52 protein-coding genes and 8 tRNA genes (2 of these 60 cut by a window edge) are annotated in these 57,671 nt (G+C 40.4%); 37 read left to right on the forward strand and 23 right to left on the reverse strand.

The window, feature by feature from the left end; genetic code table 11:
• The 4 genes from nuoN to FTT88_RS03320 all read left to right on the forward strand — a co-directional run.
• A protein-coding gene (gene nuoN, locus FTT88_RS03305; RefSeq protein WP_180004744.1) for an NADH-quinone oxidoreductase subunit NuoN crosses the window boundary here: on the forward strand, positions 1 to 482 show its 3' end. Its footprint begins 1,063 nt before the window's first position; the window shows 482 of its 1,545 coding nt (coding positions 1,064–1,545); the start codon falls outside the window, past its left edge; it ends in the stop codon at positions 480 to 482.
• Positions 483 to 608: 126 nt separating this feature from the next.
• Positions 609 to 1,244 (forward strand): uracil phosphoribosyltransferase, encoded by a 636-nt coding sequence (gene upp / locus FTT88_RS03310; RefSeq protein ID WP_078191094.1) that lies wholly within the window; start codon positions 609 to 611, stop codon positions 1,242 to 1,244.
• Positions 1,245 to 1,329: 85 nt separating this feature from the next.
• Positions 1,330 to 1,623, forward strand: a complete 294-nt coding sequence (locus FTT88_RS03315; RefSeq protein WP_078192288.1) for a cold shock domain-containing protein — start codon at positions 1,330 to 1,332, stop codon at positions 1,621 to 1,623.
• Between the two features lie 106 nt (positions 1,624 to 1,729).
• Positions 1,730 to 2,482: an excalibur calcium-binding domain-containing protein gene (locus FTT88_RS03320; RefSeq protein ID WP_180004745.1), complete on the forward strand. Its 753-nt coding sequence runs from the start codon at positions 1,730 to 1,732 to the stop codon at positions 2,480 to 2,482.
• A 43-nt stretch (positions 2,483 to 2,525) separates the two neighbouring features.
• Here FTT88_RS03320 and gigC read toward each other — a convergent pair whose 3' ends face one another.
• The gene (gene gigC / locus FTT88_RS03325) at positions 2,526 to 3,410 is read right to left on the reverse strand and encodes a LysR family transcriptional regulator GigC (protein ID WP_078191091.1); all 885 of its coding nucleotides are present in this window, start codon (positions 3,408 to 3,410) and stop codon (positions 2,526 to 2,528) included.
• A gap of 85 nt (positions 3,411 to 3,495) precedes the next feature.
• On the opposite strand from gigC, the gene FTT88_RS03330 reads away from it, so the two are divergent.
• Positions 3,496 to 4,257, forward strand: coding sequence for a ferredoxin--NADP reductase (locus FTT88_RS03330; RefSeq protein ID WP_180004746.1), 762 nt, complete (start codon positions 3,496 to 3,498; stop codon positions 4,255 to 4,257).
• A gap of 430 nt (positions 4,258 to 4,687) precedes the next feature.
• On the opposite strand, the gene FTT88_RS03335 is transcribed toward FTT88_RS03330, so the two are convergent.
• The 5 genes from FTT88_RS03335 to FTT88_RS03355 form a co-directional block, all read right to left on the reverse strand.
• On the reverse strand, positions 4,688 to 5,431 hold the full coding sequence (locus FTT88_RS03335; RefSeq protein WP_078191089.1) for an amino acid ABC transporter ATP-binding protein: 744 nt from the start codon (positions 5,429 to 5,431) through the stop codon (positions 4,688 to 4,690).
• Complete coding sequence (locus FTT88_RS03340; RefSeq protein WP_168378570.1) at positions 5,428 to 6,111, reverse strand: ABC transporter permease subunit; 684 nt, start codon at positions 6,109 to 6,111, stop codon at positions 5,428 to 5,430. Before FTT88_RS03340 ends, FTT88_RS03335 begins: the two co-directional genes overlap by 4 nt.
• Complete coding sequence (locus tag FTT88_RS03345) at positions 6,111 to 6,854, reverse strand: amino acid ABC transporter permease (RefSeq protein ID WP_078191087.1); 744 nt, start codon at positions 6,852 to 6,854, stop codon at positions 6,111 to 6,113. Before FTT88_RS03345 ends, FTT88_RS03340 begins: the two co-directional genes overlap by 1 nt.
• 70 nt (positions 6,855 to 6,924) lie before the next feature.
• On the reverse strand, positions 6,925 to 7,872 hold the full coding sequence (locus tag FTT88_RS03350; protein WP_180004747.1) for a transporter substrate-binding domain-containing protein: 948 nt from the start codon (positions 7,870 to 7,872) through the stop codon (positions 6,925 to 6,927).
• Between the two features lie 337 nt (positions 7,873 to 8,209).
• Positions 8,210 to 8,632: a hypothetical protein gene (locus FTT88_RS03355; protein WP_078191199.1), complete on the reverse strand. Its 423-nt coding sequence runs from the start codon at positions 8,630 to 8,632 to the stop codon at positions 8,210 to 8,212.
• Positions 8,633 to 8,980: 348 nt separating this feature from the next.
• On the opposite strand from FTT88_RS03355, the gene FTT88_RS03360 reads away from it, so the two are divergent.
• From FTT88_RS03360 to FTT88_RS03370, 3 genes are all read left to right on the forward strand, one after another.
• Positions 8,981 to 9,259 (forward strand): hypothetical protein, encoded by a 279-nt coding sequence (locus FTT88_RS03360; protein ID WP_078191085.1) that lies wholly within the window; start codon positions 8,981 to 8,983, stop codon positions 9,257 to 9,259.
• A 274-nt stretch (positions 9,260 to 9,533) separates the two neighbouring features.
• A complete protein-coding gene (locus FTT88_RS03365) occupies positions 9,534 to 11,312 on the forward strand; it encodes a mechanosensitive ion channel (RefSeq protein ID WP_180004748.1) in 1,779 nt (592 codons plus the stop codon).
• Positions 11,313 to 11,380: 68 nt separating this feature from the next.
• Positions 11,381 to 11,563: a hypothetical protein gene (locus FTT88_RS03370; protein ID WP_180004749.1), complete on the forward strand. Its 183-nt coding sequence runs from the start codon at positions 11,381 to 11,383 to the stop codon at positions 11,561 to 11,563.
• A gap of 378 nt (positions 11,564 to 11,941) precedes the next feature.
• Here the strand turns inward: FTT88_RS03370 and FTT88_RS03375 are convergent, their stop codons facing one another.
• Both FTT88_RS03375 and FTT88_RS03380 read right to left on the reverse strand, forming a co-directional pair.
• A complete protein-coding gene (locus FTT88_RS03375; protein ID WP_180004751.1) occupies positions 11,942 to 13,141 on the reverse strand; it encodes an NAD(P)/FAD-dependent oxidoreductase in 1,200 nt (399 codons plus the stop codon).
• A gap of 33 nt (positions 13,142 to 13,174) precedes the next feature.
• Complete coding sequence (locus FTT88_RS03380) at positions 13,175 to 14,065, reverse strand: 1-aminocyclopropane-1-carboxylate deaminase/D-cysteine desulfhydrase (RefSeq protein WP_180004752.1); 891 nt, start codon at positions 14,063 to 14,065, stop codon at positions 13,175 to 13,177.
• A 281-nt stretch (positions 14,066 to 14,346) separates the two neighbouring features.
• On the opposite strand from FTT88_RS03380, the gene FTT88_RS03385 reads away from it, so the two are divergent.
• The gene (locus FTT88_RS03385) at positions 14,347 to 14,550 is read left to right on the forward strand and encodes an NF038215 family lipoprotein (protein ID WP_180004753.1); all 204 of its coding nucleotides are present in this window, start codon (positions 14,347 to 14,349) and stop codon (positions 14,548 to 14,550) included.
• Positions 14,551 to 14,788: 238 nt separating this feature from the next.
• On the opposite strand, the gene FTT88_RS03390 is transcribed toward FTT88_RS03385, so the two are convergent.
• A complete protein-coding gene (locus FTT88_RS03390; protein WP_180004754.1) occupies positions 14,789 to 15,247 on the reverse strand; it encodes a DIP1984 family protein in 459 nt (152 codons plus the stop codon).
• A gap of 171 nt (positions 15,248 to 15,418) precedes the next feature.
• On the opposite strand from FTT88_RS03390, the gene FTT88_RS03395 reads away from it, so the two are divergent.
• Positions 15,419 to 16,042: a LysE family translocator gene (locus FTT88_RS03395; protein ID WP_078192408.1), complete on the forward strand. Its 624-nt coding sequence runs from the start codon at positions 15,419 to 15,421 to the stop codon at positions 16,040 to 16,042.
• 49 nt (positions 16,043 to 16,091) lie between these two features.
• On the opposite strand, the gene FTT88_RS03400 is transcribed toward FTT88_RS03395, so the two are convergent.
• Complete coding sequence (locus FTT88_RS03400; RefSeq protein ID WP_067764607.1) at positions 16,092 to 16,448, reverse strand: hypothetical protein; 357 nt, start codon at positions 16,446 to 16,448, stop codon at positions 16,092 to 16,094.
• 334 nt (positions 16,449 to 16,782) lie between these two features.
• On the opposite strand from FTT88_RS03400, the gene FTT88_RS03405 reads away from it, so the two are divergent.
• Positions 16,783 to 17,565 (forward strand): restriction endonuclease, encoded by a 783-nt coding sequence (locus FTT88_RS03405; RefSeq protein WP_180066330.1) that lies wholly within the window; start codon positions 16,783 to 16,785, stop codon positions 17,563 to 17,565.
• 116 nt (positions 17,566 to 17,681) lie between these two features.
• On the opposite strand, the gene metG is transcribed toward FTT88_RS03405, so the two are convergent.
• The gene (metG, locus tag FTT88_RS03410; protein WP_180004973.1) at positions 17,682 to 19,739 is read right to left on the reverse strand and encodes a methionine--tRNA ligase; all 2,058 of its coding nucleotides are present in this window, start codon (positions 19,737 to 19,739) and stop codon (positions 17,682 to 17,684) included.
• A gap of 171 nt (positions 19,740 to 19,910) precedes the next feature.
• Between metG and FTT88_RS03415 the strand changes: the two genes are divergently transcribed.
• Both FTT88_RS03415 and FTT88_RS03420 read left to right on the forward strand, forming a co-directional pair.
• Complete coding sequence (locus tag FTT88_RS03415; RefSeq protein WP_180004999.1) at positions 19,911 to 20,705, forward strand: hypothetical protein; 795 nt, start codon at positions 19,911 to 19,913, stop codon at positions 20,703 to 20,705.
• Between the two features lie 242 nt (positions 20,706 to 20,947).
• The gene (locus FTT88_RS03420) at positions 20,948 to 21,346 is read left to right on the forward strand and encodes a hypothetical protein (protein WP_180004974.1); all 399 of its coding nucleotides are present in this window, start codon (positions 20,948 to 20,950) and stop codon (positions 21,344 to 21,346) included.
• Between the two features lie 50 nt (positions 21,347 to 21,396).
• Here FTT88_RS03420 and FTT88_RS03425 read toward each other — a convergent pair whose 3' ends face one another.
• Entirely contained in the window at positions 21,397 to 21,735 is a 339-nt protein-coding gene (locus FTT88_RS03425) for a hypothetical protein (protein ID WP_180004975.1), read from the reverse strand.
• A 661-nt stretch (positions 21,736 to 22,396) separates the two neighbouring features.
• Here FTT88_RS03425 and apbC point away from each other — a divergent pair.
• On the forward strand, positions 22,397 to 23,671 hold the full coding sequence (gene apbC, locus FTT88_RS03430; RefSeq protein WP_180004976.1) for an iron-sulfur cluster carrier protein ApbC: 1,275 nt from the start codon (positions 22,397 to 22,399) through the stop codon (positions 23,669 to 23,671).
• A gap of 501 nt (positions 23,672 to 24,172) precedes the next feature.
• Here apbC and FTT88_RS03435 read toward each other — a convergent pair.
• The 3 genes from FTT88_RS03435 to FTT88_RS03445 are packed head-to-tail and all read right to left on the reverse strand — an operon-like array spanning position 24,173 to position 27,661.
• The gene (locus FTT88_RS03435; RefSeq protein WP_168379309.1) at positions 24,173 to 26,185 is read right to left on the reverse strand and encodes a TRAP transporter permease; all 2,013 of its coding nucleotides are present in this window, start codon (positions 26,183 to 26,185) and stop codon (positions 24,173 to 24,175) included.
• Positions 26,182 to 26,676: a DUF1850 domain-containing protein gene (locus tag FTT88_RS03440; protein WP_227591861.1), complete on the reverse strand. Its 495-nt coding sequence runs from the start codon at positions 26,674 to 26,676 to the stop codon at positions 26,182 to 26,184. Before FTT88_RS03440 ends, FTT88_RS03435 begins: the two co-directional genes overlap by 4 nt.
• Positions 26,654 to 27,661: a TAXI family TRAP transporter solute-binding subunit gene (locus FTT88_RS03445; protein ID WP_067764588.1), complete on the reverse strand. Its 1,008-nt coding sequence runs from the start codon at positions 27,659 to 27,661 to the stop codon at positions 26,654 to 26,656. Before FTT88_RS03445 ends, FTT88_RS03440 begins: the two co-directional genes overlap by 23 nt.
• 436 nt (positions 27,662 to 28,097) lie before the next feature.
• On the opposite strand from FTT88_RS03445, the gene FTT88_RS03450 reads away from it, so the two are divergent.
• The 6 genes from FTT88_RS03450 (at position 28,098) to FTT88_RS03475 (ending at position 35,941) form a co-directional block, all read left to right on the forward strand.
• On the forward strand, positions 28,098 to 28,691 hold the full coding sequence (locus tag FTT88_RS03450) for a LysE family translocator (protein ID WP_180004977.1): 594 nt from the start codon (positions 28,098 to 28,100) through the stop codon (positions 28,689 to 28,691).
• 112 nt (positions 28,692 to 28,803) lie between these two features.
• Positions 28,804 to 29,373, forward strand: coding sequence for a dCTP deaminase (gene dcd, locus FTT88_RS03455; protein ID WP_005008040.1), 570 nt, complete (start codon positions 28,804 to 28,806; stop codon positions 29,371 to 29,373).
• A 244-nt stretch (positions 29,374 to 29,617) separates the two neighbouring features.
• Positions 29,618 to 31,678 carry a hypothetical protein gene (locus tag FTT88_RS03460; protein WP_180004978.1) on the forward strand — a complete coding sequence of 687 codons (2,061 nt, stop codon included), beginning with the start codon at positions 29,618 to 29,620 and terminating at the stop codon, positions 31,676 to 31,678.
• A 10-nt stretch (positions 31,679 to 31,688) separates the two neighbouring features.
• Positions 31,689 to 32,378, forward strand: coding sequence for a hypothetical protein (locus tag FTT88_RS03465; protein ID WP_168379306.1), 690 nt, complete (start codon positions 31,689 to 31,691; stop codon positions 32,376 to 32,378).
• 30 nt (positions 32,379 to 32,408) lie between these two features.
• Positions 32,409 to 34,589, forward strand: coding sequence for a DUF6160 family protein (locus tag FTT88_RS03470; RefSeq protein WP_180004979.1), 2,181 nt, complete (start codon positions 32,409 to 32,411; stop codon positions 34,587 to 34,589).
• A 50-nt stretch (positions 34,590 to 34,639) separates the two neighbouring features.
• The gene (locus FTT88_RS03475; RefSeq protein ID WP_180004980.1) at positions 34,640 to 35,941 is read left to right on the forward strand and encodes a hypothetical protein; all 1,302 of its coding nucleotides are present in this window, start codon (positions 34,640 to 34,642) and stop codon (positions 35,939 to 35,941) included.
• Positions 35,942 to 36,005: 64 nt separating this feature from the next.
• Here FTT88_RS03475 and FTT88_RS03480 read toward each other — a convergent pair whose 3' ends face one another.
• From FTT88_RS03480 to FTT88_RS03495, 4 genes are all read right to left on the reverse strand, one after another.
• Positions 36,006 to 37,721 carry a proline--tRNA ligase gene (locus FTT88_RS03480; RefSeq protein ID WP_180004981.1) on the reverse strand — a complete coding sequence of 572 codons (1,716 nt, stop codon included), beginning with the start codon at positions 37,719 to 37,721 and terminating at the stop codon, positions 36,006 to 36,008.
• A 96-nt stretch (positions 37,722 to 37,817) separates the two neighbouring features.
• A complete protein-coding gene (locus FTT88_RS03485) occupies positions 37,818 to 40,922 on the reverse strand; it encodes an efflux RND transporter permease subunit (RefSeq protein WP_180004982.1) in 3,105 nt (1,034 codons plus the stop codon).
• Between the two features lie 23 nt (positions 40,923 to 40,945).
• Positions 40,946 to 42,049, reverse strand: coding sequence for an efflux RND transporter periplasmic adaptor subunit (locus FTT88_RS03490; protein WP_180004983.1), 1,104 nt, complete (start codon positions 42,047 to 42,049; stop codon positions 40,946 to 40,948).
• Positions 42,050 to 42,095: 46 nt separating this feature from the next.
• The gene (locus FTT88_RS03495) at positions 42,096 to 42,689 is read right to left on the reverse strand and encodes a hypothetical protein (RefSeq protein WP_373683064.1); all 594 of its coding nucleotides are present in this window, start codon (positions 42,687 to 42,689) and stop codon (positions 42,096 to 42,098) included.
• Between the two features lie 343 nt (positions 42,690 to 43,032).
• Between FTT88_RS03495 and pilG the strand changes: the two genes are divergently transcribed.
• From pilG to FTT88_RS03525, 6 genes are all read left to right on the forward strand, one after another.
• A complete protein-coding gene (gene pilG, locus FTT88_RS03500) occupies positions 43,033 to 43,416 on the forward strand; it encodes a twitching motility response regulator PilG (RefSeq protein ID WP_078191060.1) in 384 nt (127 codons plus the stop codon).
• A 29-nt stretch (positions 43,417 to 43,445) separates the two neighbouring features.
• The gene (locus tag FTT88_RS03505; RefSeq protein ID WP_078191059.1) at positions 43,446 to 43,814 is read left to right on the forward strand and encodes a response regulator; all 369 of its coding nucleotides are present in this window, start codon (positions 43,446 to 43,448) and stop codon (positions 43,812 to 43,814) included.
• 6 nt (positions 43,815 to 43,820) lie between these two features.
• Complete coding sequence (locus tag FTT88_RS03510) at positions 43,821 to 44,357, forward strand: chemotaxis protein CheW (protein WP_078191058.1); 537 nt, start codon at positions 43,821 to 43,823, stop codon at positions 44,355 to 44,357.
• A 44-nt stretch (positions 44,358 to 44,401) separates the two neighbouring features.
• Positions 44,402 to 46,477 carry a methyl-accepting chemotaxis protein gene (locus tag FTT88_RS03515; protein WP_180004985.1) on the forward strand — a complete coding sequence of 692 codons (2,076 nt, stop codon included), beginning with the start codon at positions 44,402 to 44,404 and terminating at the stop codon, positions 46,475 to 46,477.
• Positions 46,478 to 46,639: 162 nt separating this feature from the next.
• A complete protein-coding gene (locus FTT88_RS03520; protein WP_180004986.1) occupies positions 46,640 to 51,154 on the forward strand; it encodes an Hpt domain-containing protein in 4,515 nt (1,504 codons plus the stop codon).
• A gap of 3 nt (positions 51,155 to 51,157) precedes the next feature.
• The gene (locus FTT88_RS03525; protein ID WP_180004987.1) at positions 51,158 to 51,625 is read left to right on the forward strand and encodes a hypothetical protein; all 468 of its coding nucleotides are present in this window, start codon (positions 51,158 to 51,160) and stop codon (positions 51,623 to 51,625) included.
• 66 nt (positions 51,626 to 51,691) lie between these two features.
• Here the strand turns inward: FTT88_RS03525 and dapE are convergent, their stop codons facing one another.
• From dapE to FTT88_RS03540, 3 genes are all read right to left on the reverse strand, one after another.
• Positions 51,692 to 52,825, reverse strand: a complete 1,134-nt coding sequence (dapE, locus tag FTT88_RS03530; RefSeq protein WP_180004988.1) for a succinyl-diaminopimelate desuccinylase — start codon at positions 52,823 to 52,825, stop codon at positions 51,692 to 51,694.
• Positions 52,826 to 52,946: 121 nt separating this feature from the next.
• Positions 52,947 to 53,096 (reverse strand): entericidin A/B family lipoprotein, encoded by a 150-nt coding sequence (locus tag FTT88_RS03535; RefSeq protein ID WP_180004989.1) that lies wholly within the window; start codon positions 53,094 to 53,096, stop codon positions 52,947 to 52,949.
• 163 nt (positions 53,097 to 53,259) lie between these two features.
• Complete coding sequence (locus tag FTT88_RS03540; protein ID WP_180004990.1) at positions 53,260 to 54,123, reverse strand: DUF1853 family protein; 864 nt, start codon at positions 54,121 to 54,123, stop codon at positions 53,260 to 53,262.
• Between the two features lie 88 nt (positions 54,124 to 54,211).
• Here FTT88_RS03540 and FTT88_RS03545 point away from each other — a divergent pair, with 88 nt between their 5' ends.
• The 11 genes from FTT88_RS03545 (at position 54,212) to FTT88_RS03595 (ending at position 57,049) form a co-directional block, all read left to right on the forward strand.
• Entirely contained in the window at positions 54,212 to 54,646 is a 435-nt protein-coding gene (locus FTT88_RS03545) for a YbaN family protein (protein ID WP_180004991.1), read from the forward strand.
• A complete protein-coding gene (elsL, locus tag FTT88_RS03550) occupies positions 54,639 to 55,133 on the forward strand; it encodes a cell wall-recycling L,D-carboxypeptidase ElsL (protein ID WP_180004992.1) in 495 nt (164 codons plus the stop codon). The genes FTT88_RS03545 and elsL overlap by 8 nt, the downstream gene beginning before the upstream one ends.
• A 462-nt stretch (positions 55,134 to 55,595) precedes the next feature.
• Positions 55,596 to 55,671: transfer RNA gene (locus tag FTT88_RS03555), tRNA-Val, on the forward strand.
• A 29-nt stretch (positions 55,672 to 55,700) separates the two neighbouring features.
• Positions 55,701 to 55,777, forward strand: a tRNA-Asp gene (locus FTT88_RS03560).
• 47 nt (positions 55,778 to 55,824) lie between these two features.
• Positions 55,825 to 55,901: transfer RNA gene (locus FTT88_RS03565), tRNA-Asp, on the forward strand.
• 21 nt (positions 55,902 to 55,922) lie between these two features.
• Positions 55,923 to 55,998 (forward strand) — tRNA-Val (locus FTT88_RS03570).
• 13 nt (positions 55,999 to 56,011) lie between these two features.
• Positions 56,012 to 56,088: transfer RNA gene (locus tag FTT88_RS03575), tRNA-Asp, on the forward strand.
• 31 nt (positions 56,089 to 56,119) lie between these two features.
• Positions 56,120 to 56,195, forward strand: a tRNA-Val gene (locus tag FTT88_RS03580).
• Between the two features lie 44 nt (positions 56,196 to 56,239).
• Positions 56,240 to 56,316: transfer RNA gene (locus FTT88_RS03585), tRNA-Asp, on the forward strand.
• 98 nt (positions 56,317 to 56,414) lie between these two features.
• Positions 56,415 to 56,490 (forward strand) — tRNA-Val (locus FTT88_RS03590).
• Between the two features lie 97 nt (positions 56,491 to 56,587).
• Positions 56,588 to 57,049 carry a DUF2750 domain-containing protein gene (locus tag FTT88_RS03595; RefSeq protein WP_078191441.1) on the forward strand — a complete coding sequence of 154 codons (462 nt, stop codon included), beginning with the start codon at positions 56,588 to 56,590 and terminating at the stop codon, positions 57,047 to 57,049.
• Between the two features lie 53 nt (positions 57,050 to 57,102).
• Here FTT88_RS03595 and FTT88_RS03600 read toward each other — a convergent pair whose 3' ends face one another.
• A protein-coding gene (locus FTT88_RS03600; protein ID WP_180004993.1) for a YdcF family protein crosses the window boundary here: on the reverse strand, positions 57,103 to 57,671 show its 3' portion. 202 nt of this gene lie beyond the right edge of the window; only the last 569 of its 771 coding nucleotides appear in the window; the start codon falls outside the window, past its right edge; it ends in the stop codon at positions 57,103 to 57,105.

Below are 57,671 nucleotides of genomic sequence, written 5' to 3' on the forward strand. Positions count from 1 at the left end.
TGACACTGATGTCTAGCCCTTACAACAACAAAGACGAAGCAGGTAGCCTTGCGGAGTACCGTGGTTTGTTCTGGCGTCGTCCAGTGTTGACTGCAACACTGACTGTCATGATGTTATCTCTTGCAGGTATCCCATTAACAGCGGGCTTTATTGGTAAGTTCCTTGTGATCAAAACAGCAGTTGCTGGTGGTTCATGGTTCTTAGCTGCGATGGTTATCCTTGGTTCAGGTATCGGTTTGTACTACTACCTACGTGTGATGATTGTGATGTACATGACTCCACCGGAAAACCCACGTATCGATGCTGTCGATCATTGGGGTCAAAAAGTGGGTGGTATTATGGTGCTTGGCGCAGCTGCACTTGTGTTGTTGATCGGTGTATATCCAGATCCAATCATTGCATTATCTCAAGTGGCATACTTTGCGATTTCACCTGAATTACAACAGTTCATTTTTAGCTTAATTCAGAGTGGTTTTAACTAATGAATTAAGCAATTAATTTGCTTATTACAAAAAAGCCTCCTGTAAAGGGGGCTTTTTTATTTTTATCATTTGTTAAATAGCTTTATAATGGTTGAAATTTTATCTTAACCTTTTAGGTGTTCTCCCGTGGCTATCCATGAAATCCGTCATCCGCTTATTCGACATAAACTCGGCTTACTTCGTCGTGCAGATATTAGTACTAAAAACTTCCGTGAGCTTGCTCAAGAAGTGACTATGCTTCTGACTTATGAAGCAACGAAAGATTTACCAATGGTCGATCATGAAATTGATGGTTGGAATGGTAAAGTAACTGTAGATCGTATTGCCGGTAAAAAAATAACAGTCGTACCGATTTTACGTGCAGGTATTGGTATGTTGGATGGTTTCTTAAACCTGATTCCAAGTGCAAAAGTATCTGTATTGGGTTTAGAGCGTGACGAAGAAACTTTAGAAGCGCGTACTTACTACAAAAAATTAGTACCAGACGTACAAAACCGTTTAGCCATGATTATTGACCCAATGCTTGCAACAGGTTCATCGCTCGTCGCTGCTATTGACGTTCTAAAAGCCAGTGGTTGTAAAGATATTCGTGTCATGGTGCTTGTAGCAGCTCCAGAAGGCATTAAACGTGTGAATGAAGCTCACCCAGATGTGACCATTTATACAGCATCTGTAGACCAAGGTTTAAATGAAAACGGTTATATCGTTCCTGGTCTTGGCGATGCAGGCGATAAAATTTTCGGTTCAGTTCAAAAAGACTAATTTTTGCATCATGAACAGAAAAGGGGCTTTTATAGCCTCTTTTTTATATACTAAAGACATTGGCATAAATGGAATAGGGTACTTTATGAAGTCCGAACAATATAAAGGTAAGGTGAAGCAGTACAATCCTGAAAAGGGCTTTGGCTTTCTTTCATGTGAAGAAGGTGATGTATTTTTCCATATCTCTGACTTTCCCGCAGATGGTGTCGAGCCAAAACGTAATGATCGTGTGAAATTTAATGTGGTGAAAAATGGTGATCGTTATAAAGCCATAAACATTGAGCGTGAAGAAGACAAATCTGCAAAAGCTAAAAAATCTAAAGTAGTGGCAAATAACCAGTCAATTACTTCAGCTTTGCTTTCGAATTTGCGTAAATAATGTGATTTTAAGATTTCATGGAAATCTTTGAAATAAAAAAGAGGTCTATAGGACCTCTTTTTTATTATCATAAGAGCATTAAAAGAAAATGTGAGAGACAATTTTTATGTTTAAAGAGGGGAAAATCAAAAGCTATAACGTTGAGCGCGGCTTTGGATTTATACAACAAGATCAAGCACAGGATTTATTTTTTCATATTCGTGATTTTCCTAGCCGACACATCGAACCACGTGTTGGAGAAAATCTCAAATACAGGATTGAAGCAGATCGAGGTAAATTTAAAGCGGTAAATATCATCCGTTTAGATTTGAAAAAAGAGCAGTCCACTCATGAACAGATAAATCCGTCATTTGAATCAAGGTCGGATCGAGTGAATGACCAAGCTACTCCTCACGATACAGCCAAAGGCACAGTCTGGGGCAGTAAAATCTTCAGCATGATTGGACTCATTGTAATTGTAGTATTAGCTGTGGCTGTATATGGGAAATATCAGCAGTACCAAGAACAGAAGCAGCTACATTTACAACAGCTCATGCAAGAAAATGAAAACATCGTAAAAGAACAACGTAAAGCTCAGGGGGATTTACCCGATCGGGTGCTGTCTGAGCAAGGTGAAAAAAACCTATACGGAACAGCTTCAACGCACGCTCAGTCTGTTGTTCAAGACACTGCGCAGGCACCTTCTTCAAGTGATTCGCCAAGGGCAGTAGAAAAAGCTCAGTTTAGTTGTGATGGACGACAGCATTGCAGTCAAATGCGCTCAAGAGATGAAGCTCAGTGGTTTATTAAGAATTGTCCAAACACGAAGATGGATGGTGATAATGACGGTATTGCTTGTGAGAATGATTCTAGGTGGTAATGGAAGCATTCACAAAAAAAGCGCCATTAGGCGCTTTTTTTATTTAGACAGATTTTTCACAAAATTGCATAAAGGCTTTGAGACCCGGTCCTTGGTATTTCTGACGATGTACCAACATAAATAATGGACGGGCAAGTTGCCAAAACGGCGTATCTAAAACCACCAATTGGCCTTTTTCACGTAAAGGCTCAATTGCCAGTTTAGAAATACATGACATACCAAGACCACCTGCCACGATTTTTAGAATGGCTTCGTTATGACCCAAGGTTAAACGTATATTGGCATCTGGCAGGTCTTTTAAAATTGCGTTGTCAAATACTTCACGTGTGCCTGAACCTTCTTCACGTAAGATCCATTCCACGTTATCAAAGTCAGCTGCAGTGAGTGCACGATCCAACTTCGCTAAAGGGTGCTCTGGTGAACAGCACACGGCAAGTTCATCGTCACGCCAGTGAATACATTGCAACTGTGGCAGATGGCATGAACCTTCAATTAAGGCCAAATCCAACTGAAATTGGTTTACCGCTTCAATCATTTGGCGGGTATTGCCGACTTGAAGTTGTAAATGTGCTTGAGGCTGAATTTGTAAGAAATCTGCCATGAGGTCTGGCATCAAGTAGTCACTGATAGTTAGGGTAGCGCCCAAACGCAGATCAATACTTTGTAGTTCGCCTTTCGCTGCTTGTTCAAAAGCTTCACAGCGACCTAAAATTTCCAAAGCTTGTGGCAATAAAAAACGACCCAAGTCATTCAATTGCAAGCGTTTACCAAGTCGGTCAAACAGTGGAGCACCGAGACCATCTTCGAGGTCTGCCAATGCCATACTTGCTGCACTTTGAGTAAGTTTGACAGCATCACTGGCTTTGGTAACGGTACCTTCTTGAGCGACTGCTACAAAAACAGCCAACTGGCGTAAAGTCATGCGCATGAATCAGGCCTTAACATTTAAAAAATATTAATAAATTATGCTGTCATGCTAACATGAGCACAGTCTGTCACGCCACGTTCAAATCATGTCAATTGAAAAATTTAGCTTAGAAAAGGTTTTATCTGTACACCGTTGGACCAATACTTTGTTCAGTTTTACCATGACACGCCCTGCGCATTTTAAATTTACCGCTGGTCAGTTCGCACGAATCGGCTTGAAAGTGGGCGATGAATTGGTGGTTCGTGCCTATTCTGTGGTGTCGTCCCCTTTTGATGAAACTTTAGAGTTTTTCTCTATCGTCGTTCCAGATGGTGCGTTTACTTCAAATTTGCAGCATCTACAAGTGGGCGATGAGCTGTATTTAGAAAAAGTCCCTTATGGCTTCCTCACCTTGGCGCGTTATCAGTTGCCATTGCCGAAGGACTTATGGCTGTTGGGGACAGGAACGGGTCTTGCACCATTTTTATCAATGCTACAAGACTTTGAAACGTGGTCTAAATACGAAAAAATTAATCTAGTCTACAGTGTGCGCACCGTATCAGAACTGGCTTATGTAGAGCGGATTCAAGAAATCGCTGAGACCTTTGGTGAAGGGCATACGGGCTTCAAATTTATTCCTATTGTGACACGTGATCCAAATGCACCGCTGCATGACCGTCTACCAGTTTTAATTGAAAATGGCGAGTTAGAACAGGCGGCAGGCTTAGCGTTTAATGTTGATACGACGCATGTCATGCTGTGTGGTAATCCACAAATGGTTGATGACACCAAGGCGGCCTTAAAAGCGCGTGGTTTGACCATGAACCGTCGTGGTGAAGGCAATATTGCTGTAGAAAATTATTGGTAATCTGCCATGAAAAAAAGCTCATCGATGGATGAGCTTTTTTATTTTCGGAAAATAAATAACTGATGTTATGCATGCGAAAGTAATTTTGCATTTTTAAAATGATTGTTAAGCCAATTCGACGGAGTCTTACATCAAGGGAATGAATAAAGTCATTAGCCTTCGGCTGGAGGTACTCTTACGAAGCACGCTTCTCATTAGGCAAAATGAGAAGCGAAGCTTCGCAAGGAAACCATCTTGCGGAGCAGTGCTCCTCACCGCAAAACTCGTTCACTAGCGTCTAATTATCTAAAGTATCGCAAAAATATTTTTGATTTGAAGAAGTCCTATCTCAAACACTTGCGGATGACGTTACCGCGTATCGTACTTTTATTTGAATCAAATTACGCTTCTGATGTTACTGCGTAACATCAGTTAAATAAACGTTTTTATTTTAATGCAGAATTTTATTTAAGAACTGCTGCGCTCGTTCACCACGAGGGGCATTAAAGAAATCATCTTTGCTGCAGTCTTCCACAATTTTTCCTTGATCCATAAAGATCACACGGTCCGCAACCTGACGCGCGAAGCCCATCTCATGGGTTACACACATCATGGTCATACCTTCTTTGGCAAGACCCACCATGACATCAAGCACTTCGTTAATCATCTCTGGATCAAGTGCCGAAGTCGGCTCATCAAACAACATGGCAATCGGGTCCATACTGAGCGCACGTGCAATGGCAACACGTTGTTGCTGTCCACCTGATAATTGTGCAGGGAATTTAGCGGCATGCGCACTTAAACCCACACGGTCTAAATAAGCCAAACCTTTTTTCTTGGCTTCGGCTTCTGATCGACCCAAGACTTTAACCTGCGCAATAGTCAGGTTTTCGGTAATGGATAAATGTGGAAACAATTCAAAGTGCTGGAATACCATGCCGACACGACTACGCAATTTATTTAAATCGGTTTTTGGGTCATTAATGGAAATACCGTCGACTAAAATCGTACCGGCCTGAAAAGGCTCAAGTCCATTAACGGTTTTAATGAGCGTTGATTTACCTGAGCCAGAAGGCCCACACACCACAACCACTTCACCTTGTTTAATTTGAGTCGTGCAATCGGTAAGCACTTGAAAATCTTTATACCATTTACTGACATTTTGGAGGTCAATCATCGTTTTTTGATCGGTCATACACTTAACCTCCGTTGTAATTTTTTAACTGCATAGGTAGCGATCATACTAATAGTGAAATACACCAAACCAGCAAACAGAATGTATTGAGTTAACAATGACATAAGGTCGCCTCGAACATAGTTGGTGCGGAAAAAGTCTAACAGTCCGATGGCATAAACCATGGTTGAATCTTGGAACAGAATGATGGTTTGTTGTAAGAGAAGTGGCGTCATTTTGCGAAAAGATTGCGGCAAAATAATTAAGCGCATTGCTTGGCTATAACTCATACCGAGAGCATAAGCTGCAGAAGTTTGACCTTTAGGAATTGATTGAATCCCAGCACGGACAATCTCTGAAAAGTAAGCCGCTTCAAATAGCATGAAGGCCACGATACTCGAAACGAGGGCAGTATCAATCGTCAGATAGTTACCGGTGATCCCTGTGTAGATAAAGGGTACGGCAAAGTAGAACCACATCAGCACCAAGAGCAAAGGAATAGAACGAAAAAGGTTCACATAGCCTTTAGCAAAAATATTAAATACTTTAATCGAGGACAGGCGCATCAACGCCAATAAAGTCCCAATAAAGACACCACCAATGGTTGCCGTGATCACCACTTTTAGCGTGATGCTGAAACCATGCCATAGTGCAGGGCCAGACGCTTGGAGGTCTTGAATAAAAGAACTGAGCCATTCCATTATTTATCTCCTGCAATTAAGCCAGGAACGCGTAGGCGTTTTTCCAGAAAATTCATGAAACCAATTAAACAGATGTTGATCACGATGAAAATAATGGTGACGTAGGTATAAATTTCGATGGTGTTTTGCGTGTATTCACTGATGGTTTTCATCTGTGAAATGATTTCTGCAACACCGACCAAAGACGCAACTGAGGTGTTTTTGACACAGTTGGTCAACTCAGAGCTGAGGGGTGGCAAAATCGTGCGGAATGACTGCGGTAAGATCACATAGCGGTAAAGTTGAGCCGTGCTAAATCCCATGGCATAACCTGCATTGGTTTGCCCCAAAGGAAGCGCTTCAATACCTGTCCTGACTTGCTCACAGACCCGTGCAGCTGTAAATAGACCCAAGCCGACACTTGCAGAAATTAGGGCGGTCGTATTTGCCCCAAGGTCATTCATCCACCAGCTTTTAATCGCAGCAGGGAGGAAGTTAGGTACAACATAGAACCAAATAAACAGTTGAATCAATAAGGGTACATTTCGGAAAATAGTCACGTAGGCAGTACCAATACCTCGTGCTACAGGACTCGGTAGGGTACGCATAATACCCAAGATGCTGCCGAGCACCATCGCAATGCTCCATGCCACCAAAGCGATGACAAACAACCAGCCGATTCCAATTAAAATCCAATTCAGGTAGGTCGAATCACCTACACCAGTAGATTGGAACAGCACACCCCAATTCCAGCTATAATTCATAGGAACTCCCTATAATGAGCTTAAGCCAAAATCCGTTTGGCTTAAGCATCTTTAGAATGTTTAGGGAAAGTTATTCGTCACGGTCATGTGGATTGCTAATCAATGCTTTTAATTGATCAGACATCGGGAAATTCAAATTGATATTTTTTGGTGGAATTGGCGTTTGGAACCATTTTTTATACATGTCATTGATTTCACCAGAGCTATAGGTCGCTTTGATTGCATCATCAACCACTTGTTTAAAGCCAGTATCGCCTTTACGTAGCATACAACCATAAATTTCTTGAATCGGTGCTGTACCCACGATTTCCCATTTGTTTGGATCTTTGGCTTTCGATTTTTCACCCGCCAGCAAAATATCATCCATCATAAATGCCGCTGCACGACCATTTTGTAGCATGAGGAAAGACTCAGCGTGGTCTTTGGCAGAAATGACTTCACCAATACCTAACTCTTTTTCATGTTGACGAATATAACGCTCAGATGTAGTTCCTGCCGTGGTGACTAATTTTTTACCTTTAAGGTCAGCGAAGTCTTTAATCCCAGAGTCTTTTGCAGTAAGTAAGCGTGAACCCACTTCAAAGAAACCTGTTGAGAAATCAACTTGTTGTTGGCGTTCTTTATTGTTGGTGGTTGAACCACACTCTAAGTCGACGGTGCCATTAGAAACTAATGGAATTCGGTTTTGGCTGGTCACTAAGTTATAACGGATTTTTAAATCGGGAAGATTTAATTGTTTTTTTACTGCTTCAACTACTTTTAATTGAAGATCATGCGCATAACCCACAGGTTGGTTTGGATTATCTGCGATATATGAAAATGGAATCGATGAATCGCGATAGCCTAAAACAATCGTGCCCGATTTTTTGATCTTATCTAAAGTCCCTGAGTCAGAAACAGCAGCTTCACTTCCTGCAGCTTTATCCGTTGTAGGTGCTTTATTGTCACTACATGCGCTAAGCCCTAAAGTGAGCGCACTTGCACAGAACAAAGTTGCTAAATGTTTTTTTGACGTCATCGTTAAAACTCCTTTTACCCTGATTTAATATCCACTTTTTATGATCTTGTTACGTATTTAGTTTTATTGCTTTGTTTTTAAGAATGTTTCAACAATAAAAAAGAGATCATTTTCTACATCTTAGGTGATAAATCGAACAAGGCTCAAGCAAAATTTATTGCCGAATTGTTACTAAGAAATGGGACAAGTTATGAAGATTTTTTATAAGTAAATTTGTTATAAGTGATTGAATATTAAATGAATTATATTTATTGTGAAATAGATAATGAAAATAAAAGGGCATAAAAAAACCTCCAAATGGAGGTTTTCGGGATTAAACTTTAGTTTAATCTCCGTGTTAATGCACAAACATATCCATAAATTCACGAATTTCTTGAATCGCTGTGTCTACGTCGGAAGTCAACCAAGTCGGTTCAAAAAAGCCAGCATAATGCTCCAGTCGATCTTGGGGAACAACTAAGCGAATCGGGCATTCTTCTTCGAGCAAGCGCCAAGGAATAATAGGCACTTCATTATCTAAAAAAGCCGCAATATTTCGAATATCAATCACCATCGCATTGATGCATTCAGGGAATGGCATCACTGAAAACTCTTCAGTACGTCGGCGGAAATATTCCAAATCACCCCATTTCAACACATAACTTGGCTTACTAAATTCAATAATGCCAATAAGATGCTGATCACGAGTGTAATGAAGGGAACATTGATGAGTGACGTCAGTGTCAAGATCAAGCGTTACACCTTGTTGATGGTACGCCATAGATTTGATAACAGGTGAAAAATAAGGTGCATGATTATAGCTCATTTCATTCATCAAAAGCAGAGAATTCCATCTAGCTCAAAAAAGCATTTATTTTTGCAACACTTGATACTCTGAAAATGAATACGATTGAAATGGTACATTCATTTCATGCTCCGATATTTTTACCTTAGCGATTGATTTTAAATCTAAAATTAAGGGAACTATCTAAACAGAAAAACGGATGTAAATTGAACTGATCTTTCAAGTTACATGTTTTCACGGATTGTAATTGTTCTTCACACAACAAAGGATATTGTATTGCTAGTATAAAAAGTGAACGACGAACAACAAAATAGCGAGGGGAATATGACACACGATTTTAATAAACCGCCCCATACCACCAGCGCAGAAGAAACAACACAAAAAAAACGTATCCCAGTGTATATGCTAATTTTAGTGGGTATCTTCTTAATCGCGTTATTATTTTATATGTTTGCAGATATGAAACCGTCTGCTTCGGATGCACCACCTGATCATCCTGCACCGAATGCACAAACTGCAACTGCCAATGATACGACTAGCGGTACAGCGGGGGATGAAGCTGTTGCCAATGATTCAAATACAGCAACTGCGACAGATCATTGATGATAAATACATGAGACAGATTTACATGATTGCAAGATCTGAACCTTAAGCATCTCATCAGAATGACACAAATAAAGCCTTGGTTATGCCAAGGCTTTTTTACATTCAATTGTGAGCTTTTGTTGGAGTTATGCATACTTTGGTTGATTAAAAAATACGCAAAAACTAAGGTGGAAAAGAAAGCTCAAGTTTAAAGCACCAATGCTGTGTGATATCGCGGCATACGTAAAAATGCACATAACAACAGATCATGTATAACAATGAGGGCGAACGTATGAATGATTATCTGGGTGGTCCGCGTGGCCGTTTTGATGCCATGTATTATTGGGAACAGTTTCACCCCATTTTAAGTGCAGTAGCAATTCTCCTGATTGGTTGGGTCATTGCTTTATTGATTGCTGCTGGCGTCAAAAAAGTTCTGCAACAATTAGGTACAAATCAAAAACTTTCAAATGCAACTGGGCACCGTTCCAATGTTGAAAATATAGTCTCCAGAGTAGTGTTCTGGATTATTTTGATCATTGCCGTCATTGGTGCGCTCAATGTGCTGAATTTGACCAGTGTCAGTGGCCCATTCAGTAATATGATTCAGCAGTTCTTGTTATTTATTCCACAGCTCTTGGCTGCGGTAGCCGTGGGTTTTATTGGTTGGATCGTGGCGAGTTTGGTCAAAGTCGGTTCAAAAAAACTGCTTGATAAAACCCAACTCGATGAAAAACTTAGTTCTGAGGTTGGCGTCAGCCCTATCAGTCAAAATATCAGTGAAATTGTATATTGGCTGATTTTGTTACTTTTCCTACCGATTGTTTTATCGATCTTGGGTTTGAACGGTCTATTGTTCCCAATCCAAAATATGGTCACTGAAGTTGTTTCTTATCTTCCCAATATCTTTATTGCCGGTGTCATCGTCTTTGTGGGTTATATTTTGGCGAAGATTGTGCGAGGTATCGTGGAAGGCTTGGTGAACAGTTTGAGTTTGCAGCAGCAAGTCGAAAAAGTGGGCATGTTTAAAAACGCAAAACTTGCTCAAGTTTTGGGTAATTTTGTCTTTGCTATAGTCATTATCACTGCATTAATTGTGGCTTTCGAAGCACTTGGTATCGAGGCGATTTCTCAGCCTGCAACAGCCATGTTACATGAGATCATGTATGCGATACCGAACATCATTGCCGCAGGTTTAATCTTAATCTTGGCCTATGTGGTGTCACGCTTTGTAGCGCGTCTAGTTGTGGATGTGATCTCGGGTACAGGTGTTGATGCTGTACCAGAAAAATTAGACATACAACGCTTTTTGGGCAAAACCAAAGTGTCGGATGTTGTCGGTTGCCTCATTGTATTTTTCACAATGTTGTTTGCGGTATCTGAAGCTGCTAACCGTTTAGGCTTTGAGCAAATCAGTGCCTTGATTGCCATGTTTATCCAGTTCGGTGCAAGTATTTTACTTGGTGCCGTGATCTTGGTTGTGGGTTTCTGGCTTGCCAATATTGTGGCAAATGTGGTGCAACGAGGGGAATATAACAGTTCACGTTGGTTAGGTAATTTGGTCCGTGTGCTGATTATGGGCTTGGTTGTAGCCATGGGCTTGCGTGCCATGGGTATTGCCGACTCGATCGTGAATTTGGCCTTTGGTTTAACGCTTGGTGCGGTTGCTGTTGCATTTGCTTTGGCCTTTGGTTTAGGCGGTCGCAATCCAGCGGAACGATTGTTATCAGATCTTATTGATAAAGCAAAACGTGAAGCCAACGAACCGAATCCAGTACAGGAACAGGCGAAGGCAAAAACCACCTTTAATACGCCAACATCGTCTACAGCGAGTCCAACGCCATCAACATCTGTGATGACTTCTGAAGTGAAAACCGATGATGGCTATCCAAACATTCAACAGGCTGCTCCCGGTGTCAGTGAAAAAGAAACGGCCACGCCAGATCAGTTGGATGTAAACCCGAGTGATCAACCACCAAATAATCCATTTGGTTCGACAGGTGAGGCTGAAAAAGAGGTCGATGCACCTTCGGCACCTGTAACTCCGCCAAAACCAGATGACCCTAATTAACCTGTTCCGTCTTTAGAAAATCGGCCACGCTTAAGTGGTCGATTTTAATGCTCTATAAGGAATATTGTATGGCAAAAGCACCGAATAAATTTTTAGCCCCAGTGATTATTGCAGGGATCACGGTGGGTTTTTTGGCGAGCGCACGACGCTTTATTTTTACAAAACCAAAACGCACTGATTTGGAGCAGACAGAACAATCACCGCTAAACAGTGAAAAAAATTATACCAATCAGTCCAAAAATAATGATTGAAATTTACCCGAAAATTGGTATTTTAAGTAATAGTGATATATGGAATATTACTTAAAATATAAAAACTTAGGATTCATATTGCTGTCATGAATGACACCTATGATCCGTGCAAAGGAATGGCAAAATGGGGGTAATTTCAATGTTCAATACTTTAGTTTCGACACTCAAACAAACCGCAAGCGTGCAACCACAACATATTTCAGTTGCTGTTGAAAAAATGGATATGACAATTCAACGAACTTCGTCGTCGTCAGTATCATTATTTAAAACCGACTATCTTGAATAAGTCAGATCGGGCAAGAAAAAGGGCTGAATGAATCAGCCCTTTTTTATGCAGAGTTCATCTGCGGATTATGATTAATTAATTCTATGTAGAGATCAGACGTATTCAGAAGCGGCATGCGCAGAAGCCCATGCCCATTGGAAGTTGTATCCACCTAAATGCCCCGTTACATCGAGCACTTCGCCAATAAAGTACAAGCCTTTTTGTTTTTTACTTTCCATGGTTTTTGATGAGACTTCAGTGGTATCCACACCACCGAGTGTAACTTCAGCAGTACGGTAACCTTCAGTGCCTGATGGCTTCACTTCAAAGCTTTCTAAACGGCTTGCAATAAGTTCCAGTTTTTCATCACTGATATTGCCAATGGCTAATTCAGCTTGTTCAGGCCAAATCAGATTTTGTAATTCTATAACTACACTTTTCGGTAAGTGTTCATTGAACAGTGTACGCAGTAACACTTTCGGTTGACTAGTTTTCTTAGATTTGAGGAAATCTAAAACATCTAAAGTTGGCAGGAAATTGATATTAAAGCATTGGCCGACATCCCAGTAGTTTGAAAGCTGCAATGAGCTTGGGCCACTTAAACCACGGTGAGTAAAGAGTAGAGCCTCAGTAAAACTGTTTAACTCATTCGATAACGTGGCTTCAACAGCATTGCCGCTCAAGCGTGTGGTGACTTCTTTAAAACTATCGGAGAAAGTGAAGGGTACTAAGCCAGCGCGAGTGGGGTAGACAGAATGACCAAATTGTTTGGCAATCTCATAGCCAATTCCTGAACCACCTAAAGTAGGAATAGAAAGACCACCAGTGGCAATAACCACCGATTCTGCTTCAAAATAGCCTAGATTGGTTGCCACTTGAAAGCCTTGTTCTGGCAAGGCATTGACTGCTTTTACTTCACAGTTGGTTTTAATATCCACCAAGCCTGTTTTGTCACATTCTGCCAATAGCATGGCGAGAATTTCTTTTGCACCATTTTGGGTAAATAACTGCCCATGTTTGCGCTCTTCGTACTCAATGCCATATTCGCAGACCATACCAATGAAGTCCCAGTTGGTATAGCGAGTTAATGCCGAAATAACAAAGTGCGGATTATGTGAAATATAATTTTCTGGTTCGACATACAAATTGGTGAAATTGCATTTACCGCCGCCAGACATTAGGATTTTTTTGCCAACTTTATTAGCTTTTTCAACCACCAAAACTTTGCGTCCACGCTGCGCCGCTTTATATGCCGTCATTAAGCCTGATGCACCAGCACCTAAAACAAGGACATCATATTGATTTTGCGACATGGTAAGTTTCCGCATGGAAGAAAGGACGCAGGATTATACGCTTTTTAGCGCTTCGGTTGAACCTTTCAAGCGACCTTGTAGGCCACCAGTATGGATCACTAAAACACGCTGATGGTTTGTAATCTGACCCCGCTCAATCATGCCGAAAATACCTCGCAGCATTTTAGCCGTATAAACCTGTTCTAATGGGATCGCATAGCGTTGTTCAAAGTCCTGCATAAACTCTAAAAGTTCCAGCGTTGTTTTGGCATAGCCACCACAGCAAAATTCATCACTGATGCTCCAATTGGTTTTCTGTGTCAACTGAGCAACATCGTCGCAAAGAAAATTGCCTTTGAGCGCTGAAAAACCTAGAACATGTTGATGTTCAGCACTGGCTTCAATCAAGCCCGTTATGGTTCCACCTGTACCGACTGCACAGCAGATGAGATCAAAATTTTGTTGATTTTCGTGATTTAAGATTTCCGTACAGCCACGGATAGCCAACGCATTGGTTCCACCTTCAGGAATGACATAATGTTCGGGATATTGCTGTCGTAATTGCGCTAAAGCGTCAGCTTGTTTCTGTTCACGATACTTTTGGCGTGTGACAAAACTGAGCTGCATACCAAACCGTTCGGCGGTGGCTAAAGTAGGATTTCGGGCTTGATGTTGTAATTCTTCCCCACGGATGATGCCTAGACTACCGAATCCAAATAAATGTGCAGCAAATGCAGTGGCTGCAATGTGATTTGAATAAGCACCACCAAAGCTAAGCACCTGTTTAAACCCTAATTTCTGCGCCTCAATAAAATTATATTTAAGTTTATAAAATTTATTGCCCGATATTTGGGGGTGTACCAAGTCCAAACGCTTAATACACAAATCAACCCCTTGATATTGAATAGTCTGCTCAGGAATGGCGTGGGCAATAGATTCAAACATGTTGGTGATCGTTATCTTGGTGGTTAGAGGTCAAATAGGTAGGCATTGTAAAACGGCAGGTGCAGAAGATGAAATCCTGTTGAGTATATTTAGTTTACCAAGAGAACGATTCCGTTTATATCAGCACATATCATATGATTCTATGATTAGTATAGGAAACGACATAGAGACATCATTCCTGACAATTAACCCTAAATCGGCAGATAAATAAGGTGAATATCTACACAAAAATGCTATGCTGATTTTATAAGCAAGATAATTATAAAAATGGAGGGCATCCAATGAGCAAATTAAGTCGGGCTGTGCTGCCTATGCTGTGCCTGTACAGTTTTTGGATGGTTGGCTGTGATACGACAGACGAATTGCATCGTCCTCAAAATGAACATCGCACCATGATCATTGGTGGTGTCCCTGTAAATGACCATGACTATAAATTGCCCCGTGAAGATGTTGCACTCAATGAAGCCGCTGCAGATGACGATTAGCAGATGGATCCGTAAAAAAATTAGGGTGGACATACTGTCAGTACACGGTAGTGAGACGTGACATGTAAAGAGTCACAGATGCAGTGTGCTACGTCAGATGTGTGAACATTTTGAAGTAGACGTCTTACTTCTGCAGTTTAGTTTGTTGGATTAAAGCCTTACAAACATTTAAAAAGGCTCTGTACTCGCCCAGTATGCCCGAACTGGAATGAACCGTGGTTCAAATGCTTAAATCAGGTCAATCTATCAGGTCTATTTGCCAATTGGATGCCTGAATTTCTAAGTTATTTTGTCTAAGTTGCTGACTAATGCTATCGGCCTGTTTCTGTAAATCTGCCACTGCAATGGTTTTAATCCAACGGATTTCACTCGAGCTATAACGACCATTTTCACGGCGTGAGCTGTCAATCGCTTGTTGCAAGATACGATGCTGTTGGGTCAATAAATCACGTTCATTGAGCACTGAAAGCACGGAGCGTCCAGAACTGGTTTTAGCCTGTGCATTGGTGGCGTGAATCTTTTCAATTAAGCCATAAAGTTCTGTATTTACGGCAAATGCTTCTTGAATTAAAGCATTCGGTTCTTCGCTAGGTGCATCACCTTCTTGAATGAGCACGTTGTTATTGATTCGTTGTTGCAGCGACGCCAATTTTGTTTGTAAGTCACTGCGTAAAAGTAGGGCTTCGGCTAATTTCATTGTCTTGATATTAATTTGTACTTTTAGCGATCATGCGATGGATTAATGCAGTATTCAAGTTATTTATAGTGAAAAATTTGGTCAATTAAAATAAACACTGCAAATTATAGGGAGAAATTCAGAGATTCTATCTGTAAAATTGCCACGAATTTAAGTGAAAACGGTGTGACAGTGGAATCATTTTGGATATTAGGCTCGATTGCGGCAGCACTATTACTTGGTGCAATGAGCCCGGGGCCAACGTCAATTTATGTGGCGAAGAATTCCATTGCGATTTCACGTAAACACGGTTTATTTACTGCACTTGGTACAGGATTGGGCGCTGCAATATTTGGGCTTTTAGCGGTATTGGGTTTGCAGGCATTTTTATTGGCTGTACCTTCCGCATATTTGGCTTTAAAAATTTGTGGTGGTTTATACCTGCTTTGGATGGCATTTAAAATTATAAAACATGCCAAAGAACCGATTGAAGCTGGTGATGCCAGCAGCTCGCAGATGTCACTCCGTCGTGCCTTTACGACTGGTTTAATTACCCAGTTGTCGAATCCGAAAATTGCAATTGTATTAGCCAGTATTTTTACGGCACTTTTACCGAAAGACATTCCGACGTATTTTTACTTTGTACTGCCAGTTTTGTGTTTCTTTATCGATGCAGGGTGGTGCTCATTGGTCGCTGTAGCTTTGTCAGCAGAAAAACCACGTAAAGTCTATTTGAAGTTTAAAGCGGGTTTTGATCGGGCAGCTGGGGCAGTGATGACAGTGCTGGGTTTAAAGTTGATTTTTGGTATGAAGTGATTGAACGAAAAAAAAAAGCCTCTACGAATAGAAGCTTTTTTATGCAATTTTATTTGTTGCATTCTGGTTGTGAACGGTCAATAACTTGTGTACCTTCAACGCGATAGCCAATTTGACCAACAAGGAATGCTTGGTTTAGTTGAGTGATAACAACGTCTGAAAGTGCAACTGCACAGCGGTCTTTTTCGATAGCACGGTCAATTGCTGTTTTGAAATTTGGAATACCTAGTGGGAATAACACAACTGGTACTTTATCTTCACCAGTAACGCGCTGACCTTTTACGAATTGATTTGAGTTTAAATTATAGTTTTTTGTAGAAGCTACAGTCATATCCGCCATACGGATTGAACAGCCAGTGAAAGCCACTGTCGAAACTGCTAGTGCTGCAACCAATAATTTTTTCATGTTGTACCCCTAAGATTAATAAATTATAAAAAGCGAGCACATTTTATATAAAGATAGTGAAATATCAATAAATTAAATTTACTTTAATTTTAATAAGTAGTTTTTTTCATAGAGCGATTTGTCAATATTTTAGTTTTAGCTCTTTTTAGCATAGTGAATGCTTAAAGCTTTTAGTTGTTTGGAATGAATGGTTTCATTGGGGTCACAATGAATTTTCCCTCTCCTTTTAGGAGAGGGTTAGGGAGAGGTATATATTTGAAAGAGTTAAAATTTGTATGCGGGTTTGATTAAAAAATATAATCTATAGTAGTACATATTTAATAAATTGAAAAAAATGGCGAAAGATTGGTTTGATTTTCAGGAAAAAATAGCACAGCATTTTCGTAGTCTAGGAGTAAAGGCTGTTACCAATGAGACTATTACTGGTGTTCGAACCGAACATGATATTGATGTTTATGTTACTTCTAAATATTTAGGTACAAATATCAAATGGGTGATTGAAGCAAAATATTGGAAAACAAAAGTTCCAAAAGAAAAAGTTTTAGCCCTACGCACTATAGTCGATGATATTGGAGCAGATAAGGGTTTTATTATCTCACAAATTGGTTTCCAATCTGGTGCAATAGAGGCTACTAAAAATACAAATATTGAACTCTACACTTTAGATGAATTAATTTTTAAAACTAAAAGTTATATTCAAAATGAAATTTTAGAAACATATATTCAAAGAGCAAGGCTACTTGAAATAAGGTATTTTTCACATGAAAAATCTATACGAAAAGAATATGAATTAAGAGAAGAAATTTATGACACTCCAAAGTTCTCAGTTGCTTGGTTGTTGTTAACAATATTTGACGTATTAACAAAAGCTAAAAATAATTTGTATCCAATTGACTTAAGAACACATTTAATTGAAAAGGTTGGACATGATTTAGCTGAAGATTTTATTGAATTAGTTCAATGGTTAAACTTGAATCTTAATTGGTTGGATCAAAAGCTATTAAATGCTGAATATCAAATGATAATGGATGGTGTTTTTAAGCCATCTTTAGTTGAACTTAAAGCAGATCAAGAAGCTATATATGAATTAATTCAAAATATTAGAACTAATGAATAAAATCATCTCAAATTTATAAGAAGACCTCTCCCTAACCCTCTCCTAAAAGGAGAGGGAACTTAAAGCCAAAAAAAGCCCCTACAACGTAGAGGCTTTTTCTTATCTTAATCTAAAAATTAAGACACTTTATCACCAGCTTTAGCACCGCTTTCAGGTGAAATCACCCAAACGCCATCGCCATTACCCGCAGCTAATACCATACCGTTAGAAATACCAAAACGCATCTTACGTGGTGCAAGGTTAGCCACCATCACTACCAATTTGCCTTTTAAGTCTTCAGGTTGGTAGAACTCACGAATACCGCTAAACACGTTACGTGGCTCAGCTTCGCCGACATTTAAAGTCAATTGAAGCAGTTTGTCTGAACCTTCAACATGAGCTGCTTCTAAAACTTCAGCCACACGCAAGTCAACTTTCATAAAGTCTTCAATGCCAATAATCTCAGCTTCTCCAACTTTAGGTTCAGGTTTTTTCTCAGCTTTCTTCTCTTTTTTCTTTTCCGCTTTTGGTGCTTCAGCAGGCGCAGCTAAAGAATCTTTAGACGCATCGACCATTGCAGCAACCGCTTTCGGGTCTACACGCTGCATCAATGGTTGGAATTGAGCAATTTCATGATCCACCAAAATCGTTTTACCAGACGCAAAGTCGAAAGATTCTAATTTTAAGAAGCTTTGAACTTCTGCTGCCAAGGTAGGAAGTACTGGTGCAAGGTACACCGCCAATTGACGGAACAAGTTAATACCGACAGAACATACGTCATGAACTTGTTGTTCTTCGCCTTCAATTTTCGCTAAAGCCCAAGGCTTTTTCTCATCGATATATTGATTGGCTTTGTCAGCAAGCGCCATGATTTCACGGATGGCTGCAGAGAATTCACGTGCTTCATATTGAGCAGCGATTGATGCACCTGCATCAATAAAGCTTTGTACCAATTCAGGCTCTGCACACGTTGCAGAAAGTTTGTTATCAAACTTAGTATTGATGAATTTTGCACAACGGCTTGCGATGTTGACCACTTTACCAACAAGGTCTGAATTCACTTTCTGAACGAAATCATCAAGGTTCAAGTCAGAATCTTCAACTTTGTCAGAAAGCTTAGATGCGAAGTAGTAACGTAAGTATTCAGGGTTTAAATGCTCAAGATACGTTTCCGCTTTAATGAACGTACCGCGAGATTTAGACATCTTCTGACCGTTTACAGTCAAGAAACCGTTGACGAATAAGCTTGTTGGGGTACGGTAGTTTGCACCTTCAAGCATTGCAGGCCAAAACAACGCGTGGAAGTAAACGATGTCTTTACCAATGAAGTGATAGACCTCATTTTTAGAATCTTTTTTCCAGTAATCGTCAAAGCTTAGGTCAGGACGTTTGGTCTTGATGTAGTTTTCAAAGCTCGACATATAGCCGATTGGCGCATCAACCCAAACGTAGAAGTATTTGTTTGGCGCATCTGGAATTTCAAAACCGAAGTAAGGCGCATCACGGGAGATATCCCAATCAGATAGACCAGCTTCAAACCATTCATCGAGTTTGTTGGCAATCGACACAGGTAAACGACCTTCGTCACGTGTCCATTTTTGCAGGTATTCACCAAAGTTCGGCAGTTTAAAGAAGTAGTGATCTGAAGATTTCTCTACAGGTGTCGCACCGCTTAAAGTCGATTTTGGATTTAACAATTCAGTTGCGTTGTAAGTTGTACCACATACTTCGCATGAGTCGCCGTATTGGTCTTCCGCTTTACATTTCGGGCATGTCCCTTTAATGAAACGATCCGACAAGAACATTGCTTTTTCAGGGTCAAACAATTGCGTCACAGGGCGTACAGCAATGTTGTCCGCTTCACGGTTCTTAATGTAAATCTCTGAAGCGCGTGCTTGGTTTTCAGGGCTATTAGTTGAGTCGTAATGGTCAAAGTCAACTCTAAAGCCAGCAAAGTCACGTTCATGTTCTTTTTGCACATTGGCAATTTGCTGTTCAGGCGAAATACCATTGGCTTCCGCACGTAGCATAATCGCTGTGCCGTGAGCATCATCCGCACATACATAAGTCACGTTATGACCCATTGCACGCATGGCACGAACCCAAATATCAGCTTGGATATAACCGAGTAAATGACCCATATGAATTGGGCCATTCGCGTATGGAAGGGCGTTAGTAACTAAAATATTACGCACGGATATGACTCTCTCATTCGTATTTATGCAATGGGCTGTAATTTTACATGAGATAGCCAGTACTTGCACAAGGGAATAGGTGAAATCTTTGCAAAAGTAAAAAATTCTATATTGCTGACACAATTACAGTGATAATAGGGCATAACTGTGATGCCTAAGAGTAACAAGCCCATGTATGAAGATGACTATGAAGACGATCAGCCAATCACTCGTATTCCTCAAAATGAACAGCGTCATAAATTGGGGCATCACATTATTAAAGATGCGCAGCAATATTTAGAACAGATTTCAGCAGATGAGCATGCCTTACTGATTCAAACTCTGCGTCATTTGGCACAAGATGAGCCTTATTTCGATATTTTGGCCGATGAATTAGATCAGCCGGTAGAAATGAAAGTAGCGAATGATGCTTTAAATTTATTGTATTTTTGGCAACTGCTTCATCAACATGAAAATGATACAGACTTTGATTTTCTGAATGTCATCAATAGCGAGTTTTTCCAAACTGAAATGTTGAAAGCCTTTGATGCTTTGAATATTGGTGAACATAAAGCACAGCGCCGTCAGGTACTTCTAGATGCGCTTAAACTGTATAAATTAGACATTCATGCAGGCTGTATCCCTGTGTTATATGCACAGCTTGAAGGTATTTTGACGGACGTGCTGATTCAAACCGGTTTCTTAAATCAAAACGGCACTAAATTTGTCGATGTCTATAAAATTGTACCGGGGCTAAAAGGCAGTGAAATTAAAAGCCTGTGGCACAAATCTAAAATCGCCAATGAGTTGAATCCGTATTTCGCCGAATTGGCAGCCTATCAAATGGATAGCAGCTCTACTGTAGCCATGACCCGCCATAATATTTTGCATGGGACCGATGTCACGCATTTTAATCAGGAACGGAGTTTCATCCTGTTTATTTGGCTGTTTTCCGCAGTGAGCTTTATGAGTACGGTCAGCAAATAAGTTTAATTTCAAGAGATCAATGCATCGGAATGGCGTTGATCTCTTTGTACTGCATCATCCTTTAAAATTAAAAACTTAGAATAAATTCGACCATACAAATTTTCATTAAACCATTGTGAAAATAGGCAATCGCATGGCGTTTTCCTGTGGTTGATTTGTTTCTAAATGCGTCTATTTCAGGTATCTGCTTCAAATCGCGTTATAACTATTGTTAGACAATAACTGAGAACAGGGTGAGCGAGATGACAACAGAAAACACATTAAATGATTTAAAAAATAAAGCATCAGAACTCGGTGATGATTTACAACTCAAAGCCAAAGAGGCGCAACTTGAAGGCGAAAAAGCACTGGATGGTGCAAAGCATAAAGTTGAAGAACTCAAGCTTGAGGGTGAAAAAGCCTTAAATGCGGCCAAACATGAGCATGCAGAACAGCATGCGGAAACCAAAGACCGTTTAGAGCAGTTAAAAGCAGAAGCGAGTCATAAATTTGATGAAGCCAAAGTCAAAGCAGCCGAACTTAAACATGAGGCTGTCGAAAAATTTGATGAACTAAAAGTGCAGGCGACAGAGAAATTTGACGAGTTAAAAAAGAAAGCCACTGACACACTGAATAAGTTTAAAAAAGATGACCAAGCTTAAATTAGGTCTGATGAAAAAAGCCGTTCTATAAAGAGCGGCTTTTTTAGGTTTTATTGTTTTAATCCATCCAAATTTTCAGTCTTAATATTTTTGACTTGATCATCGACTACGGTAATCACGTAGCGCATATTGGCAATTTCGTAGGTGTAATCTACCGCTAGTTTTGCAGGCAGATTTTTCTCTTGCAGCGGATAGGACAGCATTTTCATCGGAGAAGCTTGCATACGAGAGCGCATAAGATCAAGGCTATCACCAATCGCTACAGTTTGTCGGTCAGGTGTTTGAATGGCTTCAGTCGCAATTTCTGCATAGGCTGCTGAAGTCAGGAGCATCAAGGCGCATAAAGTCGTTTTATACACAGACTTCTTATACATAGTCTTCTGATACATAGTTTTCCCCATTTTAAAAATTAAAAAGCACAAAATGTGCCGTTGAATGGCACATCCATCGCTATGATTATTTTGTTGAAATGATTGAAATATAGACTGAAATTACGCTGAAAATGTATGGTTGATATGTAATCAATTTAAAATTTAATGGCTTTGGTTTAGTCGCATAGATTAACTATAAGGGTATTTTAAGTGTCACACATTCGAAAACTTGTTTCAAAGCTGACTAAATTACTCACTGATGTTACGCAGTAACATCAGACGCACCGTTTGCTTCAAATAAAAGAATGATACGCGGTAAGGTCATCCGCAAGTGTTTGAGACAGGACTCCTTCTAATCAAAAATGGTTTTGCGATACTTTGAATAATTTGACGCTAGTGAACGAGTTTTGCGGATGACAATGGTTTTGGGTACTTTTGCCAAAACAAAAGTACCTCCAGCCGAAGGCTAATCTCTTTATTCAAACCCTAGATATAAGACTCCGTTGAATAGACTTAAAAATCATTTTTAAAATGCGAAATTACTTTTAGGTGCGTAACATCAGTTACTCAACTTTATAAGCTTATAGGGATAAGTCATTCATCTCCCTCTTACTCTGTGGCAGATGAACAGGTAAACTATCGCTATTATCTTTTGATGTTCCTGTTTGGAGACAACATAATGTCGTGGCTTTCTTCTCTAAAATCTGTGTTTTCACCCTCCCAAGAGGTGAAAGAAGAGGAAATCCAACAGGTTTTACAAAACTACGTACTTCCCAATTCAAATAATGCTTTAAAAGACCGTATTACACAGGTAAATGTGCAAGGTCAGATCTTGCAGATCACGATTAATACCTTTCCTTCAGAAGCCGATGACTTACAAAAAATCCATGATGATTTGGCCGATGCATTGGAAAAATGTGGCATCACAGAATTAAATATGCACGTGATTCAGCAAAAGACTGGACATACATCGGGTGGTTGCGGTCATCACCATGCAGAAGGTGAAAGCTGTTCAACACAGCCTAAAGCTAATGAACAAACTGAGCAAAAGTCTACTACGAGTAATTTGCCACCTGTTGTGGATGCATCTGCTACTCAAGCCAAGGCTGAAGAAGATCCAAACAATCCACCAATTCAAAAAGCGGCACCTCTGCAACGTGATGTGCCGAAACATCCACGCATTCAAAATGTAATTTTAGTGTCTTCAGGCAAAGGTGGTGTGGGTAAGTCAACCACGACAGTTAACTTAGCTTTGGCATTACAGCAATTGGGGCTAAAAGTTGGCGTTTTAGATGCGGATATCTATGGTCCAAGTATTCCAACGATGCTTGGTAACGCAGGCCGCACGCCGATGATCGAAGCTGAGCAATTTGTTCCTATCGAAGCATATGGTATGGCTGTACTTTCAATTGGTCACTTAACTGGGGATAACAATACGCCAGTGGCTTGGCGTGGGCCGAAAGCGACGGGGGCGTTAATGCAGCTCTTTAACCAAACTTTATGGCCTGATCTGGATGTATTGGTCATTGATATGCCGCCAGGCACAGGTGATATCCAGTTGACGCTTGCACAGCGTATACCGGTGACAGGTGCTGTGATTGTGACGACACCACAAAATGTTGCATTAATGGATGCGACCAAAGGCATTGAGTTGTTTAATCGTGTACATATTCCCGTGATGGGCGTGGTTGAAAATATGTCGACTCACATCTGTTCGAACTGTGGGCATGAAGAGCAAATCTTTGGTACAGGTGGTGGCGACCAACTTTCAGCCCAATACGACATTCCGCTCTTAGGTCGTTTACCGCTGAATGTACAAATTCGTGAAAATGCCGATGCAGGGAAACCATCTGTGATAGCAGGTGATGATGCTGCTGAAAGCTACATGGCGATTGCACAAAAAGTTGCAGATGCATTACCTCAGGCTGAAAAAGATAAAAACCGTATTTTCTAAGGGTGAACTGAAATTTAAGTTGATCGTATTAAAATCTGGCCTCGTGCCAGATTTTTTATAACGTGGTATTGGGAGTGTTTGAAAATTATGAGTACTGAACTTTAGACATTCAACGATGTCTATGAATTACACATCTAAAAAACGATTTGCACAATTTCTTATTTTTCCTGCGATTATAAGCCGTCTGCCAAGGATAAAATTCTTGAGGCATATCAAAGGATGTCGCGTTTGTACTTAGTTTTTACAAAATAGCTTTCACGATATTTCTATTATTTTGGCTAGGATCAATTCTTTGAACGGCAGTAACTGTACAAACGCATTGTGTCTTAGATTTTTTGCCAAATGTCCTCTGTTACAAGGGGCTTAGCATTGAAAAAATATAGAGGAACAAATAATTTTAAATATTATTTGAAGTCATTAAAACCCACCCATCAAATGAGGGTACGCCTTAGTCTAAGAAATTAAAAAGCCCGGTAATTACCGGGCTTTTTAATTGGTTTTTTAGGAGGAAAGAGACGGGTTTGCTTTACGTTTAGCAGTGATAATATTCACCGTAATTGCGATGATGACCATGATAATGCCTACAATATCTGTAATGGTTTCTGGAATAATCATACACAGCGCACCCACACCTAAAAAAATACGCCAGAACCAGTTGAGATAAGTCTTGAAATAACCTTCAACTGCGGAGCCTAAAGCGAGAATTCCTATCACTGAAGTGACAGTAATACTCGCTATAGTTGTCCATGCTGGAAAGGCAAATTCTCGAGCATTGACTGCAACATTGGTGGTATCAATCATCAGCATGGCAGGGTTATAAACGAATAAAAATGGAACAATAAAACCAGCAAGAGAGAGTTTTAAGGCCTGAAACCCAGTGCGCATTGGATCACCGCCTGCAATTCCTGCACCAGCAAAGGCGGCAAGGGCAACTGGTGGGGTGATGTTTGCAAATAAACCAAAATAGAACACAAACATATGCGCGACTAATACAGGAATATCAAAGTTTGCGAGTGCTGGTGCTGCCATAGTGGCAGTAATGATATAGGCCGGAATAGATGGAAGCCCCATGCCTAAAATCATCGATGCAATCATGGTCAAAAATAAAGTTAGAAAGAGACTACCTGCACCTAAACTCATAATTGAAGAAGTCATTACTGAACCAAAACTTGTCAGACTTACTACGCCGATAATAATACCAACGACAGCACAAGCAGCCATCACAGATAATGATTGTTTGGCTCCATCAACGAGCGCATCTAAAATATCTTTTACGCCCATTCGTGTTGATTTTCTTATAGCTGCTACAAAGATGGTCAGGACGATGGTGTAGACAGCAGCATAGCTCACAGGAATATTTTGAAATAAGAAAAAGACCAGTGCCAAAATTGGAATAAGTAAATGTCCACGCTCTTTTAGAACTTCTTTTACTTTTGGTAAATCAGCTTTAGGTACGCCTTTCAGATCATCTTTACCCGCACGGAAATGAACTTGAGCCATGACGCCAAGGTAATACAATAAAGCAGGTAATAAGGCGGCTAGTGCAATTGTGCCATAACTCACGCCAGTTGTTTCGGCCATAATGAAGGCACTCGCACCCATGACTGGTGGCAAAATTTGTCCACCAACGGATGCACTGGCTTCAACGGCACCAGCAAAATTCTTGTGATAACCAATCTTTTTCATCAATGGAATAGTAAATGAGCCTGTACCAACAACATTGGCAACAGCAGTGCCATTAATACTGCCCATAAATCCACTTGAAATTACAGCAACTTTGGCAGGCCCACCTTGTTTATGTCCAGCCAGCGCCATGGCAAGATCATTGAACAATTTCCCCATACCTGATTTTGCAAGAAAAGCACCAAAAAGGATAAATAAGAAAATAAAAGTGACGGATGCACCAATTGCCGAAGAATATAAGCCTTCGGTTTTTAAATACATATGTCCGAAAATGTCGCTGATGGTATAAGGGCGAGTAATTAATCGATCTGGCAACCAATCAAAGTGACTGATAAATGTATAGGTCAGGAAAATTAAACTTAAAATGGGCAGCATCCACCCCATGACCCGGCGAGTTGCTTCTATGACTAATACCACACTCATAATTGCAAACGCGATATCTAAGGTATTTGGAATACCACCTCGAGTGGTCATAATAGATTGATATTCTTTCCATAAATATAAAAAACTGAAGATGGAAAGCAAAGCCAAGAACCAATCGAGAAGTGAAATATGCTGTCGGGAGCTTGTTTGACGAGCTGGATAGAGTAAAAAAATGAGTGCTAGGCCAATAGCGACATGGGCTGCACGCTGTATTAACTCAGGTAAAGGATTAAACGTAATAAATAAATGAAATAATGAATAAAAGATCGCTACAAATGCAACAAAGTAGGTAACAGATTTGCTCATATTGATTCGAGTAACAGATTCCCGATCAAATTTTTCTAATATGGCTTGTTGTTGTTTCTCATCGAGTTGTTCTAATACAACTTTATCTTCTTTGGAATTCATAGGCATTCTCCAATCCACCAAGACTTCCATTTGGGTTGATATTGAACCGAGATGTTGACCAAACTATAGTCTGGGTAACTTTGAAAAATAGACCAAATTTTTTGGTCAGCGAGGATCGTGCCTTGCATATTTCTAGAAATCACCCAGTTGATTTCATCTATATTTTGATTGACCCGCATTCTAATCACACCATTTTTTTGAAACTCAATGGGATAATTTGAGGGTGTACCTGCACCAAATGAAATCAAATCGGTGTGGCGCAGTAAAAACTTATTCTTTTGACGCTGATATTGTTCAGACCAAGCCGTCTTTTCTACTGAATGCTTCCACTGTAAATCAAATTGATCAGTTGAAATTTTGCATATATCAGTTTCAACTCTAACCTGCGTATACAGTGTTGGATAGCTAGCATAGATTAAGAAGAACAATATAAAAAATGCAGTATAAACTGCATTTTTTTGAAGCTTATTATTTTTTAGCCACTTCATCATAGTAGCGTTTCGCGCCTGGATGTAGAGGCGCTACAAGGCCTTGTTGAGCACCTTCAAGCGTGATTTCTGTTGCTGCTTGGTGTGAAGTTGCCAATTGAGGCAAACTGTCAAAGAAAGTTTTTGTTAGTTTGTAGACATCATCATCCGATATATCTGTGCGAACAACTAATGCATTTTTAATTGCGGCAGTTTGAATGTCCGCAGTATTGCCATATGTGCCTTTTGGAATAATCATCGGTAAGAAATAACTTTGATCTTTAGCTATTTCTTTGACTTTATCTGCATTGATTGAAACCAACTGTAGATCAAAGCTTTGTTGAAGTTCCATGAGTGATGAATTTGGAATGCCACTAGTCAGGAATGCTGCATCAAGCTTGCCACCTTTTAAAGCATCAGCGGCTTCAGCATAGCCTAAATAATCAACTTTAATATCTTTATAGGTGATTCCAAAACCATTCAACAGTGTGCGTGCATTTACTTCTACACCTGAATTTTGTGCACCCACAGCGATACGTTTACCTTTCAAATCTTCGATATTTTTGATCCCTGATTTTTTAGAGGTTACGATTTGTACGTAGTTGGGATAAAGCGCTGCGACTTGGCTGACATTCTCAACTTTACCATTTGCGAAACTTCCTGCTCCGTTCAGTGCTTCTGTTAAGCTGTCACTCATAACAAATGCCATTTCAACTTTATTCTGTTTGAGAAGGTTTAAGTTTTCGACTGATGCACCTGTAGTTTGAGTCTTAGAATTTACACCAAAAGTTTTGTTATAAATTTCTGCAAGACTCGTCCCAATCACATTGTAAGGTCCTGATGCTCCGCCAGTTGCAATGGTTACGAACTTGGTTTGAAGTTTGTCAGATGTAGCAGTTTCTGCGCTTTTTCCTTCCGTGGTATTTTTTGAAGTAGATTGATCATTTGAGCAAGCAGTAATACACGCCAAAGTAACCGAGAGTAACGTGAGTTTTGTCCATTGGTTCATAGAAACGTCCTTTTACACATAAATTTTGAATATTGATTTGATGAGTTTTAATTTTAATTTCCACTACTCAATTGAACATAACTTAATCAATTATTTTTGAAAAGTATTTTTTTTTGATTTTTTAGTCTCCAATAAATAATGGTTATGCGTAAGAATGGCATGGAGCTATATCGTTTATTTTAATAATATTTTGTTACGTGTAAAAACTGTAGGGTATACATGGAATCATGTGAAATTTCTTTTATAAATATAAGTTCAAGATATTTCTTTGAATTGTAAGGTGTTCTGAATGACTGTTCAGCTAAGGTTTTGTTTTTCTATTTAAGTTACTGAATTTATAATTAAATAAGGAGTTTTTTATAAGCATTTCTATTTTTTATTTTGCTAATACGAAACAACTGAATTAATCTTCGCGGATTAAGTTTGAGGTCAAAGTATGATTTCATGGTTTTTTATTGGTCTAGTTATCAGTATTTTGTTAACGCCAGGACCAACCAATACCTTACTCGCATCTTCGGGTATTCAAGTTGGGCTACGTAAATCATTCCGACTCATTCCAGCGGAAGCCTTTGGTTATCTTATTTCGATTAGCCTATGGGGTTTTCTCATTGGTAAAATTTCCGTACATCTGCCTTTACTGCCGACCATTTTAAAACTGTTTAGTGCTGGCTATATTCTATTTTTGGCTATGCGATTATGGCGTACAGCAACTGTTGCTGAAAATTTTAATCAAAAGGGCATTCGTGCACGCGAACTCTTTGTTGTGACGTTATTAAACCCCAAAGCATTATTATTCGCATCTGCGATTTTTCCTGCATTGGCTTGGCAAAATGCGCAGTATTATGTAGCTCACATGCTGATCTTTTTGTTGTTGATCGTTCCTATTGCATTTTTTTGGACCTTCCTTGGTTCAGTTTTGGCATCGAATAAAATTAGTTGGCTCAATCAAGCCAATTTACAACGAACAGCATCGCTAGTCTTGGTTAGTTTTTCGATACCACTGAGTTATTCTGCGATTTTAAAACTCTAAATTGATTTCAAAATGACTAAATCCGCTTAGTTCGGCAAAGCTTATTTTCATTAAGTCGGATTTCAGTTAAAGTACCACGCAATAATTGATTTAAGTTTTTGGATAGAGATAAATGGCTATTAAGTCTGATCGTTGGATTCGCGAAATGAGCGAAAAACACGGCATGATTGAACCGTATGCAGAAAACCAAGTCCGTTATGATGAAAATGGCGAAAAGCTTATTTCGTATGGCGTGTCGAGCTATGGTTATGACGTGCGCTGTGCTCGTGAATTTAAAGTCTTTACCAATGTTCATTCAGCAATTGTTGACCCTAAAAACTTTGACGATAAAAGCTTTATTGATATCGAATCAGACGTTTGTATCATTCCGCCGAACTCGTTTGCACTAGCACGGACAGTCGAATATTTCCGTATTCCACGTAATGTTTTAACCGTTTGTTTGGGTAAATCAACCTATGCTCGCTGCGGTATTATTGTCAATGTGACGCCTCTTGAACCAGAGTGGGAAGGTCACGTGACTTTAGAATTTTCGAATACAACCAACTTACCTGCACGTATATACGCGGGTGAAGGTGTCGCACAAATGTTGTTCTTCGAATCAGATGAAGTGTGTGAAACCTCTTATAAAGACCGTGGTGGTAAATACCAAGGTCAAACCGGTGTGACATTACCGAAAGCTTAATCCTTCGGATTGAGTTTAAAAAAGCGGGCGAATTAGCCCGCTTTTTTGTTGGGTCATTCATCGGAAAATAGACCATTCGGTGGGGAAGTTTTTGCAATTGAGTAATTATTCAGCATAATAAAAAGTTAAGTGACTGGTCTATCACAAGTCTCCATTTAAGGAATAAATGGACAATAACATCAAAGCCAGTTCTCAGGAATAAATATAAGAGAGATGCAGAGCATCTGATAAAAGGAAGGTCGAGATGACTCAATTCACCCAGGCTAAGTTATTCCGCCAGAGTTGCTTAGCAGCCGCAGTCAGCATTTTTGCTGCACCAACTGTATATGCGCTTCAAGATTTATCAGATGAAGCACTTTCAGCCACAACGGGTGAAGGTGTTGCACTCACTTTAGAAAATTTCAAAATGGTCTTTCAAGGGCCAAATGACCGTTCTACGGCTTCTAGTTATGCGTCTGGTATGGTTGATCCTGGGAAAAACGATACAGGTTTTATTCGGATTATTCCTACTGGTGAAAACTATGAACAATTAGGGCAGCGCGCTTACGATAAAATCTACAAAGCAGCCTATGTTGATGCCTATCAGCAAGGCCGAGTTACAGGCTATAACGGTGTTTATGACTCAACTTTTACAAGTTCAAAAAGCACCTATGAGACCAATAATGCTACACGTATAACCAATGAAACCATCGCAACATATTCAACAGAATATCGTGGCCGATTAGTACAGTCTTATCTTGAATCGCCAACGATGAAGGCATATTACGATCAGCGTTATGCAGATTATTATAATGGTTCATCGGCTGGCTTACCTTTTGAAAACGATGGCACAACGAAAGAATCAATTACACCGTGGTTAAAAGAAAAGTCTCAAGCTGCTGCTTTAAAAAATACCTATGAAATGATTGAGTTACTATACGGTAACAATAGTACGGGTAATTTACCTACTGGGTCTACGTTTTATAAAAATTATGTCTCAGGAAAAATTACACGTTCAAATCTTATTGATCCAACAAAAGATGCTCAGTTAAATGCCAAAGCTGCAGAAACCCTCAATCAGTTGGCAACGGACTATGCCAAGCTTGAAGCTCAAAAGGCGAGTGATTCAGCATTAGCAACGGTGAAGAAAAATGCTGAAATTACAGCAAAACAAATTGCCTCGACTGCGACCGTATCGAGCCTCAGATCGAAAGCAGATGTATTTATATATGGCTTAGCCCTGTCCAATAGCAAAGATAAAAATGGAAAAAGTTCATTAGCAACGCGCTATACAGACCAAGGATTTAATTGGGGTACAGCAGAAAACCCATGGCTTTTCCATGCGGGTAATCAAGATGTTGAACAATTTGCGAAAGATAATAAGGGGAATGTTGGTTACTTAGCGATTGAGGCACCATTAAAGAAAATTGCGGCAGATGATGCATCTAACAACATCAAGCTTGGTTTGTGGATGGATGTATTTTCACGGTCGTTGAATTCAAGCAATGTCGTCGATCCGATTACCGGTGCGCCGACTAGCGGCTTAGATAAAGACTATCGTTTACGTACTCAAATTGTTGCGAATGGCCTGAGTTTTAATGGATCACAAGTTCGAATTTTTCAAACCCTAAAATCTACAAATACAAATTACAACCAAACCTTAGGTTTAGCCAGTTTAATTCGTATTAATACCAATGATCGTGCTGAGTCACTGAGTATCAATGATGGAGATTTGGATGCTCGCGGCATGCGTATCAGTACAGCTGCACGCCCTGAATTGGATGATGGAACAGCAGCGACACCAGCGATGGATCGATCTGCAGCTCCAATCTTTCATGAAACTGAAGGTCTATATTTATATAGCCCAAATATCAATTTAGTTTTAGGAAATATGTATCAGCCCTTTATTGTGGGTTCAGAAGGTCGAAATATTATTTTGGAAGTGACACGTATTCCAAATGTACCTTCTATTTACAGTAAAATTTATACTTACTATACGGATATCGCTGGTAATACCACAGGTACATCGGGTTTAAATGCCTCAGACTTTAAAGGATCAACCTGTAACGTCTATAGTTGTGGCACGGAGTTAAAAGCAAACTCTTCAGATGCGACAGCACTATATCAAGGACGTAATGCAACACACAGTAGCATTGCGATCGGTACAGTAGAGCGCTTGCCTGGTAATCTGTTGAATGCAAAAAGTACGGATACGGCGACAGGTGTGGTGTTTAAAGGTGTCAATGGACAAAGCACGAATTTAGGATCTGTTGCCATAGATGGCGTATTGATTCAGCACTTAAAAATAAGAACAACAGGGCTGTAGGAGAAATCACATGTATAAAATTTTATGCGCTGTTGTTTGTGCTGCACTGACACAAACTCATGCAGGTTTAGTGTCTATGGATAATAGGGAACTTACCGCTGCAACCGGTCAAGGCGGTGCAGATCTCAGTTGGACACTTTCCTTAAATCATCAATATGCCAATGATATGTCAAAAAACAACATATCAATCATGGATGCGAATGGTAAAACAACGCAAGCATTTTATGGATATCAATGTTCATCCAATGAGTTTTGTCGCTTAGCACTTGCGCCCAATAATCATGTGGATGCAAATGGTAATAAGAAATGGTTGGTGTTTAAACAGTTTCAAGGAACGTTACAGATCGATCAATTTTCACTAGATGGTGTGACGATTATCAATCGTGAAGGTAATCCACAAACGGCTATGCAGTTGACATTTTATGATGATAAGCCATTAAAAATTAGGAATTTAGGCTTTGCTACGTTGGCGGTGGAAACAGGTACGACAGGTAAGGAAGGTTACGAGAATACCAGTACTTATACGACCTATACCGAAAAGAAAGCTGATGGAACAACTTCAACTTTAGCTGTGCCTGATTTTGATCGTGGTTCAGAACAAGGATTTATGGGTGTTAATGTGCATGGCAACATGCACATGAGTGGAAAGTTAAACATCTTCAGTTTTAACTGCACTGGAAATGGTGCAGGTCGCTGTTAATCAGCTGTGACTGAATATAAGGATATAGTGATGAAAAAAATAACAACTTTGACGGCACTCGCAACCAGTATTTTACTTGCTCAACACACCTATGCTTTTGAAGCAATGACCGACGAAAGCTTGGGTGCAGTTACTGGCCAAGATGGTATTTCGATTACCCATGAAGTTTCTAGAGTCAAAGTCGATCAATTAAATTGGGTTGACCCAACCGACCAAAATAAGATGAAAATGGGTTTGCACAATGTGCAAATAGATGGTGTTGGGCAAAGCACCATTACATCAAAATTAGATTTTGATGTTGGGACTACGGATGCTGGTGTAGGCATGCGTATAGCTGCAAGTGTCAGTCCATTTACGGCTGTTGCACAAAATATTATGCTGCTGTGTCAAGGTGCAACGTGCCAAACGCCTACGCAAAATTTAGGTTCACTTACGATTGCAACATCTTCACCTTTAAAAGTATTACTTGAAACCAGCAATGGTCTATTTAACCGTAATGATACGGCGTATATGGAATTTCAATTGCAAAATGCCAGTATTAGTCATGGTATGAATGGACATAGCGTAACCTTAAAGGACTTTAACTTTAACTTTGCTGGTTCAGGTTATATGTATGTTGCAGCTGATGAAGGCATTGTTCTCACCACAAAATCCACAGGGAGCAAAGATCATACGGTCAATTTGGGGCGGGTCAAGGACACATCAGATGTGCATAGCTCACGTAGCGATGCCACAAACCCCGGCGTTAATATCGATCTACGTTACGGTACCGATGGTGGTGCACAGCGCAATTTAATTCGTATGGGAGCATCGGGTGCTGTCACTAATGCACGAGTGGCCTTAAATGCCAATCAAGAAGGAATCAAAGATTTTGGTCTAGCAACGAAAGCTTCAGGATATGAGTCTGTTGGTTCAGGTGGTTTACATTTAGGAGTGCGCGCGGATTTTACTTCAAAGGATGATCCGAGTCTTGTTGCAGGTCAAGCACCGACAACCTTAGAAATTGGCCATACGGGTATTGGTAGTTATGCCATTGAATTTTCTAATTTAACGTCTTTAGTTGCTGATAAAAATGCCTATATTGATTTTGGCGATATTTATATCAATACCATTCAAGCCAAAAGCCTTGATTTTCTGGTAAATGATAAATTAAAAGCGACATTAGGCTTAACCAATAATGTTTTAACCCAGAATCTGTCAAATCAAACGGCGGGTGGAAATTTTGCACTTGTGGCGATTCGTGGTATGGATTTTCAGTCCATCGCGCGTACCGCACGATTTATTTCTGATAACTCAATTGCTGCAATTGCAAGTAATGACAACAGTTGGGGGATTGGTATCCCGATTTATAATATGAATGCCAATGTTGCATTATCAGAGAAAAAATACAGTTATAAAAATGCGGCTGAAAAATCAGGTATTGGCTATAACCTTGTAATGAGCACAGATGGTTATGGTGTTGATAAAAAAACAGGAACACCAAGTACAACTTCCATTATTTTGATTGATGGTAAAAAAGGTATTAATGGTCAAGAAGTCAATTATTATGCAGGCTTACGAAACATCAATGCCCTTATTCAATCTGATGGTGTGATTGGTTATGAAAATGATGGCATCTATGTACGTGCAGATAATTTATTGATTGCAGCTAATGCCGAGTTAGCGATTGGTCAACTTCCGGGTTCAACCTATAACTGTGCGACTACAGCTTCTGCCAAATGTGGGACTACAGTACCTTTAGATAATTTCTCTAAACGTGATGATGTGTTGACGAATATTGCGTTTAAACTTGATGGTAAAGGTGAGCTATTTATAGTACCGGGCCTAAATGACAGTGCAGAAAATAATTATTTATCTTTTCGTGGAAGCTTTGAATTTAAAGCATTAACAGATGCTGAAAAGAAAGATCAAAAAGTTATGGGAAGCTATTTAAGTTTGATGAATGAAGATGTAAATGCCAGCGGTGTCGTTTCAGCTTCAAGTATCAATATTAATAAAATGCAGGGCGATCTAGGTTTTGATGCTCGAATTAAAATGAAACAAGATTCGGTAGAGTTTGATAATCAGGTGAAATTCAATCCAACCAATAATATGTCTAAAGCGTTTCGTGCAGAAGTATCGATGTTAACAAATGGCAATATGCAAAAGATGGCGGATATAGCCCTAACCGGTGGAACAATGCGAAGCACCATGGGGATTACTCCACGCTAATAATATTAAATCAATAACAAATAAATAAAATAACGAACAGGGAATTTGTTATGAAAAAGAAGTTAATCAGAGGTTTGATCTTCTCGACATTTGCGATGAGTAGCTTATCTCATGCAATGATGGCTTTAGATGATGAAAGCTTATCAAAAGTTGATGGTCAAGCATTACTCTCCATGGAATATACGCAGGGGTATAATTCTGTGGATGAGAGTGGACAAGCCGTAGACCAATCCAATGTCGGCTTTTATAAGCTTGGTTTAGAAGCTGAAATGGAGCTCAATGCCAATATTAAAAAGCTGCAATTGGGTTGTGGTGGTGCAAATGGCTCAGGTGCTTGTGATATTGATATCGATCATATTTCATTGAGTGGATTGCCTGTAAATAGCAATTATACGTCTGATGAACGTGCGGCAACTTCTGCTTTGTTGACCAATCCTTTTATCGAAATTGCAATTAAAGATCCCAAATCAGCTGCAACTCGTGAAGTGATGGGCTTTCGTCTGAGCGCTGAAAAAATTTCTGGGTTAATGACATTAGGTACAGAAAATAGCAATACACCCAATGGTATCAATACCTTTAGTGGTTATATGAAAACAAAAGCGTCTGCGGGTGTTGCAACAACTGCTGAGCGTGTGATGGACTATGCTTCTACGCAGCAATACATTGAAGGGGCTGTTAAGGGGACATTATTTGGTGCAGAAGTTGATCTACCGCTTCACTACAAATCAGATAATTATTCCTTTAATTTAAAATCAACCACAGCTCCTTTTACGATTCCAGCTACTGTTGTAAGTGGTAATCGAATGACAGATGTACAGTTAAAGGGTACAGGAACTGTTGATCGTCTAGATTTTAGTGGTCCATTAGAAGCTCAGATCTCTCTACTTGGGTTAAATATTAATTTGAATAAAGACGTAACAGGCTATCTTACTGGGCTAAAAACCGATATTACGGTAAATCAAAGTTTAGGTTTGATTCACGCACTATATTTAAATAACCCTGCTTCGTTATCCTTACAAGCTCAAAAAATACTCTGGCCTGGTGCTGCAGTTGCAGCAGAAAGAGGTTGGTGGTTGGCGATGGAAGATGAGGTCGATTTGGGGAGTATTACACCTTCAGATAAAGTGGCGATTACGGATGAAGTGTTGAAACAAACGATCGCTGGAATTAACCATGACTTAAGTACCAATGTTCGTAATTGTGGAGATTTAATCTTTGGTTGTGTTGCAGGTTCGGCTTTAGATGTTAAAGAAATTAAAAACCCGTCATTAATTGATTTCCCATTAAACAATTTAAAACTTTCTGGACAGGAGTTTCGTTCTAACTGCTTCGGCGGGCTGAAATTCTGTTAAGGCTTAAAGTATTTAATATAAAAAAATCCCGCACTTAGCGGGATTTTTTTATATTTAGCGCAAATTATTTTGCAATTTTTGCTAAAAGGTCTTCTTTACTCAAGTTGCTTGATTCTTCATCACGGCGACCTTTGTACTCAAATGTACCAGCATCCAAACCTTTCTCGCCAATGACAATACGGTGTGGAATACCTGTTAACTCGATATCAGAGAATTTAACACCTGGACGTTCATTACGATCATCTAGAAGAACATCATAACCAGCAGCAGTTAATTCTGCATACAGTGCTTCAGCTGCTTCTAACGTGCGCGGTGATTTATGCGCATTCATTGGCACAATAGCAACTTCGAAAGGAGCAATAGCAGACGGCCAGATAATTCCTTTGTCATCGAAGTTTTGTTCAATTGCAGAAGCGACAACACGGGTTACACCAATACCGTAGCAACCCATAGTCACAACGAGAGGTTTGCCGTCTTCACCTAAGACTTTACAGCCAAGTGCTTCAGAGTATTTTTGACCCAACTGGAAGATATGACCAACTTCGATACCACGTTTAATCAAGATCGTACCTTGACCGTCTGGAGAAGGGTCACCTTCAACAACATTGCGCAGGTCATAAACTTCGGTGTATTGTGCATCACGTTCCCAGTTTACACCTACAGCATGTTTATCGACTTGGTTTGCACCAGCAACAAAGTCTGAAAGTACAGACGCTGCACGGTCAACAATAACGGTAATGCCTTTTTCGGTTAAGCCTTGAGGGCCACAGAAACCAGCCGTTAAACCTAAGTCAGCCAATTGTGCTTCAGTTGCAAAGGCCAATGGAGCAGCAATTAATGGGTGTTTTTCAGCTTTAATTTCATTCAGTTCATGGTCGCCACGTAGGAATAAGGCAACCACTGGCGCAGCTTTACCTTCTTCAGCAACACCTTGAACCAACAATGCTTTTACAGATTGAGCAGGTTTTGATTTAAGGAATTCAGAAACATCAGCTATGGTTTTTTGATTTGGTGTATCAACAATTTCAAGTGCTTTAGTTGGAGCAGCACGTTCACCTACTAATACTGCTTCCGCCATTTCTACGTTAGCAGCATAATCTGACTCTGTAGAGAATGCGATGTCATCTTCACCGCTAGACGCAAGGACGTGGAATTCGTGTGAACCAGAACCACCAATTGAACCTGTATCCGCTTGAACTGGACGGAAATTTAAACCTAAACGAGTGAAAATTTTGCAATAAGCTGCATACATCTTGTCATAGGTTTCTTGTAAAGAAGCTTGGTCAACATGGAAAGAATAGGCATCTTTCATGATGAATTCACGTGAACGCATCACACCGAAACGAGGGCGGATTTCGTCACGGAATTTGGTTTGTACTTGGTAGAAGTTTGCAGGCAATTGCTTATAGCTTTTCAATTCATTGCGAGCAAGATCTGTAATCACTTCTTCATGTGTAGGGCCAAGTACAAAGTCATTGTTATGACGGTCTTTAAAACGTAAAAGTTCTGGACCATATTGTACGAAACGACCTGATTCTTCCCATAAAGATGCGGGTTGAGTGACAGGCATCAGGACTTGAAGTGAACCAGCACGATCCATCTCTTCGCGGATAATCGCTTCAACTTTATTTAATACGCGAACGCCCATCGGCAGCCAAGTGTATAAACCTGAAGCCAATTTACGAATCATCCCGGCACGAAGCATAAGCTGATGTGAAATAACTTCAGCATCGTTTGGGGTTTCTCTTAACGTTGCAAATAAAAAGCGACTCGCGCGCATGGAAACTGTCCTAAAAAATTAAGCGTTAAAGTGGAGAGTATACAATAAAAAATGAGGTGAACATTTTCCAAAGTCACCTCATTTTAGATTTTGTCATTATGACATGATTTTTTTGGCCTGACGTGCAAGGAAGTTTCGGAAATCATCCAAATAGGTAAAAATCACTGGAACAACCACGAGTGTCAGTAAGGTAGAAGTAATCACTCCGCCAATCACGGCATGTGCCATTGGCGCGCTTTGTTCACCGCCTTCACCTAGACCAAGTGCAAGCGGAACCATACCCATCACCATTGCACTGGTGGTCATTAAAATGGGGCGTAAACGGGTTTTACCTGCTTCAATAATTGCGTCATAACGATCTACACCATGATCCATGGCTTTTTTAATAAAGTCGATGAGTAGAATTGCGTTCTTTGTCACCAAGCCCATGAGCATAATAATCCCGATAATGGAAAAGAGGTTCATGGTTGAATTAAATAAGAATAAGGCTAAGAACACCCCAATCAATGATAAGGGCAATGAAGCCATAATGGCTGCAGGGTGAATGAAGCTATTAAATTGTGAACCCAAAACAATATAAATAAATACAATAGAGAGGGTAATCGCTGTCATTGCATAACCCGCAGACTCAGCCATATCTTTATTGGCACCTTGCGTGACAAAACTATAACCTGGTGGCAAGTCGAAGTTTTTCTCTATCTCATTGATTTCGGCACCAATATCACCCGCAGGACGTCCTGCTGTGTTGGCTTCAACCATTACTTCACGTGCCAGATCACGACGGTTAATTTGTGAAGCACCAAGTGTTTCTTCAAAGCTTGCCACACTTGCCAATGGAACTAAAATAGGTAAGCCTGCAGCATCGGTTTTTTGTGATGTGATGTACATGCTTTGAATGTCAGTTGGCAGTCGACGCTGATCTTCAGTGAGTCTTAAATTTACATCATAGGTTTCGCCTTTATCATCCTTCCACGTTGTTACATTATCACCCGCAAGAAGAGGGCGTAATACATTGGCGATTTGATTGACGGATAAACCTAAATCACTGGCTAAAACGCGATTGATATGTACACCTAAGGTCGGTTTAGGTTCTTTGAGTGAGCTTTCTAAGTCGACAATACCTTCGACTTTGGCAACTTCAACCAAGAATCGATCTGAAATGCGTTGTAACTCATCTAAGTCTGGTCCTTTAATCGAGATCATTACCGGCTTTTGGCCGCCCGAAACTGTTTCATCAGCTGAGGCAATCGAGGTAATGGTAATACCTGCTACATGTTTTAAGCGGGTACGGAATTCATTGTTGAGATCCGTTAATGTTTGACTACGCTCCGTACGTGGTGAAACAGTGACACGAATGCTAGCATGGTTTTTGCCGCGATCAGTGGCACTATTAATTGCACCATAAGTGGCTTTGACTTCTGGATGTTGGCGAATGATACGATCTACTTGCTTAAGCTTAGCCTGCGAATATTCAAGGGTTGCATCAATTGGTGTTTCAAATTTGATCCGAATTTCACCTTTGTCTGGTACGGGTACAAATTCAGTTCCGATCATTTTGGATAAACCTAATGCACCAAATAAAGACGCGACGGCGATTAAAAGGGTAATGAGCCTAAATTTTAAAGCAAGCTTGAGTAATTTTTCATAATGATGGCTTAGGTTGTCGAGCTTGCCCGAAATCCAGTTAAAAAAACGTTTGATTTTACCCGGCTTTTTATTTGGATCTTGGCGCTCTGCCCAGTGAGCAGACAACATCGGGTCAAGGGTGAAACTCACAAACATTGAAATCAGTACAGCGGTACTGACGGTTACACCAAATTGATAGAAGAAACGCCCAATAATGCCGCCCATAAATGCCACAGGTAAAAATACCGCGACAATGGTCAATGTTGTGGCCAATACAGCTAAACCAATTTCTTTTGTGCCGTCGAGTGCAGCGGTGACGTGGTCCTTGCCCATATCGGCATGGCGGACAATATTTTCGCGTACTACAATGGCATCATCAATCAGGAGACCGATACTCAGTGAGAGAGCCAGTAGGGTCATCATATTGATGGTAAAACCAAAAATCCAAACAAAGGTGAGGGTACCTAGTAGCGAAATCGGTAGGGTTAAACCTGTAATGGCTGTCGAACGAAATGAGCCGAGAAATAACAATACAATGAGTACCGCAAGTACTGCACCTTCAAAAATCGTACGTGCCACGTCTTTAATGCTGCCACGAATACCTTTTGAAGAATCAACCACAATTTCTGCGGTCGTGCCTTGCGGCAATTGCTTTTGGATTTTACTTAAGGTTTTACGGGTATTATCAACAACCTCAATCACATTAGAGTCCGAACTTCTCAGAATGTCGACAGCGACGGCTGTTTTACCATTCAGATAAGCACTCGACTCCATTTCAGCTTGGCTATCTTCTATTTCGGCAATTTGTTTGAGATAAATCGGCGCGCCATTTTTATTGGCAACCACTAAATCACCGAATGAGTTTGGGTGAATAACCCGAGATTTAATTTCGACCACCAATTCTGAGTTCTTTTGTTTTAAAGTCCCCCCTGGAACTTCAATATTTTCAGATTTTAGGGTGTTTATAACTTGGTCTATCCCAATCCCGAAACTTTGTAATTTTTGCGGATTTACTTGAATACGAATTTGACGCTGTGCATCACCCAATAAATTGACCGTACCGACACCGGGAACCGTTCTAAGCTGGGGCACAATCCGTTGATTCAGATAGGAACTCAAATCACGTAAAGACATGTCCTTCGATTCAAAAACAATCGACATAATCGCACTGGCAGTAGGGTCATAACGTTCTACGATGGGGTCATCAATTTCATCACGAAATTGTGCGGTTACTGGTGCAATTTTATCTCGAATATCCTGTGCAGCTACAGAGGACGAGACATCTAGATTAAATTCGACAATAACCGTGGATAAACCTTCACTGGATTGAGAAATGACTTGCTTGAGGCCTGAAATGGTATTGATCTGATCTTCAAGTTTCTTGGTGATTTCAGATTCGACAGACTCAGGAGAAGCACCCGGATAGTTGGTGTAGACAACAACAAAAGGGAAGTCGATATCAGGAAACTCTTCAACACCCATACGTTGCCAAGATGCGAGTCCTAGTACCATCAGACAGAACATCATCATGATAGTGAAAACAGGATATTTCACACTAATTCGGGTTAACCACATAACAACTGTCCTGCCTTATTCTTTTAATTTTGGCTGATACTTACATCTTGTTTGATATCTGAATCATTAAATTTAATTCGGCTGATCAGATCACTATTTTGTAAGCCCTGAACAATCGCGGTGTTATTGCTATAACTCTGATTCAAAATTTGTACAGGTACTTTGGCAATTTTATTTTGACGAATGACCCAGACGTAAGGTTTATCTTTTAGACTTTGAATGGTGTCGAGTGGAATTTTTTGGCCTGAAATATTATCCGTGCCTAAGATGTGGCCTTCGACAAAAGCACCAATACTTAATGATGTAATGGTTTCATTTGGGGCTGCAAAAAATTCAATTTGGCGACTTGCTTGATCAGCAATCGGTGAAATCCGACTGATTTGTGCAGTGAGTAAATTGCTATTGCCTTGGATGTTATATTCAATTTTTTGTCCAATTTTCAGTGCAGCTTGCTGATCACTTGGTAATTTGGCTTGAATTTCCAATTGGTCTGGATTGACGATTTCAAAAAGGGTTTGTCCCGCAGCAACCGTTTGTCCCGGTTCAACATCACGTTTGGTAATCACGCCTTGGATAGGGCTATAAATGGTGCCGTCTTGATTGGCTTTACGTGCAATATCGACATTGGCTTGTTGGGCGCGAACATTTTCCAGTTGAGCTTGGTAATCGACACGACTTTGTTCAAACTCTACTTTGGAAATAAAGCCTTGATTCAGCAAACGCTGTTTGCGCTCCATCATCAGTTTGGCTTGATTGGCTTGAGCTTGCGTTGATGCAAGGTTTGCTTGTGATTGAGCAAGACGTGCGGCATTGTCTTGATTATTTAAATGCACCAACACTTGGCCTTTGCTGACACGTTGTCCGACCTCTGCATTAACATTGGTTGCAGTCGCAGTGACTTGGGCTTGAATACTGCTCTGATTGACTGCCCGAATGGTGCCTGTAAAGGCTGTTTTTGAAATGGCGTTGCCTTGTTCGATCGTCACCAGATCTTGTTGAATCAATTCAATCTTATTTTCTGGTTTTACACTTTGCTGCGGATCTTCTTTTTGACATGCAGCCAAAGTCAGGCTTATGCAAAGCAGGCTAAGCTTTAAAAAAGGGGATGATTGCTGTGCAGATTGCATAATGGTCCTTATATCAGCGGTCTACAAAAGCAATTGAATAACAAGTTTATTCCATCGCTTTTAAACGCGTAATAATTCTGTCGTATTCAGCTTCTGTATTTCGATAGCGAGTTTGTAACGATTGAATGTATTCTTTTTTCGCTACCATATTTTTTTGATTATTATCCAACATTGTTTTTAATTTTGCCGGAACGGTTTCACCTTTTCGAAAATGTTCACGTTCTTGGCGAACAAATAATACACGATCATTTTGTAATTGTTTTAATTGTTCTTGTTCAAACACGATCTGTTTACGTATACCCGTCAGTGCATCACGCTTTTTAATGGCCGCAGTTCGGCTATTTGTATAGGCTTTTTTAAGTTTGATATCTGATGCTTGCTGACGTGCTTGAGCAGCACGCTGAGGAGCTTGTCTAACATCAGCTTCAGCATTGTAGGGGCGGTTACGTTTAATCACTTGCATATTTTGATCAAGTGCTTCATAACCATAGCGGATGTGATTTGGTGTCACATTGGTACTGATGTTTGCTATGCCTTTACTGTCATAGTAACGATACCAAGTCGCCTTTTGTGGTTGCTGCGTATTGGTTGGTGCAGCAAATAAAAGCGGGGTATAAGCCAGTAAACAAGTCGTCAGAATGACTTTTTTTGAGAAATGTTTAAGGCCAATCAAGTGAATTTTTTTTGTAAACGGACTCAACCTTGTACTCCCCAGTTTAAAGTTGACTAAATTACTTATTTTAAAGTAATAATCTTGCTATAATATGCTTAATTAAGACAATTAAATACTATTCCAAGTTAAAAAAAAATCGTTGGTCATCGGAAAGTGTGAAGCAGTTAATAAAAACAAGAAATCTTGTGTGTTTGCGCAGAAAATGTTCATTGAAAACGCAAGTAAAGATATGTTAAAAATGTTCACAACTTGTAAATAATAATGCTGCTAACTTAATTGTTTGTACATCCTCAATGGGTAGGGTCAATAAATGGACGATAAATTCCAAAATCTAAAAGTCATGGTAATTGATGATTCAAAAACCATTCGTCGTACGGCCGAAACGCTGCTTCAGCGTGAAGGATGTGAAGTAGTCACTGCTGTAGATGGTTTTGAAGCACTTTCAAAAATTGCAGATGCGAATCCAGATATCGTATTTGTCGATATTATGATGCCACGTCTTGATGGCTATCAAACTTGTGCCCTGATTAAAAACTCTCAAAATTATCAAAATATTCCTGTGATTATGCTTTCAAGTAAAGACGGTTTATTTGATCAGGCGAAGGGTCGTGTTGTGGGTTCGGATGAATACTTAACGAAGCCATTCAGTAAAGATGAATTGCTGAATGCAATCCGTAATCACGTTACAGCTTAATTAGATTTTTTATTTTTGGGGGAAAAAGCATGGCACGTATCCTAATCGTTGATGATTCACCAACAGAAACTTTCCGTTTTAAAGAAATTTTAGGTAAACACGGATTTGAAGTGATTGAAGCTTCAAATGGGGCAGATGGGGTGACAATGGCTCAAGCTGAGTTACCAGACTTGGTCTTAATGGATGTGGTAATGCCGGGTGTGAATGGTTTCCAAGCAACACGTCAAATTGCACGTGGTGCGACCACCAAACATATTCCGATTGTCATTGTAAGTACCAAAGATCAGGCAACTGACCGTGTTTGGGGTAAACGCCAAGGTGCTTCTGATTATCTAACTAAACCTGTAGACGAAAAACAATTAATTGATGTGATTAAGCAACACCTCAATGCAGGATAAAGCTCTATGGCAGCAAATGGATTTATCGAATTACTTCGAATCGCAAAACGAGGAAACAAAAATTATGTTTCCACTGAAAATGAAGTAAACCGATGGTCAGGCATTGCTTTTGAGATGATGGGGCAATATTACGTTGCTCCTTTAGGTGAAGTAGCTGAAGTGATCTACCCACCAAAATATACGCCAGTTCCCAATACCCAACCTTGGGTGATGGGACTAGCCAATATTCGGGGACGCTTACTTTCTTTGTCTGACCTAGCACAATATATAACCGGTCATCGAAGTAGTTTTTCACCCACTCAAAAAGTTTTATGTATTAGTCATAATGACCATTATGTCGGTTTGGTAGTCGATCAAGTTTTGGGTATTCAACACTTTAATAAGAAAAGTTATTTTTCTAAACATAATGAGTTGGATCGAAATTTACAGGAATATTGTCAGGGGTATTTCCACCAGCATAACCAGCAGTGGAATGTATTTCTCTTCAGTCGTTTACTGCAAAATCCAAAATACATGAACGCATCTATAAAATTTATAAATTAATTGTCGCGCACGAACGAAAGAAGGCGTAATCGGGGAGAAGCTGAATGGGCTTTAAACTTAAAAAGAAAAATACGGGTGAAAGCACCAGTGGTCGTAAAGGCGGTAATGCTTTTCTGGCAAAACTGCAATCACAGACAGATCAATTATCTCGAGTTTTTGGTGATAGTGAAAAATCCAAACCATTTATTTATGGTGCGATTGGCTCATTAGTACTGGCAACGATCATTTTATTATACCTATTCTATAGCGTTCCTCGCGGTAACCAATTAACGCAAAGTTTGGGTGAACTCCGTCTTCTTTCGCAAACAATTTCGCGTCAAGCAACTGAGGCAACTGCTTCAGGTACTGAAGATGCAATGAAAAAATTAATTGCCTCTCAAGATTCGTTCAAAGAAAACTTAGAAACAGTAAAAGATATTCATGCGAATACCGATGCGCTGAAATCTGTAGATACGCAGTGGGCTGAAGTTTCAAAAAGTATTGACTTGATTACTTCGCAACAAAAAATCATTAACAAGTTATATGACACGAACATCGCGATTGGTGAAACCATTCCGGGGATTCAGGCGGAATATAACCTGATGGTCGATCAAATGGCGCGTCAAGACATGCCTTCGAACCAGGTGGTTATTGCGAAAAACCAAGTATTCATTGCGGAACGTATTTTACGTTCGATCAGTTCGGTGCTTTCAGGTTCTGATAGCTCACGTGAGTCTGCGGATGACTTCAGTGCCGATACGGAAACCTTCGGTTTGTACTTAAATGCTCAATTGGACGGTAGTGCAGAGCTCGGTGTACAGCGTATTGAAAGCCCTGAATTACGTGAATCACTTGAAGGTATTAAAGCCGAATATGACGACGTATTAAAATCAGCTTCAGCGACGATTTTGAAAAACTCAACACAAATTGTGAACGTACGTAAAGCATCTTCACAAATTTTTGCTGAGTCAGACAATTTGTTGGGTAATTTAAATCAATTGTCTTCTAACACTGGTCTGAAAACCATTTTACCTGCGGTACTGTTGATTCTTGCATTAACAGCCTTCTTGATCTGTGTATTCAAACTTCTTTCTTTACGTGGTCAATCTGATAAATTCCGTGTAACCCGTCTTCAAGAAGAATATGACCGTAACCAGAACGCGATTTTACGTTTACTCGATGAAATTGCCGATCTTGCAGACGGTGACTTGCGTTCGTATGCGACGGTATCTGAAGACTTTACCGGTGCGATTGCCGACTCGATTAACTTCGCAATCGACCAATTACGTGACCTTGTATCGCGTATTACAGAAACTTCTCAAGAAGTTGCACAATATACGGCGAATACGCAGGGTATTACCAACCAGCTTGCAGAAGCATCTGAGCATCAGGCGCAAGAGATTGCTGGTGCATCTGCCGCGATTAACGAAATGGCAATGTCGATTGACCAAGTATCTTCGAACGCTGAAGAATCAGCTGTCGTAGCAGAACGTTCAGTACAAATTGCTGCAAACGGTGCAGATGTTGTAAACCGTTCAATTGAAGGTATGGACACGATTCGTGAACAGATTCAGGAAACTTCAAAACGTATTAAACGTTTGGGTGAGTCTTCTCAAGAGATTGGTAACATTGTCGCATTGATTAACGATATTGCCGACCAAACGAACATCTTGGCATTAAACGCAGCAATTCAGGCATCGATGGCAGGTGAGGCAGGTCGTGGTTTCGCCGTGGTAGCGGATGAGGTACAGCGTCTTGCGGAACGTTCAGCGTCTGCAACCAAGCAGATTGAAGGCTTGGTAAAAACTATTCAAACGGATACTAACGAAGCCGTAATTTCAATGGAACAAACGACTTCGGAAGTTGTACGTGGTGCGAACTTGTCTAAGGATGCCGGCGTAGCACTGGATGAAATTCAGTCTGTATCGGGTAACTTGGCGAAACTGATTGCAAACATTTCGGATGCTGCAAAACTTCAGTCTGCTTCAGCAGGTCATATTGCGACAACGATGAACGTTGTACAAGAAATTACCTCGCAAACCACCAGTGCAACATTTGATACTGCACGTTCGGTATCTGAATTGGCGAACATGGCTGAATCATTACGTGAATCTGTATCTGACTTTAAACTCCCAGAGTAAGTCAGGCGCAAACCTGCAGTACCTTAGCTACGGTTAGGGTACTGCACCGATTACAGATAACACATCGATAAGGTGAACTTAACGTCACAGTTAAGTCTTAGGTGATGGTTACAATTAAGTTTGAGCAACCTTCTTGGTGGCAAAACATAAGAAGCCTTAGCTATGAAAGAAATATTAAAAAATTTAGTTGAAACAACTACGCTTCCTGAAGATAGTTATCTTGATCAAGATGCAGAAATTTTAGAGATTTTTGTTGAAGAAATAGAAGAAATCTTTGAAGAACTAGCGGGTTTATTTACAACTTGGTTGGAAAATCCACAAGATAAAGACACTTTAACGACGATTCGTCGTCATTTCCATACCCTGAAAGGTTCGGGTCGTATGGTCGGGGCAAAATCGGCGGGTGAATCTGCATGGGCAGTTGAAGATACGCTGAACCGTGTTATTGCGGGTTCGGTACAGTTAACGCCGACCGTTCAAAAGTTTGCACAAACAGTTTTAAATGTTTATCAATATAAGCTCTATCCACGGTTTAAAAATGTTGCCGAATTGGATGTTGACTTACGTCCATTGGTTTTAATGGGGCAACAATTACAACAAAATATCAGCCTTGAGCCTGCACTCGAAGAATTATTAAAACTGGCAGATCAATTAAAATCTGAAGATGATGTCACTGGTTTAGAACTGACTGATGTTGAAGCTACGTCACCTGTAGAAGTGCTTGAAAGCACGATTGATGTGGTCGTTGAATCAGAACCTGTTCTTGAGCAAGTGGATGCAGATGCGTCACTGGTCGAAGAGACAGTGAGCATTTTTATTGAAGAAGCTGAAGAACATCTACAAACGATTGATCAGTTCCTCCAATCTGATGACAGTAAATCACAAGACTATAATGGCTTGATTCGCGCGCTACACACCTTGCGTGGTAGTTCATCAATGGCGCAAATCGAAGAGATTTTTGAAGCCAGTTCAAAAGTTGAAAACTTATTCAAAACCTTATTACAAGACGAAATCGTATCGAGCTCGAAAGAAACTGCTTTATTGATTCAATATGCTGAATTTGTTCGTGATTATTTACACGTGCTGCGTTCAGGATATAAGGCAAATCTTGCGTCTATTTATGAAACCTTTAAAGCCGCTTGGGATGATTATGGTTTTGCAAGCCAAGATCAATTGGCGCCTGAAGATAATCCGCAAGGTTTGGTTTCTAAACTAATCGAATTAAATATTGATCAGTTATTAGATGCTGAATTTGAGTTTGATAAACGTGCCCTTGCTGAATTCCCAGACTATATTCAACAGCTCAGTCAGCAAGCTTTAGAGTTGATTGAACATACGGATAATCGTGCGTCTGTTGGAATCCATGATTTCACAACTCAACTGCGTGCAGCGTATCAGTCTTTAATTGAAAAGCCTGAATTACTCCATGCTGATTATGGCTATGAGTTATTTGCGCAAGCACATCAAGAATTCATTCACTTATTTGACACCTTAGCTGCGGGTCAGCGTGTGGTGTTAAGTGAAGAGGTTCAGCGTTTCTTAAATGAGCTAGCTGCATTTGTTCAACAAGACATTGAAGCAGTTGCAGCAACGACTACACAAGAAGCCAATATCGTTGCCGAACCTGTTGCCACTGCAGAAGATAAAGCCGCTGTTCCAAATACAACAGCAGTAGACTTTGCACAATTAAGTCAGCGTATCCAACTTGATCATCAACAGATGCAAGCGGCGGATGCGAATAATGACTTTGATGAAGATCTTTTAGGGATCTTTATTGAAGAGGCAGAAGAATTATTGGTGGGGATTGACCAAGACCTCAGTACTTGGACACGTGATCAGACCAATACTTCAGCTTTGAATAATTTAATGCGTTATTTGCATACCCTAAAAGGTGGTGCAAATATGATTGCCGCGTCTCATGTGGGTTTAATTTCGCATGAATTGGAGTCGATTTATGAGCGCATTATTCGTCAGCAAATTTCGATTACTCCTGCGTTAATTCAAATTATTCGCTTGGTGCAGGATGATATTTCAGATCGTATTCAAACCATTCGTGACCAAGGGATCGACTACCCAGCGAATAATGTGATCGATATTCTAAGGAATATTCAGTCAATTGTGGCAGGAGAACATTCAGAACCTGTTGCATTGGCTTCGGCTCCTATTTTAGCTGAAACTGAACAAGCAGCAGTAGAACCAGATGTATCGGTGTCAGAGCCGATGAATGTTGTTGAAGACACTGCAGAAGCAGTGGTTGAAGCTCAAACGACTGCTCACACTGAGTCCGCTGTTGAACATCTTGAACATGCGGTTGCTGAACATGTTGAGCATCCAGATGATGATCTACGTTCGGTCATGGAAGAAACCTTCCTTGAAGAGTCTGAGGAAATTCTTGAACAAGCCGTTCAATTATTAAATCAATGGACTGAGCAACGAAGTGACCGTAACGTATTGCTTCAATTACAACGTGCTGCCCACAGTATTAAGGGTGGAGCGCGTATGGTTGAAAATGAACCTGTTGCCGCAATTGCGTATCAACTAGAAACGACATTTGAGCATTTCGCTGTTCATCATTTCAACTCAAATGCGTATGACGGCTTACTCAAAACAACCTTAGCATGGTTAAAAGAAGCGATCTTCAACCATGACTATAGTAATTTTGACAGCATTAAATTGAGCTTAGAGTCCATTCAATATGTGGATGTTACAGTTCAATTGCCAAACCGTGTTGCAGAATTAGAACAAGGTATTGTCAGCAAAGGCTTTGAATTTATTCAAGGTGATGGTGTTGAACCGCCATCTATGTTGGGTGAATGGTCAGAAGCGAATTCTTCTGATAACAGTAATGAGATGATTCGTATCTCGGCTGATCTCGTCGAGAAGATGATTGACTTATCAGGCGAAAACTCGATTAACCGTTCACGTATTGAGATGGACTTAGGTCAGCTAGGCAATACCTTGAATGAAATGGAGTTAGCAATTAAGCGACTTGCTGACCAGTTACGTCGAATGGATGGTGAGCTTGAGTCACAAATTATTGCCAAACATGGTTCTGAAAATTCACGCTATGCGGATTTCGACCCATTGGAGATGGACCAATATTCATCGATTAACCAATTGTCAAAATCTCTAGCCGAATCTGCGTCGGATTTGGTTGACTTCAAGAGTACTTTGGCAGAAAAAATCCGTGATGCGGAAGGTCTGTTATTACAACAATCACGTATTCAGTCAGAAATTCAAGAAAGTCTGATGCGTACCCGTTTGGTGCCATTTGATCGTTTGTTACCACGTTTACAACGTATTGTGCGTCAAACCTCTTCGACCTTGAACCGTCCTGCAGAATTGATTGTTCAAAATACAGAAGGTGAATTGGACCGTACGATCTTAGAGCGTTTGGTGACACCATTTGAACATATGCTGCGTAATGCGGTCGACCATGGTTTAGAAGATACTGCTGACCGTTTGGCTTTAAAAAAGCCAGAAGTAGGTAGCATCGTCTTGAACATTAGTCGTCAGGGTACTGATGTACTGGTGTCTTTCAGTGATGATGGTAAAGGGATTGATGAAACCAAAATTAAAGACAAAGCCTTAAAACTTGGTTTAATCAAAGCGGATCAGTTCCTCGATAAACAAGAAATCTTGCAATTGATCTTCCATCCAGGTTTCTCAACGGCACAATCGGTAACGCAAATTTCGGGTCGTGGTGTTGGTCTGGATGTGGTGCAAAGTGAAATTAAAGCCTTGGGTGGTCATGTTTCCGTTGAGTCTGAGTTAGGTAAAGGGACGACCTTTACCATTCGTGTACCAACCACAGTAGCGGTCAGCGATGCCTTGATGGTGAAAGCGGGCGATCAGCAATATGCGATTTCATTAGCGCAAATTGAACGTATTGTCCGTATTGCACCTACGGCACTCGAAACTTACTTCAATAGTAAGGATGACGTGTTTAAAATTGACAGCACCAATTACAAACTACGTTATCTATCAGAGTTTGTGGGTAATCAGCCAATTCCACGTTTAAATAATGTCGGCCATTCATTGCCTGTATTGCTAATAAAAGGCAACAGTGGTCAAACCATTGCTTTATTGGTCGATCAGCTGGTGGGATCACGTTCTCAAATCGTGGTGAAACCAATTGGTCAACAATTTACCAGTGTGGCCGCGATTGCAGGTGCTACGATTCTGGGTGATGGTCATGTATGTTTGATTTTGGATGGACAAAATATTGCACGTCAGATTCAAACTTCGCAGCGTGTTAAACATTCAGCTGAACAGCGTGATTTGGGCCGTCAAGCCAATGCGCGTCGTTTAGTGATGATTGTCGATGACTCGGTGACAGTACGTAAGGTGACTTCACGCTTACTTGAACGTCAAGGTTATGACATCGTGACAGCGAAAGATGGTGTGGATGCAATTGAACAGCTTGAAAATGTCCGTCCAGACTTGATGCTACTTGATATTGAAATGCCACGTATGGATGGTTTCGAAGTGACAAACTTAGTTCGTCACCACGACATTCACCGTGACTTGCCAATCATTATGATTACATCGCGTACAGGTGAAAAACATCGTGAGCGTGCATTTAGCTTAGGTGTGACTCACTATATGGGTAAACCATTCCAAGAAGCTGAATTGCTTGCCAATATTGAAGCTTTAATTGCAGAAAAGCAGGGGTAATCTATGAGCCAAAATACTGTTTCTCAGGTTGTCAGCGATAAAATTGATCAGCAGGAACTGCAACATCTCATTACGGTTTCTACCGGTTTTATCGATGCGTATATCATTGACTGTCATGGTAAAGAGCCAATGTTGTTGCCACAAAATATTGTGCTATCAGCGCTTGATAGTGCAACCAATGTTCCTTTTGTTGAATGGCATGAATTGAAATTGCCTGTTTTCTCAGTCAATGATCCTGCAAAAAATCAGGGTGTGGCTTTGGTCATTGAAGGGGATGATGTTGGACAGCGTTTTGCACTGATGTGTAATGAGATGCCGAAAACCATTCGTTTGCGTATTTCTGAAGTGGTTGATGAAGAAAAAGCCGTGAAAGACGCCAATATTTTCCAATATGTACGCATGGCCGATCAGGTATTTCATATTCCAAATTTAGCCAATATTCAAAATAGCATTGGGCTTCAAGCGGCTTAATATTTGCAAAAACGAGATATAAAAAAGGAACTCAATGGAGTTCCTTTTTTATATTGCAGAGAATACTTAAGCCAACAGGTTTTCTAAAATCTTTTCGTAAATTTCAGAAAGTGGCTCCAACTCTTCCACATTGACGTGTTCATTGATTTGGTGAATCGTGGCATTCAAAACACCCAATTCAAGCACCTGTGCACCTGTAGGCGCAATGAATCGACCATCAGAAGTACCACCACTGGTCGAAAGTTCAGTTTCTGTCCCTGTAACATCACGAATGGCATCACGTGCGGCATTCACTAACTCACCGACAGGGGTGAGGAATGGAAGACCAGATAAGGTCCAAGAGATGTCATATTCAACGCCATGACGATCTAGAATTTCCAAGGTGCGTGCTTTGAGTTCGTCCGCCGTCACTTCTGTTGAATAGCGGAAGTTAAAGAGTAAATTCATCGTGCCCGGAACAACGTTGGTTGCTCCTGTACCGGCATTGATATTGGAAATTTGAAAAGATGTTGCGGGGAAGTATTCGTTGCCATTATCCCACACGGTATCGCAAAGTTCAGCCAGTGCCTTTGATGCTGTATGGATTGGATTGACCGCTAGATGTGGGTAAGCAACGTGCCCTTGTTTACCCTTAACCGTTAAATTGGCATTTAGCGAACCACGACGACCATTTTTAACAATATCGCCAAGTGTGTTGGTGCTAGATGGTTCACCCACCAAACACCAAGTCATTTTTTCATTACGCGCTTCTAAAGTTTCAACAACTTTGACAGTCCCGTTGATCGAAGGACCCTCTTCGTCAGAGGTAATGAGAAAGGCAATCGAACCTTTATGATTTGGATGCTTTGCAACAAAACGTTCTGAAGCAACAACCATAGCTGCCAACGCGGTTTTCATATCTGCGCTGCCACGACCATACAGTTTACCGTCGCGAATTTCAGGAAGAAATGGGTCAGAACCCCATGCATCCAAGTTACCCGTAGGTACTACATCCGTATGACCTGCAAAGCAAAATACTGGTGCTTCAGTCCCTTTACGTGCCCAAAGATTATCTACATCATCAAAACGCATATTTTCAATGTTAAAGCCAATTTTGGCTAAACGATCCGCCATAATGTTCTGGCAGGTATGGTCAATCGGTGTCACCGACGGTTGGCGAAGTAGTTCTAGGCTGAGATCAAGAGTTGCTGTTGAGGTCATGCTAAATACAGAAGTCAAAAATGTCGCAATATAATAGGCGAATCAACAAGCGAAGGGAAATTTAGACGTAAAAAACCCTATTAAAAAAATAGGGCTCTTTTATAAAATCTTGGGAAATAAATTAATTGCGGCGAATTTCTTCTGAAGTTTTCTCTGCAGTATTGGTTACCGCATCTCCAGCTTTAGATACGTCTTGACCCATACCCTTTACTGTATTACAACCTGTCAGTATAAAAGCGACCATAAGTGATGCAGCTAGAATTTTTTTCATTGACTGTATTCTCCATTATGAAAGAATAATTTTTAGAGGAATAAATTATTCTGATGTGAGATTTAGATTAAAAAATGGCCGTATTAAACAGTAGGTGGTTTTTATGGTGATTAAGTAAATTAATGTAATTTCTACTAAACTACAAATTTCGTCTTCCGTTATTTTAAGTGATTTGCGGTAAAACCAAGCGTGGTTGTCTATACATATAATAGCTTTCATCACTGCTTTTTTTATACAGGCCATCTGTCCACCAATGAGCGGTTTCACTTGTGGGTTGCTGCTGCACGCAGATCCATTCATGTCGTTGTAAGCGATAATAGCCTTGACTTGTGGATGGAATAGCGTGTCCCCATTGACCTATTCTACGCGCAGGATTGACCCAGTTTGGCAATGTGCTGGTACGCTGAATAGGTAAATATAATTGGCCCTTTAAAACGCAATAGCGTTGTTGAATCTGCTGCCCAAGTGCTTCATCAAATTGGAATTGTTTTTGGGTAAAATGATTAAGCTTTCGAGCCAAAGTATCACTACGATTTAAGCCATACCAATAGGGTAATTGAAAATCGCGCTCTGCTAGATAGTATTTTAAAGCCACTTCCCAATGTTCAACTTCACCACTTTCAGTATTTTTTAAAACAAAGTCGAGTTCACCTACTGTACGAGGGCCGTCAATTTTTTGAATGCTATGTCCGAGTAACTGGTAGGGATGGTATGGGTGATCGAGAAGCCAAAACCATATAAACATTTCGAAACGTAAACCAAGGCGAGTACTTTTTAATTTTTGTAAAAATTCTACTAATTCACTTGGGTGTTGTTCGAGTTGTTTTAAACGGGGAAGGTAGGCTTCAAAATATTTATGCCAAAGCTCGTTTGGATGAAAATGAAAGGGATAGCGGATTTCGAGTTCATTGGGAATTTGCTGCAGAATATTTGGGCTAGCAATACAGAAAGCCAATTGGCGAACTAAGGACTGTTTAAATTGCAACCATGGCTCAAAATAAGACGACGTTGTCGGGGCTACAGCCATATTGAAACCTTTTGAATAATGTAGAATAACAACGGATAATTGTTAAAAACATCTTATACTACCTGAATTGAAAGTTCAGGGTAGCGGTATGAAGACGTTGTTTTGGCGAAGCTTAGTGGTTGTCTTTGTCATTTTAGGCTTTATAGGGGCTTTATTGCCGGGAATGCCCACGACAGTCTTCTTAATATTAGCGGCATGGGCGGCTTCAAAAGGTTGGCCTCAAATGGATGCTTGGTTGTTGAATCATCCTAAATATGGGCCAACCTTACGCGCTTGGCGCGAAAATGGCACAGTCCCACGCAAAGCAAAATGGTTTGCATCGATCATGATGTTTGTGAGTGGTCTGATTATGCTTTTTACATCAGCACCGATTGCCGTCAAGATTTTCACTGACTTAACCATGTTGATTGTTGGCATTTGGTTATGGACACGACCAGAGCCAAATAAGATTAGGACTATTGAAACATCGCCGCAGACACAACCACAAGATAAAGATAAGCAGAAAGAGCAAGAGCATGTCTGAATATACCCAAGATCAAGCAGATATCCTGATTAACTTGAAAGATCAAACTTTAACTTTGCCGAAACTGAATAAGTTTTACCTCATTTCATCGGGTAAAAATGGCATTGGTGAACAGGAAAATAGTGGCAAGACGCCACGTGGCTGGCATAAGGTCGCTGAAAAGTTTGGTGGACAACAACCTCAAAATGCAGTTTTTAAAGCGCGTCAATGGACAGGAGAGGTTTACGATGAGCAACTTGCCGCATCATATCCTGATCGGGATTGGATTTTATCTCGAATATTATGGCTAAGTGGTTTGGAACCGGGCTTTAATGCAGGTGAGGGCTGTGATACTTATCAACGCTATATTTATATCCATGGCACACCAGATCGCGAGCCTATGGGGATACCGATGTCACATGGTTGTATTCGCATGCGAAACAGCGATGTTGTAGAACTTTATCAATTGATTCCATTAAATGCGCTGGTTTACATCACTGAACATTGAACACGTCGTTAAAAGTACAAGCCATGAAAACCGAAGTTCATGGCATCAAAACAAAGATTTGAAAAATTAAAGTGAGTTTGAAAGGCGTTTTTTTGTCAGGACTTTTGTCAGGACTAATGCTCGCAAACTAACAGAAAATCGTGTTTGAATGTATTTTGTACACTGTGGTGTTTTAGAATGTAGTGTATGTGATGAATTAATCGTCGGTTCGCTGAATGATTAGTTATGAGTCCACGCGAAAAACTGTTTTTTATGTGAATGATGCAGAATATAAGTCATATTTTTAGTAATAAATTTACAGGTTTATAGCTAAAAAATGTTCAAAAATACTGATTTTCCCGCAATATAACTTATTTTTTAATCACTCAAACAGAAAAAGTGGAAAAGAGTTAGAAAAGCGTTTGACAGACCGTGAGGATTCTCTATAATGCACCTCATCAAACGATGAACATGTTTTGAAAAGGGCGCTTAGCTCAGTTGGTAGAGCGTCTGCCTTACAAGCAGAATGTCGGCGGTTCGATCCCGTCAGCGCCCACCAAGCCTTTTCAGTGTTAAGATATTTAGAGTGCAGCGGTAGTTCAGTTGGTTAGAATACCGGCCTGTCACGCCGGGGGTCGCGGGTTCGAGTCCCGTCCGCTGCGCCACTTTAAATCTTAATTCGTTTGAACCACAATAGCGACATTGTGTAAGTGCAGCGGTAGTTCAGTTGGTTAGAATACCGGCCTGTCACGCCGGGGGTCGCGGGTTCGAGTCCCGTCCGCTGCGCCATTTACATGATAGACCTTTTGAGGGCGCTTAGCTCAGTTGGTAGAGCGTCTGCCTTACAAGCAGAATGTCGGCGGTTCGATCCCGTCAGCGCCCACCATATTTTTTGCGATGCAGCGGTAGTTCAGTTGGTTAGAATACCGGCCTGTCACGCCGGGGGTCGCGGGTTCGAGTCCCGTCCGCTGCGCCATTTCAAAGAATATAATTGTTGTACCCTTTAAGGGCGCTTAGCTCAGTTGGTAGAGCGTCTGCCTTACAAGCAGAATGTCGGCGGTTCGATCCCGTCAGCGCCCACCATATCTTTTAAGATATAGGTTGTGTTTCGAAAGAAACTACGTGATGCAGCGGTAGTTCAGTTGGTTAGAATACCGGCCTGTCACGCCGGGGGTCGCGGGTTCGAGTCCCGTCCGCTGCGCCATTTATCTTAAAAATCTCTGTTCAAGAGAATGCCTTTAGAAAAATCTTTGATTTTTCTCTTGCGCTCAGACAAAGCTTCGCTTTGTTACTCTTCGCTCAGGGCGCTTAGCTCAGTTGGTAGAGCGTCTGCCTTACAAGCAGAATGTCGGCGGTTCGATCCCGTCAGCGCCCACCATATTCTTCTATAGAAACTTCTTTCTCCAAAAGCTTGCCTAAATTTTCTGATTTACATAGAATCCGCTCTATAATAATTTTAATATTGTATGTGATCTATGAGAAATCCATATCAGCGCAAGGCAGCGTCTAAAACTCAAACTACAAATTACAATCCTCAAGAAACCTATAAACAATTTATTGAAAATATGGTCGCTCAAGGTGGCGTGATTGCGTTATATCAAGATGGTTGGGCACTTTGTGCGACACCTACAGGTCAACGTTCCTTCGCTATTTGGCAAAACCGTGGTTTGGCACGTTTATTAATTAAAGACAATTGGTCCAATTATGAAATTCAGGAAATTTCATTAAAAGACTTTATTGAAAAAGTCATTCCGTTTTTACGTAGCGAGAGCACTACGGTGTCTTTAGATTTGACCCCGGAAGGGCAAAATATTTTGGTTGCACCTGAAAAGATGCTGTTAGATATTAAAAATTATTTATATCAAGTCTACCAGCAGCGCCCAGAAATATTTGAAAACCTTAAAATTCCTTTGCCACGTAGCATTCGTTTAAATTAATTGTTTATTTACAGCATAAAAGCCCTTGTTTACTGATCAAACAAGGGCTTTTTTTAATACTCATTGAGTACAAAACCGCTCAAAAAGGCAAAATATTCACGTAGCCAAGAATTGTAGCGGATGTACAGCGGTGTTGGCGCTGCAATGGTATACACCTGTGTATAGCCTAACTTTCGTGCAATTGCTTTTGCACGTGGCAGATGAAAGTCACTACTGGCAATCACAATGGGGGCATCAAGCGAAATCTGATGTCGTTTTAAAATCATTTTACTATTGATCAGATTGAGTTCTGTACTGGTACTTCTGCTTTCTTCATATATACGTGCCGCTGAAATGTCATAGTGTTGAAGTAAATAGCGCTTCATGACAGAAGATTCGGTCATTTTTTCATTAAAGCCTAAACCACCCGTCATGATCATGATGGCATTGGGCTGTTGCAAGGCATACGGTGCTGCGGCATCGAGACGCGCCTTTAAGGTCGGAGAAGGTTGACCATTTTCAATACCACTACCCAAAACGATGATGGCTTGGACGGAAGTAAATGGCTTGGATTGCTGGCTATTGAAGTGTAAATACGCAAAAAACAGCAAAAGGCTCAATAGCCAAAGCCAAAACAACCACC

This window comes from Acinetobacter sp. YH01024, assembly GCF_013420195.1.
In the GTDB taxonomy this organism is placed as follows: Bacteria; Pseudomonadota; Gammaproteobacteria; order Pseudomonadales; family Moraxellaceae; genus Acinetobacter; species Acinetobacter amyesii.

Bases quoted from the DNA above. Each gene is read 5' to 3' on its own strand.
- FTT88_RS03360 (WP_078191085.1), top strand. From the start codon at position 8,981: ATGACACACGATTTTAATAAACCGCCCCATACCACCAGCGCAGAAGAA.
- apbC (WP_180004976.1), top strand. From the start codon at position 22,397: ATGTCGTGGCTTTCTTCTCTAAAATCTGTGTTTTCACCCTCCCAAGAG.
- FTT88_RS03475 (WP_180004980.1), top strand. From the start codon at position 34,640: ATGAAAAAGAAGTTAATCAGAGGTTTGATCTTCTCGACATTTGCGATG.
- FTT88_RS03545 (WP_180004991.1), top strand. From the start codon at position 54,212: ATGAAGACGTTGTTTTGGCGAAGCTTAGTGGTTGTCTTTGTCATTTTA.
- FTT88_RS03415 (WP_180004999.1), top strand. From the start codon at position 19,911: ATGTATGAAGATGACTATGAAGACGATCAGCCAATCACTCGTATTCCT.
- FTT88_RS03330 (WP_180004746.1), top strand. From the start codon at position 3,496: ATGTCAATTGAAAAATTTAGCTTAGAAAAGGTTTTATCTGTACACCGT.
- FTT88_RS03480 (WP_180004981.1), bottom strand. From the start codon at position 37,721: ATGCGCGCGAGTCGCTTTTTATTTGCAACGTTAAGAGAAACCCCAAAC.
- FTT88_RS03340 (WP_168378570.1), bottom strand. From the start codon at position 6,111: ATGGAATGGCTCAGTTCTTTTATTCAAGACCTCCAAGCGTCTGGCCCT.
- FTT88_RS03400 (WP_067764607.1), bottom strand. From the start codon at position 16,448: ATGAAAAAATTATTGGTTGCAGCACTAGCAGTTTCGACAGTGGCTTTC.
- FTT88_RS03465 (WP_168379306.1), top strand. From the start codon at position 31,689: ATGTATAAAATTTTATGCGCTGTTGTTTGTGCTGCACTGACACAAACT.
- FTT88_RS03405 (WP_180066330.1), top strand. From the start codon at position 16,783: ATGGCGAAAGATTGGTTTGATTTTCAGGAAAAAATAGCACAGCATTTT.
- FTT88_RS03315 (WP_078192288.1), top strand. From the start codon at position 1,330: ATGAAGTCCGAACAATATAAAGGTAAGGTGAAGCAGTACAATCCTGAA.
- FTT88_RS03525 (WP_180004987.1), top strand. From the start codon at position 51,158: ATGAGCCAAAATACTGTTTCTCAGGTTGTCAGCGATAAAATTGATCAG.
- FTT88_RS03435 (WP_168379309.1), bottom strand. From the start codon at position 26,185: ATGAATTCCAAAGAAGATAAAGTTGTATTAGAACAACTCGATGAGAAA.
- FTT88_RS03485 (WP_180004982.1), bottom strand. From the start codon at position 40,922: ATGTGGTTAACCCGAATTAGTGTGAAATATCCTGTTTTCACTATCATG.
- dapE (WP_180004988.1), bottom strand. From the start codon at position 52,825: ATGACCTCAACAGCAACTCTTGATCTCAGCCTAGAACTACTTCGCCAA.
- FTT88_RS03535 (WP_180004989.1), bottom strand. From the start codon at position 53,096: ATGAAAAAAATTCTAGCTGCATCACTTATGGTCGCTTTTATACTGACA.
- FTT88_RS03370 (WP_180004749.1), top strand. From the start codon at position 11,381: ATGGCAAAAGCACCGAATAAATTTTTAGCCCCAGTGATTATTGCAGGG.
- dcd (WP_005008040.1), top strand. From the start codon at position 28,804: ATGGCTATTAAGTCTGATCGTTGGATTCGCGAAATGAGCGAAAAACAC.
- FTT88_RS03425 (WP_180004975.1), bottom strand. From the start codon at position 21,735: ATGTATCAGAAGACTATGTATAAGAAGTCTGTGTATAAAACGACTTTA.
- FTT88_RS03520 (WP_180004986.1), top strand. From the start codon at position 46,640: ATGAAAGAAATATTAAAAAATTTAGTTGAAACAACTACGCTTCCTGAA.
- FTT88_RS03380 (WP_180004752.1), bottom strand. From the start codon at position 14,065: ATGTTTGAATCTATTGCCCACGCCATTCCTGAGCAGACTATTCAATAT.
- FTT88_RS03355 (WP_078191199.1), bottom strand. From the start codon at position 8,632: ATGGCGTACCATCAACAAGGTGTAACGCTTGATCTTGACACTGACGTC.
- FTT88_RS03460 (WP_180004978.1), top strand. From the start codon at position 29,618: ATGACTCAATTCACCCAGGCTAAGTTATTCCGCCAGAGTTGCTTAGCA.
- FTT88_RS03350 (WP_180004747.1), bottom strand. From the start codon at position 7,872: ATGACGTCAAAAAAACATTTAGCAACTTTGTTCTGTGCAAGTGCGCTC.
- elsL (WP_180004992.1), top strand. From the start codon at position 54,639: ATGTCTGAATATACCCAAGATCAAGCAGATATCCTGATTAACTTGAAA.
- FTT88_RS03375 (WP_180004751.1), bottom strand. From the start codon at position 13,141: ATGTCGCAAAATCAATATGATGTCCTTGTTTTAGGTGCTGGTGCATCA.
- FTT88_RS03440 (WP_227591861.1), bottom strand. From the start codon at position 26,676: ATGATGAAGTGGCTAAAAAATAATAAGCTTCAAAAAAATGCAGTTTAT.
- FTT88_RS03365 (WP_180004748.1), top strand. From the start codon at position 9,534: ATGAATGATTATCTGGGTGGTCCGCGTGGCCGTTTTGATGCCATGTAT.
- FTT88_RS03420 (WP_180004974.1), top strand. From the start codon at position 20,948: ATGACAACAGAAAACACATTAAATGATTTAAAAAATAAAGCATCAGAA.
- FTT88_RS03515 (WP_180004985.1), top strand. From the start codon at position 44,402: ATGGGCTTTAAACTTAAAAAGAAAAATACGGGTGAAAGCACCAGTGGT.
- gigC (WP_078191091.1), bottom strand. From the start codon at position 3,410: ATGCGCATGACTTTACGCCAGTTGGCTGTTTTTGTAGCAGTCGCTCAA.
- FTT88_RS03390 (WP_180004754.1), bottom strand. From the start codon at position 15,247: ATGAAATTAGCCGAAGCCCTACTTTTACGCAGTGACTTACAAACAAAA.
- FTT88_RS03595 (WP_078191441.1), top strand. From the start codon at position 56,588: ATGAGAAATCCATATCAGCGCAAGGCAGCGTCTAAAACTCAAACTACA.
- FTT88_RS03345 (WP_078191087.1), bottom strand. From the start codon at position 6,854: ATGAATTATAGCTGGAATTGGGGTGTGCTGTTCCAATCTACTGGTGTA.
- FTT88_RS03540 (WP_180004990.1), bottom strand. From the start codon at position 54,123: ATGGCTGTAGCCCCGACAACGTCGTCTTATTTTGAGCCATGGTTGCAA.
- FTT88_RS03470 (WP_180004979.1), top strand. From the start codon at position 32,409: ATGAAAAAAATAACAACTTTGACGGCACTCGCAACCAGTATTTTACTT.
- FTT88_RS03490 (WP_180004983.1), bottom strand. From the start codon at position 42,049: ATGCAATCTGCACAGCAATCATCCCCTTTTTTAAAGCTTAGCCTGCTT.
- FTT88_RS03450 (WP_180004977.1), top strand. From the start codon at position 28,098: ATGATTTCATGGTTTTTTATTGGTCTAGTTATCAGTATTTTGTTAACG.
- FTT88_RS03445 (WP_067764588.1), bottom strand. From the start codon at position 27,661: ATGAACCAATGGACAAAACTCACGTTACTCTCGGTTACTTTGGCGTGT.
- FTT88_RS03320 (WP_180004745.1), top strand. From the start codon at position 1,730: ATGTTTAAAGAGGGGAAAATCAAAAGCTATAACGTTGAGCGCGGCTTT.
- FTT88_RS03385 (WP_180004753.1), top strand. From the start codon at position 14,347: ATGAGCAAATTAAGTCGGGCTGTGCTGCCTATGCTGTGCCTGTACAGT.
- FTT88_RS03335 (WP_078191089.1), bottom strand. From the start codon at position 5,431: ATGACCGATCAAAAAACGATGATTGACCTCCAAAATGTCAGTAAATGG.
- FTT88_RS03510 (WP_078191058.1), top strand. From the start codon at position 43,821: ATGGCAGCAAATGGATTTATCGAATTACTTCGAATCGCAAAACGAGGA.
- FTT88_RS03505 (WP_078191059.1), top strand. From the start codon at position 43,446: ATGGCACGTATCCTAATCGTTGATGATTCACCAACAGAAACTTTCCGT.
- pilG (WP_078191060.1), top strand. From the start codon at position 43,033: ATGGACGATAAATTCCAAAATCTAAAAGTCATGGTAATTGATGATTCA.